The sequence below is a fragment of the Microbacterium sp. NPDC056057 genome (assembly GCF_042266945.1).
Taxonomy (GTDB): domain Bacteria; phylum Actinomycetota; class Actinomycetes; order Actinomycetales; family Microbacteriaceae; genus Microbacterium; species Microbacterium trichothecenolyticum_C.
On the sequence record NZ_JBHJWS010000004.1, the window covers coordinates 1 to 56,875 of the forward strand.

General features: G+C 70.2%; 48 protein-coding genes, 2 tRNA genes, 1 other RNA gene, 1 pseudogene and 1 riboswitch (1 of these 53 cut by a window edge). Of the genes and pseudogenes, 33 read left to right on the forward strand and 19 right to left on the reverse strand.

What is annotated here, in order from left to right:
• Window positions 1-130: 130 nt before the first annotated feature.
• The 4 genes from ACFC1K_RS16370 to ACFC1K_RS16385 all read left to right on the forward strand — a co-directional run bounded on the left by ACFC1K_RS16370 (window position 131) and on the right by ACFC1K_RS16385 (window position 2,084).
• Window positions 131-313, forward strand: coding sequence for a hypothetical protein (locus ACFC1K_RS16370; protein ID WP_375872423.1), 183 nt, complete (start codon window positions 131-133; stop codon window positions 311-313).
• A gap of 324 nt (window positions 314-637) precedes the next feature.
• Complete coding sequence (locus tag ACFC1K_RS16375; RefSeq protein ID WP_375872424.1) at window positions 638-898, forward strand: hypothetical protein; 261 nt, start codon at window positions 638-640, stop codon at window positions 896-898.
• Between the two features lie 288 nt (window positions 899-1,186).
• Complete coding sequence (locus ACFC1K_RS16380; RefSeq protein ID WP_375872425.1) at window positions 1,187-1,777, forward strand: hypothetical protein; 591 nt, start codon at window positions 1,187-1,189, stop codon at window positions 1,775-1,777.
• A gap of 79 nt (window positions 1,778-1,856) precedes the next feature.
• On the forward strand, window positions 1,857-2,084 hold the full coding sequence (locus ACFC1K_RS16385) for a DUF2283 domain-containing protein (RefSeq protein ID WP_375872426.1): 228 nt from the start codon (window positions 1,857-1,859) through the stop codon (window positions 2,082-2,084).
• A gap of 518 nt (window positions 2,085-2,602) precedes the next feature.
• Here ACFC1K_RS16385 and ACFC1K_RS16390 read toward each other — a convergent pair.
• A complete protein-coding gene (locus tag ACFC1K_RS16390) occupies window positions 2,603-3,376 on the reverse strand; it encodes a lysostaphin resistance A-like protein (RefSeq protein ID WP_375872427.1) in 774 nt (257 codons plus the stop codon).
• 156 nt (window positions 3,377-3,532) lie between these two features.
• On the opposite strand from ACFC1K_RS16390, the gene ACFC1K_RS16395 reads away from it, so the two are divergent.
• From ACFC1K_RS16395 to ACFC1K_RS16405, 3 genes are all read left to right on the forward strand, one after another.
• Window positions 3,533-4,357 (forward strand): lysostaphin resistance A-like protein, encoded by an 825-nt coding sequence (locus ACFC1K_RS16395; RefSeq protein ID WP_375872428.1) that lies wholly within the window; start codon window positions 3,533-3,535, stop codon window positions 4,355-4,357.
• Window positions 4,358-4,384: 27 nt separating this feature from the next.
• Complete coding sequence (locus ACFC1K_RS16400) at window positions 4,385-4,864, forward strand: nitroreductase family deazaflavin-dependent oxidoreductase (protein WP_375872429.1); 480 nt, start codon at window positions 4,385-4,387, stop codon at window positions 4,862-4,864.
• A 404-nt stretch (window positions 4,865-5,268) separates the two neighbouring features.
• The gene (locus ACFC1K_RS16405; RefSeq protein WP_375872430.1) at window positions 5,269-5,715 is read left to right on the forward strand and encodes a tyrosine-type recombinase/integrase; all 447 of its coding nucleotides are present in this window, start codon (window positions 5,269-5,271) and stop codon (window positions 5,713-5,715) included.
• A gap of 462 nt (window positions 5,716-6,177) precedes the next feature.
• Here ACFC1K_RS16405 and ACFC1K_RS16410 read toward each other — a convergent pair.
• From ACFC1K_RS16410 to ACFC1K_RS16425, 4 genes are all read right to left on the reverse strand, one after another.
• A tRNA-Ser gene (locus ACFC1K_RS16410) sits at window positions 6,178-6,262 on the reverse strand.
• 41 nt (window positions 6,263-6,303) lie between these two features.
• On the reverse strand, window positions 6,304-8,583 hold the full coding sequence (locus ACFC1K_RS16415; protein WP_375872431.1) for a transglutaminaseTgpA domain-containing protein: 2,280 nt from the start codon (window positions 8,581-8,583) through the stop codon (window positions 6,304-6,306).
• Window positions 8,570-9,829 carry a DUF58 domain-containing protein gene (locus ACFC1K_RS16420; RefSeq protein ID WP_375872432.1) on the reverse strand — a complete coding sequence of 420 codons (1,260 nt, stop codon included), beginning with the start codon at window positions 9,827-9,829 and terminating at the stop codon, window positions 8,570-8,572. Before ACFC1K_RS16420 ends, ACFC1K_RS16415 begins: the two co-directional genes overlap by 14 nt.
• Window positions 9,830-9,836: 7 nt before the next feature.
• Complete coding sequence (locus tag ACFC1K_RS16425) at window positions 9,837-10,862, reverse strand: AAA family ATPase (protein WP_375872433.1); 1,026 nt, start codon at window positions 10,860-10,862, stop codon at window positions 9,837-9,839.
• Window positions 10,863-11,044: 182 nt separating this feature from the next.
• Between ACFC1K_RS16425 and ffs the strand changes: the two genes are divergently transcribed.
• Window positions 11,045-11,141: signal recognition particle sRNA small type (ffs, locus tag ACFC1K_RS16430), an RNA gene on the forward strand.
• On the opposite strand, the gene ACFC1K_RS16435 is transcribed toward ffs, so the two are convergent.
• Window positions 11,136-11,807 (reverse strand): NUDIX domain-containing protein, encoded by a 672-nt coding sequence (locus tag ACFC1K_RS16435; protein WP_375872434.1) that lies wholly within the window; start codon window positions 11,805-11,807, stop codon window positions 11,136-11,138. The two genes, ffs and ACFC1K_RS16435, sit on opposite strands and share 6 nt — an antisense overlap.
• 111 nt (window positions 11,808-11,918) lie before the next feature.
• Here ACFC1K_RS16435 and pta point away from each other — a divergent pair, with 111 nt between their 5' ends.
• From pta to ACFC1K_RS16455, 4 genes are all read left to right on the forward strand, one after another.
• Window positions 11,919-14,063, forward strand: a complete 2,145-nt coding sequence (pta, locus tag ACFC1K_RS16440; RefSeq protein WP_375872435.1) for a phosphate acetyltransferase — start codon at window positions 11,919-11,921, stop codon at window positions 14,061-14,063.
• Between the two features lie 31 nt (window positions 14,064-14,094).
• Complete coding sequence (locus ACFC1K_RS16445; protein ID WP_375872436.1) at window positions 14,095-15,321, forward strand: acetate/propionate family kinase; 1,227 nt, start codon at window positions 14,095-14,097, stop codon at window positions 15,319-15,321.
• A 95-nt stretch (window positions 15,322-15,416) separates the two neighbouring features.
• The gene (locus ACFC1K_RS16450) at window positions 15,417-16,148 is read left to right on the forward strand and encodes an HAD family hydrolase (RefSeq protein WP_375872437.1); all 732 of its coding nucleotides are present in this window, start codon (window positions 15,417-15,419) and stop codon (window positions 16,146-16,148) included.
• The gene (locus ACFC1K_RS16455; RefSeq protein WP_310292388.1) at window positions 16,145-18,670 is read left to right on the forward strand and encodes a glycosyl hydrolase family 65 protein; all 2,526 of its coding nucleotides are present in this window, start codon (window positions 16,145-16,147) and stop codon (window positions 18,668-18,670) included. The genes ACFC1K_RS16450 and ACFC1K_RS16455 overlap by 4 nt, the downstream gene beginning before the upstream one ends.
• 99 nt (window positions 18,671-18,769) lie before the next feature.
• Here the strand turns inward: ACFC1K_RS16455 and thiD are convergent, their stop codons facing one another.
• The 3 genes from thiD to thiM form a co-directional block, all read right to left on the reverse strand.
• Window positions 18,770-20,245 (reverse strand): bifunctional hydroxymethylpyrimidine kinase/phosphomethylpyrimidine kinase, encoded by a 1,476-nt coding sequence (thiD, locus tag ACFC1K_RS16460; protein ID WP_375872438.1) that lies wholly within the window; start codon window positions 20,243-20,245, stop codon window positions 18,770-18,772.
• Complete coding sequence (thiE, locus tag ACFC1K_RS16465; RefSeq protein WP_375872439.1) at window positions 20,242-20,916, reverse strand: thiamine phosphate synthase; 675 nt, start codon at window positions 20,914-20,916, stop codon at window positions 20,242-20,244. The genes thiD and thiE overlap by 4 nt, the downstream gene beginning before the upstream one ends.
• Window positions 20,913-21,731, reverse strand: coding sequence for a hydroxyethylthiazole kinase (gene thiM, locus ACFC1K_RS16470; RefSeq protein WP_310292393.1), 819 nt, complete (start codon window positions 21,729-21,731; stop codon window positions 20,913-20,915). The genes thiE and thiM overlap by 4 nt, the downstream gene beginning before the upstream one ends.
• Window positions 21,722-21,816: riboswitch (TPP riboswitch) on the reverse strand. Its footprint overlaps the gene before it by 10 nt.
• A gap of 131 nt (window positions 21,817-21,947) precedes the next feature.
• Here thiM and ACFC1K_RS16475 point away from each other — a divergent pair.
• From ACFC1K_RS16475 to ACFC1K_RS16485, 3 genes are all read left to right on the forward strand, one after another.
• Entirely contained in the window at window positions 21,948-24,200 is a 2,253-nt protein-coding gene (locus tag ACFC1K_RS16475) for a DNA polymerase III subunit gamma and tau (RefSeq protein WP_375872440.1), read from the forward strand.
• Window positions 24,201-24,203: 3 nt separating this feature from the next.
• A complete protein-coding gene (gene recR / locus ACFC1K_RS16480) occupies window positions 24,204-24,797 on the forward strand; it encodes a recombination mediator RecR (RefSeq protein WP_375872441.1) in 594 nt (197 codons plus the stop codon).
• A 177-nt stretch (window positions 24,798-24,974) separates the two neighbouring features.
• Window positions 24,975-25,907: a DMT family transporter gene (locus ACFC1K_RS16485; RefSeq protein WP_375872442.1), complete on the forward strand. Its 933-nt coding sequence runs from the start codon at window positions 24,975-24,977 to the stop codon at window positions 25,905-25,907.
• Between the two features lie 2 nt (window positions 25,908-25,909).
• On the opposite strand, the gene ACFC1K_RS16490 is transcribed toward ACFC1K_RS16485, so the two are convergent.
• Window positions 25,910-26,398 carry a hypothetical protein gene (locus tag ACFC1K_RS16490; protein ID WP_375872443.1) on the reverse strand — a complete coding sequence of 163 codons (489 nt, stop codon included), beginning with the start codon at window positions 26,396-26,398 and terminating at the stop codon, window positions 25,910-25,912.
• Between the two features lie 250 nt (window positions 26,399-26,648).
• On the opposite strand from ACFC1K_RS16490, the gene ACFC1K_RS16495 reads away from it, so the two are divergent.
• The 5 genes from ACFC1K_RS16495 to ACFC1K_RS16515 all read left to right on the forward strand — a co-directional run bounded on the left by ACFC1K_RS16495 (window position 26,649) and on the right by ACFC1K_RS16515 (window position 33,699).
• Entirely contained in the window at window positions 26,649-27,950 is a 1,302-nt protein-coding gene (locus ACFC1K_RS16495) for an aspartate kinase (RefSeq protein ID WP_310292730.1), read from the forward strand.
• A gap of 177 nt (window positions 27,951-28,127) precedes the next feature.
• A complete protein-coding gene (locus tag ACFC1K_RS16500; protein WP_310292403.1) occupies window positions 28,128-29,198 on the forward strand; it encodes an aspartate-semialdehyde dehydrogenase in 1,071 nt (356 codons plus the stop codon).
• Between the two features lie 196 nt (window positions 29,199-29,394).
• Window positions 29,395-30,909 carry a malate:quinone oxidoreductase gene (locus ACFC1K_RS16505; RefSeq protein WP_310292405.1) on the forward strand — a complete coding sequence of 505 codons (1,515 nt, stop codon included), beginning with the start codon at window positions 29,395-29,397 and terminating at the stop codon, window positions 30,907-30,909.
• 53 nt (window positions 30,910-30,962) lie between these two features.
• Window positions 30,963-32,990 (forward strand): DUF2207 domain-containing protein, encoded by a 2,028-nt coding sequence (locus ACFC1K_RS16510; protein WP_375872444.1) that lies wholly within the window; start codon window positions 30,963-30,965, stop codon window positions 32,988-32,990.
• Window positions 32,991-33,051: 61 nt separating this feature from the next.
• The gene (locus ACFC1K_RS16515; RefSeq protein ID WP_310292408.1) at window positions 33,052-33,699 is read left to right on the forward strand and encodes a thymidine kinase; all 648 of its coding nucleotides are present in this window, start codon (window positions 33,052-33,054) and stop codon (window positions 33,697-33,699) included.
• 7 nt (window positions 33,700-33,706) lie between these two features.
• Here the strand turns inward: ACFC1K_RS16515 and ACFC1K_RS16520 are convergent, their stop codons facing one another.
• The gene (locus ACFC1K_RS16520) at window positions 33,707-34,537 is read right to left on the reverse strand and encodes a DUF1295 domain-containing protein (RefSeq protein WP_375872445.1); all 831 of its coding nucleotides are present in this window, start codon (window positions 34,535-34,537) and stop codon (window positions 33,707-33,709) included.
• Window positions 34,538-34,674: 137 nt separating this feature from the next.
• Between ACFC1K_RS16520 and ACFC1K_RS16525 the strand changes: the two genes are divergently transcribed.
• Together ACFC1K_RS16525 and ACFC1K_RS16530 are read left to right on the forward strand one after the other, a co-directional pair.
• A complete protein-coding gene (locus ACFC1K_RS16525) occupies window positions 34,675-35,424 on the forward strand; it encodes an FCD domain-containing protein (RefSeq protein WP_310292412.1) in 750 nt (249 codons plus the stop codon).
• 18 nt (window positions 35,425-35,442) lie between these two features.
• Window positions 35,443-36,831: an alpha-hydroxy-acid oxidizing protein gene (locus ACFC1K_RS16530; protein WP_375872446.1), complete on the forward strand. Its 1,389-nt coding sequence runs from the start codon at window positions 35,443-35,445 to the stop codon at window positions 36,829-36,831.
• 146 nt (window positions 36,832-36,977) lie between these two features.
• On the opposite strand, the gene ACFC1K_RS16535 is transcribed toward ACFC1K_RS16530, so the two are convergent.
• The 6 genes from ACFC1K_RS16535 to ACFC1K_RS16560 all read right to left on the reverse strand — a co-directional run bounded on the left by ACFC1K_RS16535 (window position 36,978) and on the right by ACFC1K_RS16560 (window position 43,563).
• Window positions 36,978-37,754 (reverse strand): HAD-IIB family hydrolase, encoded by a 777-nt coding sequence (locus ACFC1K_RS16535; RefSeq protein ID WP_375872447.1) that lies wholly within the window; start codon window positions 37,752-37,754, stop codon window positions 36,978-36,980.
• A gap of 51 nt (window positions 37,755-37,805) precedes the next feature.
• A tRNA-Pro gene (locus ACFC1K_RS16540) sits at window positions 37,806-37,882 on the reverse strand.
• A 19-nt stretch (window positions 37,883-37,901) separates the two neighbouring features.
• Window positions 37,902-39,452 (reverse strand): hypothetical protein, encoded by a 1,551-nt coding sequence (locus ACFC1K_RS16545; RefSeq protein ID WP_375872448.1) that lies wholly within the window; start codon window positions 39,450-39,452, stop codon window positions 37,902-37,904.
• Window positions 39,449-39,703: a hypothetical protein gene (locus ACFC1K_RS16550; protein WP_375872449.1), complete on the reverse strand. Its 255-nt coding sequence runs from the start codon at window positions 39,701-39,703 to the stop codon at window positions 39,449-39,451. The genes ACFC1K_RS16545 and ACFC1K_RS16550 overlap by 4 nt, the downstream gene beginning before the upstream one ends.
• A 102-nt stretch (window positions 39,704-39,805) precedes the next feature.
• Complete coding sequence (locus ACFC1K_RS16555) at window positions 39,806-40,738, reverse strand: metallophosphoesterase (protein WP_375872450.1); 933 nt, start codon at window positions 40,736-40,738, stop codon at window positions 39,806-39,808.
• Window positions 40,738-43,563, reverse strand: a complete 2,826-nt coding sequence (locus ACFC1K_RS16560) for a transglycosylase domain-containing protein (RefSeq protein WP_375872451.1) — start codon at window positions 43,561-43,563, stop codon at window positions 40,738-40,740. Before ACFC1K_RS16560 ends, ACFC1K_RS16555 begins: the two co-directional genes overlap by 1 nt.
• A gap of 109 nt (window positions 43,564-43,672) precedes the next feature.
• Between ACFC1K_RS16560 and ACFC1K_RS16565 the strand changes: the two genes are divergently transcribed.
• Window positions 43,673-43,888: a hypothetical protein gene (locus ACFC1K_RS16565; protein ID WP_045298026.1), complete on the forward strand. Its 216-nt coding sequence runs from the start codon at window positions 43,673-43,675 to the stop codon at window positions 43,886-43,888.
• A gap of 2 nt (window positions 43,889-43,890) precedes the next feature.
• On the forward strand, window positions 43,891-44,358 hold the full coding sequence (locus ACFC1K_RS16570; protein WP_375872452.1) for a RidA family protein: 468 nt from the start codon (window positions 43,891-43,893) through the stop codon (window positions 44,356-44,358).
• A 74-nt stretch (window positions 44,359-44,432) separates the two neighbouring features.
• Here the strand turns inward: ACFC1K_RS16570 and acs are convergent, their stop codons facing one another.
• Window positions 44,433-46,424, reverse strand: a complete 1,992-nt coding sequence (gene acs, locus ACFC1K_RS16575; protein ID WP_375872453.1) for an acetate--CoA ligase — start codon at window positions 46,422-46,424, stop codon at window positions 44,433-44,435.
• Between the two features lie 415 nt (window positions 46,425-46,839).
• Between acs and ACFC1K_RS16580 the strand changes: the two genes are divergently transcribed.
• The 9 genes and pseudogenes from ACFC1K_RS16580 (at window position 46,840) to ACFC1K_RS16620 (ending at window position 56,346) form a co-directional block, all read left to right on the forward strand.
• On the forward strand, window positions 46,840-48,042 hold the full coding sequence (locus ACFC1K_RS16580) for a TadA family conjugal transfer-associated ATPase (RefSeq protein ID WP_375872454.1): 1,203 nt from the start codon (window positions 46,840-46,842) through the stop codon (window positions 48,040-48,042).
• Window positions 48,043-48,170: 128 nt separating this feature from the next.
• Window positions 48,171-49,082: a type II secretion system F family protein gene (locus tag ACFC1K_RS16585; RefSeq protein ID WP_375872455.1), complete on the forward strand. Its 912-nt coding sequence runs from the start codon at window positions 48,171-48,173 to the stop codon at window positions 49,080-49,082.
• Between the two features lie 86 nt (window positions 49,083-49,168).
• Complete coding sequence (locus ACFC1K_RS16590) at window positions 49,169-49,411, forward strand: DUF4244 domain-containing protein (RefSeq protein WP_310292424.1); 243 nt, start codon at window positions 49,169-49,171, stop codon at window positions 49,409-49,411.
• The gene (locus tag ACFC1K_RS16595; protein ID WP_310292425.1) at window positions 49,411-49,743 is read left to right on the forward strand and encodes a TadE family type IV pilus minor pilin; all 333 of its coding nucleotides are present in this window, start codon (window positions 49,411-49,413) and stop codon (window positions 49,741-49,743) included. The genes ACFC1K_RS16590 and ACFC1K_RS16595 overlap by 1 nt, the downstream gene beginning before the upstream one ends.
• Before the next feature lie 58 nt (window positions 49,744-49,801).
• Window positions 49,802-50,107, forward strand: coding sequence for a helicase (locus ACFC1K_RS16600; protein WP_310292426.1), 306 nt, complete (start codon window positions 49,802-49,804; stop codon window positions 50,105-50,107).
• Window positions 50,108-50,174: 67 nt separating this feature from the next.
• Window positions 50,175-52,889 (forward strand): annotated as a pseudogene (topA, locus tag ACFC1K_RS16605) (type I DNA topoisomerase); the annotation flags it as partial.
• Window positions 52,889-53,548 (forward strand): dTMP kinase, encoded by a 660-nt coding sequence (gene tmk / locus ACFC1K_RS16610; protein ID WP_375872456.1) that lies wholly within the window; start codon window positions 52,889-52,891, stop codon window positions 53,546-53,548. The pseudogene topA and the gene tmk, both read left to right, overlap by 1 nt.
• Window positions 53,549-53,605: 57 nt before the next feature.
• Window positions 53,606-54,790, forward strand: coding sequence for a DNA polymerase III subunit delta' (locus ACFC1K_RS16615; RefSeq protein ID WP_375872457.1), 1,185 nt, complete (start codon window positions 53,606-53,608; stop codon window positions 54,788-54,790).
• Entirely contained in the window at window positions 54,787-56,346 is a 1,560-nt protein-coding gene (locus ACFC1K_RS16620) for an alpha/beta hydrolase (protein WP_375872458.1), read from the forward strand. Before ACFC1K_RS16615 ends, ACFC1K_RS16620 begins: the two co-directional genes overlap by 4 nt.
• Before the next feature lie 75 nt (window positions 56,347-56,421).
• On the opposite strand, the gene ACFC1K_RS16625 is transcribed toward ACFC1K_RS16620, so the two are convergent.
• Window positions 56,422-56,875 carry the 3' portion of a methionine ABC transporter permease gene (locus ACFC1K_RS16625; protein ID WP_375872459.1) on the reverse strand. 206 nt of this gene lie beyond the right edge of the window, so only the last 454 of its 660 coding nucleotides appear in the window; the start codon falls outside the window, past its right edge; the stop codon is at window positions 56,422-56,424.

Sequence of the window (56,875 nt, forward strand, 5' to 3'; positions counted from 1 at the left end):
GAGCTCAACGACCGGCCCCGCAAGCGGCTCGAGTTTCAGACCCCGAATGAGATCATCAGATCTGTCCTGTTGCGATGACCGCTTGAATCCGCCGACCCGCATACGAGCGATGTCGAACTAGGGTGTGAGCATGACGACGTCGCACCGATATCTGTTGGGCGGCTTGTTGTTCTTGGTGGGGGGACTCCTGTTGCTCGTGAGTATGCAGCCCGTCTGGTGGTCAGTCACGTCGGTCGTGATCGTGTTCTCCGCCGCGGCACTTCTGACGGCTCGCGCTCTGATCGAATGGCGGAAGACGCGCGCCGACATGTGAAGAGATCGAACGCCGTCATGGAACTCGTGCTCGGTGATCGGGTCCCGGACGGCCCTTCGATTGCATGGAGGAGGACCCTTCCGCGATCACGTTCCGGGCTCGTAACGATTCCGCATGCGGACCGAAAGGGCCACAAGACTGGCTCGCGTGCGCAGGTTTGTGTTTTCGCTCGTGATGATGGCTGCGCTAATTGCGTTGGTAGGTTGCGCCGGGTCTCCTACGCCGTTCGCATGCCCCGCGATCGGCTACAGCAGCGTTGCCTAAGTTCAGCTCTCTGAGCCGGCCGAAGGCCTACGGCTGGAGCTCTGCAGCGGGGCGGATTGCGTGCCCGGTCCCGTCGAGATGCCGGTTGAGGTCGGGTCGACGGCGACCCCGCTGTCAACCGGGATCTTCCAGCTGGATGGCAACAGTGAGGAAGGATGGACGGCCACTCTGCTCGATGCGCCGCCGCACCTGGGCTACCGGATCACCGACATCACGGGAGACACGGTGCAGGAAGGATCGGTCGACGTTGAATGGACACGAGTCGACGGCACCGCCCGGTGTGGAGGGAACCAGAAGGCAGACGTAGAGATCACGCTCTAGCGGAGATGAAGTGAGTTGTAACGGGCCGAGAAGTTCGCCGCCACCCCTCATCCCCTTCAGCGCGCTTCACACGACCGGATCCGCGCGGCGGGGGACCGGCATGCGTACGGTCCCTCCTGATGTGAGTTGGGGCATTCGCACGTTGTACGGCGAATACGCGCGCGGGCTCTTGAATCGTGGCCCCGTTGCGGGGTCTCGCACCGAGTGGCACGCTTCTCTCAGCTGAGCCCGAGGTGGCTATTGGCGTCGGTTGATCAAGATGCCGCCTGGCCCATGAGAAGGCCGACCATGGCAGACACCAATCAACGCGGACCGACAGTGACGGCGACCTGGCCCGCCCGAGTCGCCGTCGCAGTAATCGTCGCCCTGCTGACGGGGTGCTCGGCGACGACCGACGCGGACGTCATCGTCGCATCCGCATCGCCCACGGACCGCTCCGAGGAGGAACCAGGCGCGTCGGGTATACCCCCAAGCCCCACCCCGACGATGCCACCCGAGTCGTGCGAGCCTGCCGAGTTTCCCAGGGCGTCGCTTCCCCCGGCAGACGCTCCCGCGCCCGGCGAGTACCTGACGCTGGAGCCGGACCCCTGTCTAACGGTGAAGAGTCTGCTCGGTTGGTACATGTGGCTTGAGGATCAAGGAATAGACGCCGATCTGATCCAGGGCTTCCAGAGCGTCGCCGGCCTCGAGCCGTGGATTGCGCCCCTTGCCGACGGGAGCGGCAGATGTATCGTCATGGGGTCATCGGCCGGCGGTTCGGGCGCGGTCGCGTGCGAGTCCGCAGGCGCGCCCGCCACGATGGAGCGCAGCGCGGATGGCTCAGTGCTGCGGTTCGTCATCGACAAGAACGCAGTCGCCGTGTCCGCCGCGGCACCATAGCGGATCACACCACGAGCCAAGCCGAGAATCCGCGCGCTCAGCTACCGGGTTCCGCGCGGCGTCTCGGTACCTTCGATTCATGACCGAGCGCCGATTCACCGTCGACGATTCGGCTGACGCCGCTTACTTCTCAGTCGCGCCCACGATCGGTGCGGGTGAATCGGTCGAGAACGTGCTCATCGAGCGCGCACAGGGAACGATCGTGTTGGACTTCGATTCCAAAGGCCGACTGCTCGGCGTCGAGGTGCTCGGCGCGACGGCCCTCTTGACGCCACAGACACTCGCGAGCGCTGACGGGCTCGCGTAGCGACCCTGTGAGGTCGTACATGTTGGAGGCGTAACGTCCGGGGATGAACCGACGATCATCCCCACAGGAGCCCCACGCCGAGCAGATCACGCTGCAACACAACTCCGAGCCTCCGGCAGAGGCGTCGACGCAGGGTCACGTTCAACGGGGCCGATCCCTCAAACCCCGACACATTGCATCTCGGCAGCCGTCGCGCTGACACTGGCCACGTCACACGTGGTTGACGCAAGCACGGCGCACTCTGTGCCCTTCGACCGACCGGCAATGGTGCTGGGGTGTGGCAAGTTGATGAGCGGTCAGCGCCCGTCGTAGCCGACGTAAGTCAGCACAGCTGCGCTCAACCGCTCATCCTCGTCCATCACGGCCCGGCTCCCGTCTGCTTCCAAACTAGCCACTGCTCCGCGCGGAGCCCCACCGTCATGCGCGCCCTGGCCGACCGGGTGGCGCAGGCACAACGCAGGCTGGCGCGTGCAGTCCATCGTCGACCGGGTGTGGCGCCCAAGTGCCCCTTGGATTGACTAGCTGACGCTGGCGGTGACCGGCTTTCTTGTCGCTCGTTCGTGGGTGCCTGTGATGACCCAGTAGACGACGGCGAGGGAGAGGATGCCGACGACGGGGGCGAGGAACGCTCCGAACGGGGCCGTTGCGGGGGCGTGGCCGACGGCGAAGACGGACACGTCCCAGAGTCCGTGGAGGAGCATCGCCCAGATGAGGGATCCGGTGACGCGGCGGACGATGTAGAACGCGGTTCCGGATGCGAATGCGAGACCTGCTTGCTGGAGCGAGCTGAGCAGCGGTGCGCCGAGGAGGGCGTTGGCCAGATGCATCAGTCCGAACAGCGCGCTGGAGAGGAACCACACCCATCCTTCTGCCAGTCGCGCGCGGAATGCGGTGAGTACGAGACCGCGCGCCATCAGCTCCTCGCAGAAGCCGACCAGCACACCGAGCGCGAGCAGGGAGAGCACGAAGGAGGCGTCGAACTGCGACCAGTCGGTGGCGAAGATGTTGAGGATCGCGGCGGCGAGCATGATGATCGGCACGAAGATGGGCCACTTATGGCGGGATCGCTGCTGTTCGAAAAGTGCAGGGCGCCACCAGCCCAGCAGCGTCGCGACGATGACCAGGGCGACGGCTGCGACGGCGAGGTCCATCACCGCGCCCCGCCAGGTTGCGTCGGCGGACGTACCGATATCAGGGAACGGGACCCCGGACAGCAGGGTGACGCTGACGATGATGATGATGTAGCCGACCCAGATCGCGAAGCCGATCCAGACACGGGGAGTCACGCGCATGCAGAACCTTTCCGAGGAGGGGCTTTCTGCTGACACCGTATCGGCTGCCCGCTCCGGCACCGGCCTGTGACCGCGTCCTTCCGGCGTTGACTCCGTGTGCCAGGCTGAGGTCGGACAGATGAGGACGCGGCCGGTTCGGCTGCGGGAGGAGCTCGGATGACTCAGCAGGCGGCCCAGGAGATCCCTACACGAGATCGGGTTCCCCGCGTCCTGTGGGTGGGGCTGGTCGCCGTTCTCGTGTACGTGCTGATCGCCGCCGGCGGCGGGTTGCTCGTCGACGCGGTCCTCGGCGCCGACCCGGATCCGGTGATCGAACTGGCAGCGAGTCACCTGATCCCGCTGCCGATCGCGATCGGCGCGGGACTGCTGTTCGCCTGGCGGTCGGGGTGGTGGCACGACATCTGGACCGACCCGCCGATCCACCACACCAAACCGCGGCGATGGTGGATGCTGCTGGTCCCGCTGGCGATCGCCGCACAGATCGTGGCGCTGCTCATCGCCACGCCGTGGGCGCAACTGTCGGCGTCTTACATCCTTGTCGGGTTGATCTGCTATCTGCTCGTCGGGCTCGGCGAGGAACTGTTCTGCCGTGGCATCCTGCTCGAATCCGTCCGCGCCCACCACGGCGAAACCGTCACCCTCCTGGTCACCGCGATCACCTTCGGCCTCGCACACACCTTCGGAAGTGCGCTGGCCGGCGTCCCGGTCGGCTACATCGCCTTCCAGGTCGGCGTGACGGCAATGGAGGGCGTGCTGTTCTACGCAGCCCTCCGAGCCACAGGAACACTCTGGGCCCCGATCATGCTGCACGGGCTCGGCGACTGGGGACGCTGGCTCACCGCCGGAAACGACGACAGCACCGCCACCGCGGCCGGCGTCACCCAGATCATCACGATCGTCCTCTCGGTCGCCGTGCTCATCAGCGTCATCCTCGAAGACCGGCGCACACGAAGAACACGCGCAGCCACCCACCCGGCTTGAACGCCCAACGACCCGCTGGCGACAGACGTGGCTTTGCTGCCGGGGACGTTGGCCATCAGCGTTGCGCCCGGAATGTCTCACCGATCGCTTTGGAATGTCTGCCGCAACGAGATTGCTTCAACACGTGTGAACAACGACGTCACCACCGCCCTGCACCGAAGTCAGCTCATCGACTTGACGACGACCGGTCGCCGTAGCGGGCTACCTCGCCGCATCGAGATCTTCCTGCACGAGGAGGACGGCGTGCTGTTCATCACCGGGATGCCGCGTCGAGACCGCACAAGGGACTGGATACACAACATCACCGCAGACCCCAACGTCATCGTGCATTTGAAGAAGGGCATCGAGGCGGACGTTGCTGCCACGGCACGGGTAATCACCGATCCCCACGAAGCTCGGCCGCTCATCGAGGCCGCCGCACGCCGATGGCGCAGAGACGATGTCGACGAGATGATCGCGCACAGTCCGCTCATCGTGCTGACTCCGGCCACCGCGCCCGCCGCCTGACCGCATCCCGCGGCACTGGCCGCGGTTCCCGACGCGAAGGAGCAGAGCCTCCATGAGCCAGACGAACAGCGGGAGGGCACACGCCAGAGTGATGGCGAACGTTGCCGGGATGAGGGCGATCGCCACAAGAACGATCCATGGCGCGCCGACATCCCCAACGAACGGTGAGCAACCGGTGATCGCGCGCCGCAGACCACGAACTTCGACGGGTCGCTTCCACGCATGGCCCGTCGATGGACCCCTCTACGGTCGAGCCGACCCGTACCCAATCGACGAGTACGATGCACGACCGGCGGGGAGTCGGCCCGACGCGCCGAGATCACGGGCCTCCGATGGAAAGACCTCGCTCTCGACAACAACGTGATCACGATCTGTCTTACCTGAAGGAAGCGGGCAGCAGGCCGGTGATCGACTTCCGAGCCACCAAGAGCGGTCGTGTTCGCAACGTCGACATCGACGCCCGCCTCGCGGACACGTCCCGGGCAAAGCATGAGATGCTCCGCGCCGTCTCCCCGGAGCATGCGCGAGGCGAGCACCTGATCTTCTGCAACCGTTACGGGGAGCCACACAATCCGACCCAGTTCTCGCGCCAGTGGCGGGAGCGCGTCGCCAAAGCGGTCGAGGCGCACCCGGATCTCGATGCGCTGCACCTTCATGAGTTGCGGCACACCCACGCCACGCTGCTGCTGCGTGCGGGCGTGCATCCCAAGATCGTCTCGGAGCGGCTGGGGCACGCCGACATCCAGACCACGCTCAACACCTACTCGCACGCCGTGAAGACGCTGCAGCGCGGCGCCGCCGACCTCGTCGGCGCTCTCCTCGCACCCGTGGCGGTCGAACAGCCAATCTGAACTGGCTCAGTCCTGACACCGCTCCGACAACCAGCTGGCCCAGCGGGCGGGGGCGGTGGAGTGCGCGTTGTGAGCGGTTGATAGGCGGAGCTCGGAGCGCAGCGGAGAGTGGAGTCTGCAAAGAGCGAACGGCGGACACGCAACTGCCCCGGTCCGCTACGCTCTCGCGGTCGGAGGGCGCCACGGCAGGGTTGGTCGTCTCGCTCCGTGCTGCGCGGACCCGTGGAAGTTCGTGCTTCTCGGGCGTGTCGAACGTGGCGCCACGATCGGTCGCATGTCCGAAAACCGCTAGCGCCGGTTGCGACATGAGGCGGTCATGTCGCAACCGGCGCATCAGTCGGGTCGAGATCCGTGGAATTCCGGGCCTCTCGGAGACCAAATGTGAACGATAACTGTGTCACCAACTGTGCCACGAGATTTCGAAGGAGTCGCGATCCCTTGAAAACACTGGGATCACAGGTGCGGAGGATGGGGGATTCGAACCCCCGAGGGCTTGCACCCAACACGCTTTCCAAGCGTGCGCCATAGGCCACTAGGCGAATCCTCCAGGAGGCCCCGGAGGGCCGCCGACCATCCTACCCTGCTCCGCTACCGTGCCCGAACCGGGGCGGTCCCCGCGTACACGCTGCCGGGCCGGATCACGAGCGAACGCGGTGCCAGCAGCGCGAGGATGCGGCGCGAAGGCGGCACGGATGCGAGCAAGGAAGTGCGGACGGATGCTGCGGCATCGGCTGCCGCGTCACCCATCCAGTACGAGCGGGTGCCGGCACGCGAGTAGCTGGCTCGTTCGATCGCGAGCAGGACCGTGTTCATCTCGGATGCGGCGACCCTGTGCTCGGCGACGAGCCTGCCGGCGAACGCGCGAGGGGTCTCGCTGGCGGGCACGGGGATGCCGACGTCGATCGCGGCCTCCTGGACCGACTGCCACGCGGCCGCCGCGTCGCCGCCCCGGGCGGCGGCATCCTGCTGACGGCGGCGCAGCTCCCGGATGAGGAAGGGGAGTGCGAGGAGCACGATCATGGCCGCGACCACACCGAGGATCGGCAGCGGGTCGAGGGCGTCCTGCGACGTGCCGTCCGACGCGTTCTGCCGCTGCTCCTCGAGGTCGATCTGCGCCTGGTCGCCCCGGGCCGTGGGGGTCGGGTTCGTCTGCGGAGTCGCGGCGTTGGGGTCCGCGGTTTGGCCAGGAATCGTGAGCTCCGACGAGAAGGTCGTGGGGACCCCGAGGCCGGAGGTCGGCTCGAACGGGATCCACCCGATCCCCTCGAAGTACACCTCGGGCCAGGCGTGCAGCTGCGAGCTCGACACCGAGAAGACGGGCTGGCCGTCGATGCTGTCTGTGGTCGGGGTCCCGGGCAGATACCCGATCACGACGCGCGTCGGCATGTGGAGCGTTCGGGCCATCAGCGCGAACGCCGCCGCGAAGTGGATGCAGTACCCCTCGCGCACCTCGAGGAATCGCGCGACGGCCTCGGCGCCGGTGCCGTCGAACCCGTCCTCGACCGGCGCCTCGAGGGAGTACCGGAACTCGGTGCCCCGGAACCACCGTTGCAGCGCAGCCAGCTTGTCGTAATCCGAGGTGGCGTCAGCCGTGACCTGGCTGGCGAGCTCTCCGATGATGGGCGGCATATCGACCGGCAGCTCGGTCGTCTCGTCCCGAACCTGCGAGCCCACCGACACCGCCGCACGGACCTGCTCGAGCGACGGGCGCGGGACGTCGAAAGCCACCTCGTAGGACTGCCCCTGGGTCGAGCCGCCCGTCGTGGCCACCGTGTGGTTGTAGGGGACCGCCCCCCAGAGGCCGCCGCCGAGGCCGGTGATCCCGACCACGGGGTACGGGACAGGCGCCCACTGGGAATCGAGATTCACGATGTCGACCTTCGCCGTGTACTCGCCGATGCGGACGTCGTCGTCCGAGTCGACGACACCGAACGCCCGCTCGCTCTGGAACGACACGGTCTGCGAACGATCGGATTCCCACGCTTCGCCGTCCAGTCGGGTAACGGTCGTCGCGCGCAGGTAGGGCACCGAGGGGGCGTCAGTGCGCAGCCGGAGCACCTCCGTCTCCTGCGGGCGCCGAAGGTCCTCGCCGAGCCGCAACGTGGCATCGATCCCCGGTCCGGGTCCGAGACCCGACCCGGCCCGCGCGCCGGGCTGTGGCAGCACCGGCGTCGCCACGACGGCCACGACGATCGCGATCGCGCCGATGCCGAGTGCCGTCGCGGGGACGCCGGCGGTGCGCTCCGCCTCGCGCTCGACCGGCTTCTCGCGCGAGCGCGTCTCGGAGCGCAGGAGGAACAGGATCGTGACCGCGAGGAACACGAATCCGATGACGTCGACCTTGCTCGGCGCGGCGATCGCCGGGATGAGCGACACCGCGACGATGCCGACGGAGGCGAGCAGCGGCATCCGCGCGGTCACCACGACGTGATCGACGATGATCGTGAGGAGTCCCATCGATCCCACCACGACGAACGCCAGCGAAAGCGTCGGCTCGAGGGGCGCCGCGCCGATCGCGATCTCCTCCATCGCGGCCTGCACCAGCATCGGCACGGCCCGGAAGGTGTCGAGCGTCGGGATCACCCACAGCAGGGCGGTGTCTCGCAGGAAGATCAGCGTCATGAACACGACCCACACCGCGACCTCGATGAGGGTCACCGCGACCGCGGGGAGGCGGTAGAGGCGGGAGGCGTATCCGGCGGCGAGCACCAAGGCCGACAGCGCGAGGGCCGCGACGAGCCACCACCCGGGCTCGATGACCCGGACGACCGGCAGCAGCGCCGCGAGCAGCGCCGCGAGGATCGCGAACGTCAGGAGCCGCTCACCGCCGCGCGCACGCACCTGGCGCCCTGTCTCAGCCGAAGACATGGTGCACCCCCCGTCCGATCGCGTTCGCCCACGCGTGACCCAGGTCGCGGTCGGGACCGATCGCCGCAACGTGCCAGCCGTGATCCGCGGCGATGTCGAGTCCGTCGCCCATCGGCGACGCGGACAGCAGGAGGGGGAGCGTGCTGTGGTGCGAGACCGGGCCGATGGCCACCGCGTCGGTCGGGTCGAGCCGCCCCACGATGAGCACGATCGGACCCGTCGACGCCCCCGCGAACAGCCGCGACAGGCGGGGGAGGGCGTCGTCGCGGTGGGCGGTGATCGTGGCGAAGTGGACGAGCATCGCGTCGACCTCGGTCATGTCCCCGCCGTCGATCCGGTCGACGAGCACCGTTCCCTCCGTGTCGAGCACCTCGACGGCGTAGCCGTCGTGCACGAGGCGCGCGACCGCGGAGACGCAGGCCGAGATGCCGGCTTCGAAGCCGGGGTCGGCGCCGGGAGCGCGCAGGGCCTCGGGAGACCAGCGCAGCGCGGCGCGGTCGATCACGACGGTGGCCTCGGGTGTGGACTCCTGCTCCTCCTGGCGCACCATGAGCTCGTCGCGGTGGGCGGTAGCCCGCCAGTGGATGCGCCGCATCGAGTCACCTGGGGCGTAGGGCCGCGCGACGAGGTTGTCGGCGCCCTGGCCGAGCTGGTCGGTCGTCGTGTGCAGCATTCCGCCGGTGGCGCCGGCGTAATCCACGAGCGGCGGCAGCTCGACGATCGCCGGCGCCACGGTGACCGGCGTGCGCTGGCTGAACACGACCGTGCGTCGCGCGAGACCGAACGGATCCGACGACCGCACGGTGAGCGGTCCGAGCGAGTGGACTCCGCGCCTCGCGCCGGTGACGGCGTACACCAGGTCGATGCTGCGCGCGCCGCCGCGCTCGCCGCCGCGCAGCCCCGAGCCGAGTGCGGGAAAGGCGCCCTCCGCCTTGCCGCGCAGCCCCTTGGGCAGGGCATCGCGCCACGTTCCCGGTGCGGTGGGCAGCGCCGTGCGCACCTCGACGCGCACCGACACGCGTGCGTCGCCTCCGACCGGGACGACGTCCGGGGTGAGCGCCCGCGTGACCGCGTCGGAGCGGCGCCCGACGTACAGCGACGCGATGCTCGCGATGACGACCGCCAGCAGCAGGATGCCGAAGTACATCAGCTCGACGATGCTCGCCTCGTTCGCCACGATGAAGCACGCGATCGCGAGGACCAGCGCTCCGGTGCCCCGGACGGTCAGCGGCCACACGCTTCTCATCGGTCTCTCACTGACGTGCGGCGATCGGCACCCGCACGCTCGCGGCGATGCGCTCGAGGATCGTCGCGATCGCATCTGCGGCGCTCGACCCCCGGGCGCCGCCCGCGGCGCGGGTCGGGATGAGCCGGTGCGCGAACACCGGGGCGAGGAGCGCCGTGATGTCGTCGGGGATGACGAAGGCACGCCCGTCGAGCGCGGCCCACACCTTGGCCGCGCGAACCAGCTGCAGCGTCGCGCGGGGGCTGGCGCCCAGGCGCAGATCGCTGTGCGTGCGGGTCGCCTGTGCGAGGGCGACGGCGTAGTCCTCGATCGCGGGTGCGACGTGCACGGCCCGCGCCCACGCGACGAGGCTCGCGACCTCCTCGGCCGAGACGACCGGCGTGAGCTCGTCGAGCGGGTTGACCGTGTCGCGCTGGCGCAGCATGAGGGCCTCCGACCGCGGGTCGGGGTAGCCCATCGAGATGCGCATCATGAAACGGTCGCGCTGCGCCTCGGGGAGGGCGTAGGTGCCCTCCATCTCGAGCGGGTTCTGCGTCGCGACGACGAGGAACGGCTCGGGCACGAAGTGCGTGCGCCCGTCCACGGTGACCTGGCGCTCCTCCATGGCCTCCAGGAGCGCGGACTGCGTCTTCGGGGAGGAGCGGTTGATCTCGTCGGCGATGACGATGTTCGCGAAGATCGCACCCGGCTTGAACTCGAACTCGCGGTCGAGCGGGTTGAACACGCTCACGCCGGTGACGTCGCCGGGCAGCAGATCGGGCGTGAACTGGATGCGACGGACCGTGGCATCCACACTGGTCGCGAGCGCGCGCGCGAGCATGGTCTTGCCGACGCCGGGCACGTCCTCGATGAGGAGGTGCCCCTCGGCGAGGAAGCACACCAGGGCGCTGCGCACCGCGTCCGGCTTGCCGTCGATGACGCTGCCGACCGCATCGAGGATCGCGTCGGTGACGCGGGCGAACCCCTCGGCCGTTGTGGCCCCGAGCGCACCCGAGCCTTTCGATGCAGCATCCGTCATCGCGGTATCGACCATCGCCGGCTCCTGTTCCGCCCTCGAACGAGCGGGTCGCGGGTGGGGTGCGGGCTCCCTCGCCCACGGGACCGATCCTAATCGCGCCGTTATCGGATCGGTATCGATCGCGCTGGGAGAACCCTGGACGCCCCCGCGTGCGACGCGAGCGGTCCGGCCGTGCCCGTCGGTCGGGTTAGACTGGACCCAGCTCTCCGCGAGGCGGCATCCAGGCCAACTCCCCCAGGACGGAAACGTAGCAAGGGTAACCAGGCTCTGCCGGGTTCGCGGAGAGTCTTAATTTTCCCGGGCGAAGGGGCCCTCCAGCACCGACCACTGCAGCAGCATGATGGACTTCGCATCCTGGATCCGCCCGTCGCGGACCATCGCGAGAGCCTCCTCGATGCCGAGGTCGAGCAGCTCGATGTGCTCGCCCTCCTCCGCCAGGCCGCCGCGCTCGCCGACCCCGGCCGCGCCATCGTAGGGCGCCGCGAAGAAGTGCAGCCGCTCCGTGACCGAGCCGGGGCTCATGTAGACGTCCCACACGTGCTCGAGCTCGCCGATGTCGACACCGGTCTCCTCGACGGCCTCGCGCCGGATCGCGGTGGCGGGATCGTCCTCGTCGAGGAGCCCTGCGGCCGTCTCGATCAGCATGCCGTCGGGGTGGTCGTTGACGTAGACGGGGTAGCGGAACTGACGGGTGAGCAGCACCGTGCGCCGGGCCGGGTCGTAGAGCAGCACCGTCGCGCCGTTGCCGCGGTCGTACGTCTCGCGTTGCTGGGTCTCCCAGCGGCCGGACGGCCCGCGGTACTCCAGCGTGGTGCGCCGCAGCACGTGCCATGCCGATGCGAGCACCTCGACGTCGGTCACCCGCACATCCCGGTTGCGGTCGAGCTCACGCCCCGTCCGGTCGAGGCCGGTCCGGCCGCGGTGATCGGGGACGTCGATTCCGGGACGAGGTTCGTGCATGCCGTCGAGGGTATCCGCGGGCGGCTGCGGACGCGGCCTCGGGGCGGCGCGCTGCTTTTGATCCGGTGGCACGCCTGGCCGCGGCATCCGTCCCGCCCATAGGCTGGTCGCGTGGCGCAGAGCATCTACATCACGTCGGCAGAAGGCCACTCGGGGAAGTCAACGGTCGCGCTCGGGGTGCTCGATGCGCTGAGCCACGCGACGCCGCGGGTGGGGGTGTTCCGGGCGATCGCCCGGTCGACCGTCGAGCGCGACTACGTGCTCGAGATGCTGCTCGACCACGACGGCGTCGATCTTCCGTACGACGACTGCATCGGCGTCACTTACGACGACGTGCGGCATGATCCGGATGCTGCGCTCGCGACGATCGTCGAGCGCTACAAGGCCGTCGAAGCCCAGTGCGACGCCGTCGTCATCGTCGGCAGCGACTACACCGATGTGGGGAGCCCCGCCGAGCTCGCCTACAACGCCCGCATCGCGGCGAACCTCGGGGCTCCGGTGCTGCTGGTGCTCGGCGGCCGCTCGGCGCAGAACCAGACGCAGCCCGAGCAGCTCGGCTCGTCGCTCGCGCGCACGCCCGCCGAGATGGGGCAGATCGCCGACCTCGCGCTCGCCGAGCTCGCCCACGGCCGCGCGAAGCTGTTCGCCGTCGTCGCGAACCGCGCCGACGCGGAGCGCGCCGATGAGACCCTCGACGCCATCCGCCGCTCGATCCACGCGCACCAAGGCGCCGCGCCCGCCGCGCCCGTGCCGGTCTGGGCGATCCCGGAGGACCGGTTCCTGGTGGCGCCGTCGATCCGCGGCATCATGCGCTCGGTCGACGGAGAGATGCTCGCCGGCGATGCCGGCCGGCTCACGCGCGAGGCGCTCGCGGTGGTGGTCGCGGGCATGTCGATGGTGAACGTGCTGCCGCGTCTGCTGGAGGGCGCCGTCGTCATCATCCCCGCGGACCGCTCCGAGGTGCTCCTGGCGACGCTGCTCGCGAACGCGTCGGGGACCTTCCCTTCGATCTCCGGCATCGTGCTCAACGGCGGCTTCGAGCTGCCCGAGCCCGTCACGCGCCTGATCGACGGCCTCGGCTCGAGCGTGCCGATCATCACGACCGAGCTCGGCACCTACGAGACCGCCGTACGCATCATGGGCACCCGGGGCCGCCTCGCCGCCGACTCGCAGCGCCGGTACGACACGGCGCTCGCCCTCTTCGAGCAGAGCGTCGACACCGACGAGCTCCTCGTCGCCTTCGGCCTGGCGCGCGCCACGGTCGTCACGCCGCTCATGTTCGAGTTCCAGCTCATCGAGCGGGCGCGCGCGCAGCGCAAGCGCATCGTGCTCCCCGAGGGCGACGACGACCGCGTGCTGCGGGCCGCGGCGACGGTGCTCAAGCGCGGCATCGCGGACCTCGTCATCCTGGGCGAGCCGTTCGAAGTTCGTGCCCGCGCGATCGAGCTGGGTATCGACATCCAGGGCGCTGAGGTGCTGTCGCCGCTGGACGCCGTCCACGTCCACAAGTTCGCCGAGGAGTACGCGCGCCTGCGCGCGCACAAGGGCGTCACCGTGGGGCAGGCGGCCGACACCGTCACGGATGTCTCGTACTTCGGCACGATGATGGTGCACCTCGGGCTCGCCGACGGCATGGTGTCGGGCGCCGCGCACACGACGGCGCACACGATCCGCCCGGCGTTCGAGATCATCAAGACCAAGCCCGGCGTCTCCGTCGTGTCGAGCGTCTTCCTCATGGCGCTGGCCGACCGCGTGCTGGTCTACGGCGACTGCGCCGTCATCCCCGACCCGACGAGCGAGCAGCTCGCCGACATCGCCATCTCGTCGGCGGCGACCGCCTCCCAGTTCGGGATCGACCCGCGCGTGGCGATGCTCTCGTACTCGACGGGGGAGTCCGGATCGGGCGCCGACGTCGAGAAGGTGAGGGATGCGACGGCCCTCGTCCGCTCGCGAGCCCCGGAGCTCCTCGTGGAAGGGCCGATCCAGTACGACGCGGCGGCCGATGCCGCGGTGGCGGCGGCGAAGATGCCGGGGTCGGCGGTCGCGGGACGCGCGACGGTCTTCGTCTTCCCCGACCTCAACACCGGCAACAACACGTACAAGGCGGTGCAGCGTTCGGCGGGCGCCGTCGCGATCGGGCCGGTGCTGCAGGGCCTCAACAAGCCGATCAACGACCTGTCGCGCGGCGCGCTGGTCGACGACATCGTCAACACGATCGCGATCACCGCGATCCAGGCGCAGGAGGCCGGTCGCTGAGACAGCGACCGGAGGAAGAAGGGAACGGCCGATGACCCCCGTGCTCGTCATCAACAGCGGCTCGTCGTCGTTCAAGTACCAGCTCCTCGACATGGACACCGAGCGCACGCTCGCATCCGGACTCGTCGAGCGCATCGGCGATCCGATCGGCGTCGCGCGACACACCGTGTACGCGACGCCGACTGACGGCCCCTCGCCGGCCTTCCTCGACGCGACGCGTACCCGTGAGCTTCCGATCCCCGACCACACCGCGGGCTTCGGCGTGATGCTCGAAGCATTCGCGTCGGACGGCCCGTCGCTCGCCGAGACGCCGCCCGTGGCCGTGGGCCATCGCGTCGTGCACGGCGGTGCGCGCTTCTTCGAGCCGACGCTCATCACGCCGCTCGTCGAGATCAACATCGACGAGCTGTCGGTTCTCGCGCCTCTGCACAACCCCGCGAACCTCGCCGGAATCGTGGCCGCACGCGCGGCTTTCCCCGACGTGCCGCACGTGGCCGTCTTCGACACCGCCTTCCACCAGACCCTGGCTCCCGCGGCCTACACCTACGCGATCGACGCCGAGGTCGCGGCATCCCATCGCATCCGCCGCTACGGATTCCACGGCACGTCGCACAAGTTCGTCAGCGAAGCGGCGGCGGCGTTCCTCGGGCGACCGCTGGGCGAGCTCAAGCAGATCGTGTTCCACCTCGGCAACGGGGCGTCGGTCACCGCGATCGACGGCGGACGCTCGATCGACACGTCGATGGGCTTCACGCCGCTCGAGGGGCTCGTCATGGGCACCCGCTCGGGCGACATCGACCCGGCCGTGCTGTTCCAGCTCGAACGGCGCGCAGGCATGACCGTCGAGGACCTCGACGAGCTGCTCAACAAGCGCAGCGGCCTCCTCGGGCTCGCGGGCTCCAACGACCTGCGCGACATCCGCGCGGCGATCGAACGCGGGGAGGAGCGCGCGATCCTTGCGTTCGAGGTCTACGTGCACCGGCTGCGCGCCTACGCGGGCGCCTACCTCGCGCAGCTCGGCGGCGCCGACGTGATCTCGTTCACCGCGGGCGTGGGCGAGAACGCCCCGGCCGTGCGCGCGGGCGCCCTCGAGACCCTCGGATTCGCGGGTGTCGAGATCGATCCCGAGCGCAACGAGAGCCGTGAGCGCGGCATCCGGATCATCTCGACGGATGCCTCGGCCGTGACCGTCCTCGTCGTCCCGACCGACGAGGAGCTCGAGATCGCGCGGCAGACTCTGAGCGTCGCCCGGACTTAACCGACACGGGGTGTCGACCGGACACGCGCCCGCATTACGCTTGCTGGACGGCGCGACGCAGTGCCGAAGCATCCGTACTCGCTTCCGGAGGTTCTGTGGCTGACGACGCACTGCCCGATCTGACCGCTTACGACGCCGTGCTGTTCGATCTGGACGGCGTCCTCACGCCCACAGCCGAAGTGCACATGCACGCGTGGCAGACGATGTTCGAGGAGCTCTTCGCAGCGTGGGACATCACCCCGCCGTACACGGAGCGCGATTACTTCGACCACCTCGACGGCAAGAAGCGCTACGACGGCGTCGCGAGCCTGCTGCGCTCGCGCGACGTCGAGGTGCCCTGGGGCCACCCGTCCGACCCGGTGACCGCCGACACGGTGTGCGGCATCGGCAACCGCAAGAACGCCGTCTTCGAGCGCGTGCTCCGCGCCGAGGGCATCGCCCCGTACCCGGGGTCGATGCGCCTCCTCGACGTGCTCGCCGAAGCGGGCACGCCCGTCGCGGTGGTGTCGAGCTCCAAGAACGCGGAGGAGGTGCTGGCGGCAGCCGGCATCCGTGATCGCTTCACCGTCGTGATGGACGGCGTCATCGCCGAACGCGACCACCTCGCCTCCAAGCCCGCACCGGACGTGTTCGTCGAAGCGGCACGGATGCTGGGGGTCGATCCTGCGCGGAGCGCCGCGGTCGAAGACGCCATCAGCGGCGTCCGCTCCGCCGCCGCCGGCGGCTTCGGGCTCGTCGTGGGCGTCGACCGGGGCGTCGGGGTGCAGGACCTCGTCGACGCCGGTGCGCACGTCGTGGTGAAGGATCTGGAGGAGTTCGCACGATGATCGATCGCGATCGGTTCCCCGTCGACCCGTGGCGTCTCGTCGAGACGTCGTTCGGCCTCGACGACGCCGGCGTCACCGAGACGCTGTTCGCCGTCGGCAACGGCTACCTGGGCCTGCGCGGCAACCAGCCCGAGGGGCGTCACGCGCACGAGCACGGCACGTTCATCAACGGGTTCCACGAGACGTTCCCGATCCGTCACGCCGAGCAGGCGTACGGCTTCGCCGAGGTCGGGCAGACGATCATCAACGCCCCCGACGCGAAGGTGATGCGGGTCTACGTCGACGATGAGCCGCTGTCGCTGGACGTCGCCGACGTGCGCGAGTACGAGCGGACGCTCGACATGCGCGACGGCGTGCAGCGCCGGCACATCCTCTGGGTCACTCCGTCGGGCAAGGAGGTGCGGATCGACTACGAGCGCCTGGTGTCGTTCGAGGAGAAGCACCTCGCGCTCATGACGGTGGACGTGACAGTGCTGAACGCCGACGCGCCGGTCACCGTGAGCTGCCAGATCCTCAACCGTCAGGACGGCGAGGACGTCTACGGCGGCACGCCGGCGGCGCCGCGCCGAGCCGGGTTCGACCCGCGCAAGACTGAGAAGCTCGAGGAGCGCGTCCTGCAGCCGCAGGAGTACTGGCAGGACAAGCTGCGCTCGGCCCTGTCGTACCGCGCCACCGAGTCGGGCATGACGCTCGCGGTGGTCGCCGACCACCTCGTCGAGACGGCGAACGAGTACACCTCGCGCACGCTCATCGAGCCCGACATCGCGAAGAACGTCTTCCGGGTGAACGCGAAGGCCGGCGTGCCGATCCGCGTCACGAAGCTCGTGAGCTACCACACGTCTCGAGGCGTGCCCGCGCGCGAGCTCGTCGACCGCTGCCGCCGCACCCTCGACCGCGCCCTCGGCGAGAGCGTCGACGCGATCCGCGCGCAGCAGCGCGAGTGGCTCGACGCGTTCTGGGAACGCTCGGACGTGCGCATCGGCGGCCACGACGACCTGCAGCAGGCGACCCGCTGGTGCCTGTTCCAGCTCGCGCAGGCGTCGGCGCGTGCCGACGGCCAGGGCGTGCCCGCGAAGGGCATGACGGGGTCGGGGTACTCCGGGCACTACTTCTGGGACACGGAGATCTACGTGCTCCCGTTCCTCGCGTACACGACGCCGTTGTGGGCCCGCAACGCGCTGCGGATGCGGTACCTGATGCTGCCCGCCGCGCGTCGCCGGGCGTTCCAGCTCAACGAGGCCGGCGCGCTGTTCCCGTGGCGCACGATCAACGGCGAAGAGGCATCCGCCTACTACGCCGCCGGCACCGCGCAGTACCACATCAACGCCGACGTCAGCTTCGCGCTCGCGAAGTACGTGCGGGCGACCGGCGACAACGACTTCCTCTTCCGCGAGGGCGTCGACATCGCCGTCGAGACGGCGCGGCTGTGGGCGACCCTCGGCTTCTGGCGTTCGAACGACGGCGTGGTCGACGGCGAGGGCGACACGTTCCACATCCACGGCGTCACCGGGCCCGACGAGTACACCACCGTCGTCAACGACAACCTGTTCACGAACGTCATGGCGCGGTTCAACCTCCGCTTCGCCGCCCGCACCATCCGGGAGATGGCGGAGGCCGACGGCGAGGTCTACCGCCAGATGGTCGACCGCCTCGCCCTCGAGCCCGGTGAGCCCGAGGCGTGGGAGCGGGCTGCCGAAGCCATGCACATCCCATTCAGCCCGAGCCTCGGCATCCATCCGCAGGATCATGTGTTCCTCGAGCGCGAGATCTGGGACCTCGAGAACACCCCGCCCGACAAGCGGCCCCTGCTGCTGCACTTCCACCCGCTGGTGATCTACCGGTACCAGGTGCTCAAGCAAGCCGACGTCGTGCTCGCCCTGTTCCTGCAGGGCAACCACTTCTCCGACGAGGACAAGCTCGCCGACTTCGAGTACTACGACCCGCTGACGACGGGCGACTCGACGCTGTCGGCCGTCGTGCAGGCGATCCTCGCCGCCGAGGTCGGCTACCAGGACCTCGCGCTCGAGTACTTCCGGCAGTCGATCTTCGTCGACCTCGGCGACCTGCACCACAACGCCGCGGACGGCGTGCACGTGGCCTCGGCCGGTGGCGTCTGGACCGCGCTCGTCGCCGGATTCGGCGGCATGCGCGACCACTTCGGCGAGCTGTCGTTCAATCCACGGCTTCCTGCCTCGTGGCCGTCGCTCGAGTTCGTCCTGCACTGGCACGGCACGCGGCTGGTCGTCACGGTCACCCGCGAGGAGCTGCGTGTGCGCGCCACGGAGGGCGACCCCGTCGGCTTCAGCGTACGAGGCGTGGGCTACGTGGTCGGCGCGGGCGAAGAGGTCGTCGCGCCGCTCGACGGGCAGGGCCCGGTGATCCCGGGGCGTCCGTCGCTGCGCGAGCTCGGCGACGCCCGCCGCGAGGACGGTTCGCTGCTGTCGGCCTCGGTGCCCACCGTCACCTCGACGATCCCGATCATCGTCGGCGCCGCCGACGTGGAGCACGGCGCCGACGTCTAGAAGCTCGCTCGTGAGCGTCGGAGATCCGGCGGAAGACGGATGATCCTGGTGGATCCGTCCTGCTTCCGCCGGATCGCCGTCTTTCGCGGCAGATCCCGGTCAGGCGCGGGCGAAGAAGTCCCGCTCGTGCTCCATCGAGCGTGCGAACGCCGCGTCCATGCGCGCCCGCTCGATCGGGCCGGCCTCGAGCGCCGCCGCATCGGCGATCTCGGTCGCGCGGGCGGTCGCCGCGGTGAAGGCGGGGTCGCCGTACATCGCGAGCCAGTCGTCGTACGGGTGCTCGTCGTGCCGCCGGGTGGCGAGGCGGATGCCGAGATCGGTGTAGAGCCAGAAGCAGGGGAGGAGCGCCGCGACCAGCTCGGCGTATGACCGGGCCGACGCGTGGAGATGGTTCGTGTAGGCGAGGGTCTGCGGCGCCGGGGCTGCGTCGGTCGCGCCGAGGTGGGACTCGTGCAGCCGGCGCTCCTCGACGACGGAGGACTCCGCCGCACGCGCCCAGAACGCCTGCTCCTCCGACGCCGGCGCGAGCGCGCTCGCCTTCGCCAGTACGCGCGAGTACTCGCCGAGGTAGAGCGCATCCTGCGCGAGGTACCGCAGGAACGTCTCGTGCGGCAGGGTGCCGTCGCCGAGCCCGCGCACGAAGTCGAGGTCGTCGACGTCCGCGCGTACTGGTGCTGCGGCCTCCCACACGCGTGCCGACCACGAAGGGACGGTCGAGGATGCTGCGCCCCGCAGTTCGTGGAAGTGGTCGATCGGACCGTTGCCCTCGCCCACCCGCAGCGCGTCGGCGCGGGCGAGCGCCCCGGTCAGCCACGTCTTCGCGCGCTGAAGCGCCTCGGGCCAGGTCCCGCCACCCGCCCGGAGCGTCGCCATCGCGGACGAGAGCGAGCACCCGGTGCCGTGGGTGTGACGCGTCTGGACGCGTGCGCCGCCGACTTCGTGCACGGCGCCGTGGGCCGCCACGATCGCATCCGGGCAGTCGGCACCGTCGAGGTGTCCGCCCTTCAGCAGCACCGTCGTGCCGGTGTCGCGGGCGAGGGTCTGCGCGTCGACGACGGCCTGCGCCCACGAGGTCGCGCGGGTGCGACCGGTGAGCACCGCGAGCTCCGCGAGGTTCGGCGTCACGAGATCGACGTCGCGGGCGAGCTCACGGAGCGCCTCCTCGGCCGCGGGGTCGAGCAGCCGGTCGCCGCTCGTTGCCACCATCACCGGATCGAGCACCACGATCGGCGGGCGCACGCGCCCGAGCCACTGCCGAACGGTGCCTATGATCTCCGCCGACTGCAGCATGCCGATCTTGACCGCGTCGATCTCGACGTCGTCCGACACGGCATCCAGCTGCGCGGCGAGGAACGTCGTCGGGGGGACGTGCACGTCGCGCACGCCGCGCGTGTTCTGAGCCACGAGCGCGGTGACTACGGCCATGCCGTAGCCGCCGAGCGCGCCGATCGACTTGAGGTCCGCCTGCACGCCGGCGCCGCCGGTCGGGTCGGTGCCGGCGATGCTGAGCACCCGCGGGATCGCCACCGCGCGGACCGGCGTCGGTGCGGGCGCGGTCAGCGACGTGTCGGTCACCGCGCGGCCCCCTCGAGCGAGGGCGCATCGGCCGCATCCCGCAGCGCGCGGGCGGCCGCCGCCGGGTCGTCCGCGCCGCAGATCGCGGACACGACCGCGATGCCCGCGGCGCCGGCATCGCGGAGCGCCGCGACATCCGACTCGACGACCCCGCCGATCGCGACGCACGGCAGGTCGGTGCCCGCGGCGAACGCGGCGAAGCCCTCGACGCCGAGCGCCGGCGGGTGGTCGGGCTTCGTCGACGTCGGCCGGATGACGCCGACGCCGAGGTAGTCGATCGTGCCGTGGCGGGGGAGATGCGCGGCGGCCCGGTGCTCCGCGGAGTTCGCGGTCCATCCGATCACGGCGTGCGCCCCGAGCAGCCGCCGTGCCGTCTCGGGCGGGAGGTCGCTCTGTCCCAGGTGGACGCCGTCGACGCGGGCACCGGCATCCCGGGCGGCGACGGCCACGTCGACGCGGTCGTTGATGAGGAGCAGGCAGCGGCGGTCGATGACGTCCGAGAGGGCTCGCGCCTGGCGCATGAGCTCACGAGCCGTCACCGACTTCGCCCGCAGCTGCACGACGTCGACCCCCGCGCCCGCCGCGGCGTCGACCACGTCGAGCAGCCGGTCGAACGGCAGACGGCCGTCGGTCACGAGGTGCAGCGCGAGGCGGGCGCCGAGCCCGCTCATCGGATCGCCAGCACGTCGGCGACGCGCGCGTCGAGCTCGGCCGGTTCCGCGGCCACGGCGTCGAGCGCGTCGAGGAACGCCACGGCGAACGTGCCCGGTCCCTCCGCGCGGGCGGCAGCCCGTTCCGACGCGGCCGCGTAGAGGACGGATGCCGCCACCGCCGATTCGAAGGGAGCGCACACGCCGACGAGCGCGGCCATCACCGCGCCGAGCGAACAGCCGCCGCCGGTGACCCGCGTGAGCAACGCGTCCCCGCCGTGGATGCGGACCACCCGCTCGCCGTCGGTCACGAGGTCGACCGGTCCCGACACGGCCACCACGCCGCCGGTGCGCAGCGCGAGCGACCGCGCGGCGCCGGCCGCAGCATCCGTCCCGTCCGTCGCATCGACTCCGCGACCGCCGCCGCCCTCGCCCGCCACGGCGAGGATCTCGGAGGCGTTGCCGCGGACGATGGCGGGACGGTGCTCGAGCAGTTCGGCGGCGAGAGCGGTGCGCACGGGCAGCACGCCGACCGCGACCGGGTCGAGCACCCACGGGGTGCCGGCCCGCACCGCTTCGCGGGCGGCCTCGCGCTGCTCGGCGGTGGGGGTGCCCAGGTTCACCAGCACGCCGTCGGCCACGCCGGCGAAGAGTCCGGCCTCGCCCGGGATGTCGCACATGGCGGGAGCGGCGCCCACCGCCAGGAGTGCGTTCGCCGTGTAGTTCGTCACCACCGCATTGGTGATGCACTGCACCAGGGGCGAGGTCTCCCGCAGAGCCGTCAGCGCGGCGGCGGGGGAGAGGGAGGACAGGTGTGCTTCGGTGCGCGCGTTCATCGCGACATCCCTTCGCTCGCATGATCGAGATCAGGTTCGACGGGTGTGTTCTCAGCCCGCCGTGCGGGCACCCCGTGTCACTGCCGAGCAATCTAGCAGGGGATCTCGACGGCCGATCGCCGTGTGTCCTCGGCGTGCGCCGTGCGCGTCCGGTCCCCGTCGCCGAGCCTGTCGAGTTGCGGTCGCGATGTCGGCCCCACGCCGTAGGCTGGGGGAGTGACCACCGCCCTCTACCGCCGCTACCGGCCCGAGTCGTTCGGCGAGATGATCGGGCAGTCGCAGGTCACCGAGCCGCTCATGACCGCGCTGCGCGGCGACCGGGTCGGTCATGCGTATCTCTTCTCGGGCCCCCGCGGGTGCGGAAAGACCACGTCGGCGCGCATTCTCGCCCGCTGCCTCAACTGCGCGCAGGGCCCGACAGACACGCCGTGCGGCACGTGCGACAGCTGCGTCGAGCTCGGCCGTGGCGGCGGTGGTTCGCTCGACGTCGTCGAAATCGACGCGGCCAGCCACAACGGTGTCGACGACGCCCGCGACCTGCGCGAGCGCGCGGTGTTCGCGCCCGCCCGCGATCGCTTCAAGATCTTCATCCTCGACGAGGCGCACATGGTCACCCCGCAGGGCTTCAACGCCCTGCTGAAGCTCGTCGAAGAGCCGCCCGACCACGTGAAGTTCATCTTCGCGACGACCGAGCCCGAGAAGGTCATCGGCACCATCAGGTCGCGCACCCACCACTACCCGTTCCGTCTCGTGCCCCCGGCCGCGATGCTCGAGTACGTCGAGCAGCTGTGCGCCCAGGAGGGCGTGAACGTCGAGCAGGGCGTCCTGCCGCTCGTCGTGCGCGCGGGCGGCGGATCGCCCCGAGACACCCTGTCGCTGCTCGACCAGCTGATCGCCGGCTCGGAAGATGCCAAGGTCACCTACGCCCGTGCGGTCGCGCTGCTGGGCTACACCCACGCCGAGCTGCTCGACGAGGTGATCGACGCCTTCGCCGCCTCCGACGCGGCGGCTGCCTTCGCCGCGGTCGACCGCGTGGTGCAGACCGGACAGGACCCGCGCCGATTCGTCGACGATCTGCTCGAGCGCCTGCGCGACCTCATCGTCGTTTCCGCGGCCGGCCAGGGCGCCGCCGCCGTGCTGCGGGGCGTCTCGGCCGAAGACCTCGCGCGCATGCAGCGCCAGGCCGACGCCTTCGGTCCGTCGCGGCTGTCGCACATCGCCGACCTCGTCATCGCGACCCTCGACGACATGACCGGCGCCACCTCGCCGCGCCTGCAGCTCGAGCTGATGGTCGCCCGCGTGCTCGCGCGTGGCACCGGCGCCGCTCCCGTCGCCGCGCCGGCGATGGCCGTTGCACCGGCTCCCGCGACGACAGCTCCCGCGACGCCCGCCCCTGCAGCCGCTGCACCCGCGGCGCCCGCGCCTGCAGCCGCTGCTGCCGCGCCCGCCGTGGCGGCGCCGCCGGCTCCGGCCGCGCAGCCTGCCGAGGCTGCGCCCGTGGCTGCCCCTCCCGTCCCCGCCGGCCCGGTCACGCTCGACCGCCTCCGGCAGGCGTGGCCGCAGGTTCTCTCGCAGCTCGAGAACGTGAGCCGATCGTCGTGGATGCTCGCTTCGGGCGCCCGCACCGTGGCGCTCGACGACGACGTGCTCACCCTTGCGTTCTCGAGCCAGAGCGACGTCGCGAAGTTCAAGCAGCTCGCCGCGGGCAAAGGCCCCAGCGAAGATCTGCGTCAGGCGATTCTGGCCGTGCTCGGCATCCGCGTGAAGTACATCGCCCGTCACGACGCTGCCGGCGGGTCCGCTGGCGCGGGTGGCCCGGCGGCGCCGGCGCCGGCGGGGCCCGGTCGCGAGGCTCCGCGTCAGGCGGCCGCACCTGAGGCGCCGGCCGCCCGCACCGCCGCCGCCCCGCCGAGCGGGTCGCGGCCTGCGCAGGCTGCGGCACCGCGTGCGTCGGCACCTGCCGCGCCCGCCTCGACCCCGGCTGCGCCGCGCGCGACAGCTCCCGCTGCGCCGCGACCGACCGCGCCGGCTGCGGCGCCGGCGTCGGCCGCCCCGGTCACCGACTGGGCCGTCGCACCCATCCCGTCCGACGACGACGCGCCGCCGCCCGACCCGGGCCCGGCCGCCTTCCCCGCTGAGACGCCTGCGCAGTTCGCGGTCGACGACGAACCTGAAGACGCCGAGGCTGCGACCGCACGCGTCGCCACGCTCGCGCCGCCGCGCGAGGGCGAGGTCCTGCCGCGCACCGAGATCGCCCCCGCGCTCGATGACGATGACGATGACGACGAGGACGACACGGATGCTGTCGCCGACCTCCCGGTCCCACCCACGGTCGCGCCGCCGCTGACCCCGGTGGTCACGACCCGCAACGGCGGCGTGCAGCGCTACGGCGAGGCGGTCGTGCGCCAGGTGCTCGGAGCCACGTTCGTTCGCGAGGAACCCTACGAGCCCCCGACGAGGTTCAGCTAGCCCATGTACGACGGCATCGTCCAAGACCTGATCGACGAATTCGGCCGCCTCCCCGGGATCGGGCCGAAGTCGGCTCAGCGCATCGCGTTCCACATCCTGCAGACGCCGAACTTCGACGTGTCGCACCTCGCCGAGCTGCTCAGCGAGGTGCGCGAGCGGGTGCGCTTCTGCGAGGTGTGCGGCAACGTCTCCGAGCAGGAACGCTGCTCGATCTGCCGCGACCTTCGCCGCAACCAGACGCTGATCTGCGTCGTGGAGGACGCCAAAGACGTGGCGGCGATCGAGCGCACGCGCGAGTTCCGCGGGCTGTACCACGTGCTCGGCGGCGCGATCAGCCCGATCGCCGGCATCGGTCCCGACGACCTGCGCATCACGCAGCTCATGCAGCGTCTCGCCGATGGCACCGTGCAAGAGGTCATCCTCGCGACCAACCCGAACCTCGAGGGCGAGGCGACGGCGACCTACCTGAGCCGTCTGCTGCACACCCTCGAGATCTCGGTCACCCGCCTCGCCTCCGGTCTTCCGGTCGGCGGCGACCTCGAGTACGCCGACGAGGTCACGCTGGGTCGCGCCTTCGAGGGCCGTCGCTCGGTCTGACCCCGACGCCGGTCGGGGTGTGCTCCGCCATCGCCGAGGATGTCGGAAGTCTGTCGTAGATTGGCGGTCGGCCGTCTCGCGCGCAACGCCCGGCGACCCGGAACCTGAGTCGATGACGACGACGTCCGTCCGGCGGCGTCTCGGCTGACTTCGCCACCACATTGGGAGACACCCCGCATGAACTCCTCACAGCGGTTCGACACGCGCGCATGGCTGCTCTTCGCCGCGATGGCACTGCTGTGGGGTGTCCCGTACCTGTTCATCAGCGTCGCCGTCGAGTCCTACTCGCCCGCGGCGGTGGTCGCCGGCCGCACACTGCTCGGCGCGCTGCTCCTGCTGCCTTTCGCGCTGCACCAGAAGGCGCTGCGTCCCGCGTTCGCGAAGATCGGCTGGGTGCTGCTGTTCGGCGGGATCGAGATGGCCGGCCCCTTCCTGCTGCTCGGCCATGCCGAGCAGACGCTGCCCTCAGGACTCACGGGGCTCCTGGTGGCGACCGTGCCGCTGTTCGCCGCGCTGATCGCCTTCGGCGGCGGCGACCGGTCGGTGCTCAGCCCGGCACGCGCGATCGGGCTCTTCATCGGCTTCGCCGGCGTGTTCGTGATCGTCGCCGGTCCCGGGCTCGCCATCGAGGGCGGCGGTGGCCTCCTGGCAGTGGGGGAGGTGCTCCTCGTCGCGCTCCTGTACGCGATCGCGCCCTTCGTCATCGCGACCAAGCTGCGCGACGTGCCGTCCCTGGGCTCGATCACCCTGGCCCTCTTCGCGGTGGGCATCTTCTACACGCCGATCGCGTTCCTGACGCAGCATCAGGTGCCCACCGTCGAGAGCACCGTGTCGCTCGTGGCCCTCGCCGTGCTCTGCACGGCGCTCGCGTTCATCGCCTTCTTCGCGCTGATCGCTCGGGTCGGTCCGGTCAAGGCGCCGCTGTTCACCTACGTCAATCCGGTCGTGGCGATCGTCCTGGGCACGATCATCCTCGGCGAGCCGCTGACCCCGGGCCTGCTGATCGGCTTTCCGCTTGTGCTCCTCGGCTGCTGGCTCGCCGCCACCGGCGGCGCGGTGCGCGCCCGCAAGACCGAGTCGGCCGACCTGCCGCCGATCGCCTCGAGCTGAGTTCAGCGGAGCACTTCGACCAGCACGATCCACGACACCAGCAGCGCGGCGCCGATCGCGACGATCGACCCGACGGCGAACCACACCAGGCCGCCGGGCTGGCCGGCAGCCAGGAGTGCGCCGCCGATCAGATAGGCGAGCGGGGCGAAGAAGCCCACCGCCGCCTTGAGCCAGCGCATCCGGTTGGCGGGATGCTGATTCTCGAAGATCCTCCGGGTCGCCTGCGCCTGGAACACCCCGGCGCCGAGCGCGATGACGATCATCGCCACCCCGTACGGGACTGGCCCGACCTGCGGTATCAGCCCGATCGCGGAGCCGACGAGCGCGAGCACGAGGCCCGAGATGCCCGCGGCGAGACGGGCGGTGAGCGACGCCTCCTTGATGATGTCGCCGATGTTGACGCTCGCGGCGACGATCACGAGACCCGCGAGCGCCGCCGTCGCGCCGACCATGGCCACGTTGAAGTCCGACCAGGTCTCGATCTGCTCCATCCTCGGATGCTACTGGCGCCGCGCCGCGGCGCACAGAATCGGAACCTCTCGCCGACACGCCGGTCGGCGCACCGCGCGGGCGGCGTGTCGGCGCGGATCTCCGTTCCTGTGCAGCGCCGCCGCCCGGGCGGCGCGACACATGGCTGGGCGCGCATGAGCGCGTCCGTAAGATGGACCCTTGGGTGACAGGAGACCGCCGTCAGCGGCATCCGTTCTCGCCCGTCCTCAGACAAAACGCGTGGAGTTCGATGTGGCGCTGATCGTCCAGAAGTACGGCGGATCGTCGGTGGCTGATGCCGAGAGCATCAAGCGCGTCGCGAAGCGGATCGTCGACGCGCGTCGCGCCGGCCACGACGTCGTGGTGGCCGTGAGTGCGATGGGCGACACGACCGACGAGCTGCTCGATCTCGCCAGCCAGGTCGCGCCCATCCCGGCGCCGCGCGAGCTCGACATGCTGCTCTCCAGCGGCGAACGCATTTCGATGGCGTTGCTGGCCATGGCGATCCATTCGATGGGGTTCGAAGCGCGATCGTTCACCGGCAGCCAGGCCGGCATGATCACGACCGCCGACCACGGGTCGGCCCGCATCGTCGACGTGACGCCGATCCGCCTGCGCGAGGCTCTCGACGAGGGCGCGATCGTCATCGTCGCCGGCTTCCAGGGCTTCAACCGCGACACCCGCGACATCACGACGCTCGGCCGCGGCGGCTCCGACACCACCGCTGTGGCCCTGGCGGCCGCGCTCGAGGCCGATGTCTGCGAGATCTACAGCGACGTCGACGGCATCTTCACCGCCGACCCGCGGGTCGTGCCGAAGGCGAGGAAGCTCACCGTCGTCTCGGCCGAGGAGATGCTCGAGCTCGCCGCGAACGGCGCCAAGGTGCTGTACATCCGCGCCGTCGAATACGCACGCCGTCACGGCGTGCTCATCCACGCCCGCTCCACGTTCAGCTCGGGCGTGGGGACCTACGTGCTCGGCCAGGGGATGAACCTTCCCGAGGGCACAGTTCCCGACATTTCAGGGGGAGAAGAGATGGAAGAGCCCATCGTCGCCGGCGTCGCCACCGACCTCGGCCAGGCCAAGATCACCGTGATCGGCGTTCCCGACGTGCCAGGCAAGGCCGCCGAGATCTTCAAGGTCGTCGCGAAGTCCGGCGCCAACGTCGACATGATCGTGCAGAACGTCTCGGCCGCGACGACCGGTCGCACCGACATCTCGTTCACGCTTCCCAAGACCGACGCCGCGACTGCGCTCAAGGCGCTCGCCGCCGACCAGTCGGAGATCGGGTTCGAGAACCTGGTGCACGACGACCAGATCGGCAAGCTCTCGGTCGTCGGCGCGGGCATGCGCACCCACTCGGGTGTCTCGGCCACGCTCTTCGAGGCGCTGAGCGTCGCGGGCATCAACATCGAGATGATCTCGACCTCCGAGATCCGCATCTCGGTCGTGGTGCGCGGCGACGACCTCGCCGAGGCCGCCCGCGTCGTCCACACGGCCTACGGCCTGGACGGCGACATCGAGGCGACCGTCTACGCCGGCAGCGGTCGCTGACTCGGTCCGTTCGCGCGCAGCCGCACGCGAACGGCAGGAATCGCACGCTTACTGTCCGCTCGGACAGGTAACACCGCGGTCCTTCCCCGGCCCCGGCCGGTAGAATCGCCCAAACCCCGCGCGATCGACGGTGCCCGCGCGTCCGCTCCACGCTTGTGCCCACGCTGAGGAACTCCCATGACCCGCATCTCCGATTCAGGACTCTCCGTCGCCGTCGTCGGCGCCACCGGCCAGGTCGGGACGGTCATGCGCGAGATTCTCGCCGAGCGGAACTTCCCGATCCGCGAGCTGCGCCTCTTCGCCACGGCGCGCTCGGCCGGCACCGCCGTCGAGTTCGGCGGCGAGACCGTGATCATCGAGGATGTCGCCACCGCAGACCCGTCGGGCATCGACGTCGCCCTGTTCTCGGCCGGCGCCACAGGCAGCCGCGCGCACGCGCCCCGCTTCGCCGAGGCCGGCGCGATCGTCATCGACAACTCCAGCGCATGGCGCATGGACCCCGAGGTGCCGCTCGTCGTCAGCGAGGTCAACCCCCACGCGATCGCGAACCCGCCCAAGGGCATCATCGCGAACCCCAACTGCACCACGATGGCCGCGATGCCGGTGCTGAAGCCCCTCGACGCCGAGGCCGGCCTCGAGCGTCTCATCGTCTCGACGTACCAGGCCGTGTCGGGTTCGGGTCTCGCCGGAGCGCAGGAGCTGCTCGGCCAGGTGGAGGGCGTCCTCGCCCAGGGCAACACGCTCGACCTCGTGCACGACGGCTCGGCGGTGGACTTCCCGCAGCCCGAGAAGTACGTCGCGCCGATCGCGTTCGACGTGATCCCGCTCGCCGGCAACCTCGTCGACGACGGTCTCAACGAGACCGACGAGGAGAAGAAGCTCCGCAACGAGAGCCGCAAGATCCTCGAGCTGCCCGACCTGCGCGTCGCGGGCACCTGCGTGCGCGTGCCCGTCTTCACCGGCCACTCGCTGTCGATCCACGCCGAGTTCAAGGGCGACATCACGCCCGAGCGGGCCTACGAGATCCTGGCCTCGGCGCCGGGCGTCGTCGTCGAAGAGGTCCCGACGCCGCTGCAGGCGGCCGGAAACGACCCGAGCTACGTCGGCCGCATCCGCGCCGACCAGTCCGCGCCCGAGGGCAAGGGCCTCGTGCTCTTCATCTCGAACGACAACCTCCGCAAGGGCGCCGCGCTCAACGCCGTGCAGATCGCCGAGGTCGTCGCCGCCAACCTCGGCGTCTCCGCCTGACGCACGACTCGAGAGCGGACGGTCCCCACGCCCCCTCCACGCGCCGCTGCCGCGTCGCGCGGAGCCTCCGGGCGCGTGGGCCCAGCTGCGACCCGCAGCATCCGTCCGCTTGTCGTTCCGGCAAGAACCGCAGGACTTTCGCCGTGAAGACCCGGTCCCGGTCGGGGGTGCTTTCACGCGGAACTAGAATCGTCTGGTGACCGCAACGCCCGCTGAGAACCACGCCGACACCAATCCCCACGTCGAGACCGTCGACGTGCTGCTGATCGGCGGCGGGATCATGAGCGCGACGCTCGGCACCCTCCTCCAGGAGCTGCAGCCCGACCTCAAGATCGCCGTGTTCGAGCGGCTGAGCGATGTCGCGCTGGAGAGCTCGAACGCGTGGAACAACGCCGGCACCGGCCACGCGGCCCTGTGCGAGCTGAACTACATGCCCGAGGGCAAGGACGGCTCGGTCGATCCCGCCAAGGCGATCTCGATCAACGAGCAGTTCCAGCAGAGCCGGCAGCTGTGGTCCTCGCTCGTCGAGGCCGGCGTGCTCGACGCTCCGTCGACCTTCATCAACTCCGCTCCGCACATGACCTTCGTGCGCGGCGAGAAGGACGTCGCGTACCTCAAGAAGCGCTACGAGGCCCTCAAGGACGAGCCGCTCTTCGCCGGCATCGAGTACAGCGAGGACTCCCGCGTCATCAACACGTGGGCGCCGCTGCTCATGCAGAAGCGCCTCAAGGGCGAGCCGTTCGCGGCGACGCGTGTGCCCGCCGGCACGGATGTCGACTTCGGCGCCCTGACCCGCCAGCTGGTCGACAGGCTCGCCGAGAACGGCGCCGACGTCCGCACCAACACCGAGGTGCGCAAGCTGAAGCGCCTCTCGGACGGCACGTGGAGCGTGAAGTACCGCCGCACCATCGGTCGCACGCCGGGCGAGATCCGCGCGAAGTTCGTCTTCGTCGGCGCGGGCGGCTGGGCACTGAAGCTGCTGCAGCGCTCCGGCATCCCCGAGATCTCGGGGTACGGAGTGTTCCCGATCGGCGGGCAGTTCCTCAAGACCTCGAACCCCGCGGTCGTGGCACAGCACAAGGCGAAGGTGTACTCACAGGCTTCGGTCGGCGCGCCGCCGATGTCGGTGCCGCATCTCGACACGCGCGTCGTCGACGGCGAGGCCTCGCTCCTGTTCGGCCCGTTCGCGACGTTCAGCCCGAAGTTCCTGAAGACCGGCTCCTGGTTCGACATCGTGGGCCAGGTCCGTCCCGGCAACCTTGGGCCGATGCTCAAGGTCGCGTGGGACAACCCCAGCCTCATCACGTACCTCGTCGGCGAACTGCTGAAGAACCACAAGAAGAAGGTCGACAGCCTGCGCACCTTCATGCCCACCGCGAAGGACGAGGACTGGGAGATCATCCAGGCCGGCCAGCGCGCACAGGTCATGAAGAAGGACCCCGAGAAGGGCGGCGTGCTGCAGTTCGGCACCGAGGTCGTGACCGGAGCCGACGGCACGATCGCCGGCCTCCTCGGCGCCTCCCCGGGTGCGTCGACCGCCGTCTCGATCATGCTGGGACTCTTGAAGACCTGCTTCCCCGACCGCATCGAGGAGTGGGAGCCGCGCCTGCGCGAGCTCATCCCGAGCTACGGCGACACGCTCAACGCGCGGCCCGCGGTCGCGCGCGAGTCGCTCGGCGAGACCGCCGAGACGCTGGCGCTCACCGCCTGATCCGCCGCGCGCCCTCCTGGGCGAGCGGGCCTGCGCGCCCCTAGGGTGGGTGCATGTCGGTGTCACGACGCGGGTGGCGTCGCTGGGGGATCGCCGCCGGGGTGCTCGTCGCGCTCGTCGTCTCGGGCGCGATCACGCTCGGTGTCGCGACGGCCTCCGCCACGCCCGCGGCGATCGCGGCGCGGGGGAGCGAACGCCCCGCTGTCCTGAATGCGGTGGCGGCAGCATCCGTCGACGATTTCACGTTCGATTCGTTCCGGGCCGATTATTGGCTCGTCCGCGGCACGGGCGAGCGCAGTCGCCTGCTCACCACCGAGACGATCGTGGCGCGCTTCCCGGACTTCGACCAGAACAAGGGCATGGTGCGGGCGCTGCCCGTCGTCGACAGCGGCATCGACCTCGGCACCGTGGTCTACACCGTGACCGGCGCCGACGGCGCGGCGATCCCGTGGTGGACCGAGCGTGACGGCGACTGGATCTACGTGCTCACCGGAGACGACTCGTACGTGCGCGGTGCGCAGACCTACGTCATCACGTACGAGATGAGCGACGTCGTGCTGCGCTACGAGGACACCGCGGCCGACGAGTTCTACTGGGACACCGTCGGCACCGACCACGCGCAGCCGTTCGACGTGGTGACCGCTGACGTGCATGTGGCGACGGATGCTGCGGCCGGCCTGATCGACGGGCGCGCGTTCTGCTACACCGGGCCTTACGGATCGACCGACCAGTGCGCGATCGAGCGCGCGGCGGAACCGGAGTCGCTGCCGGATGCCGTCCAGGCGTGGGCGCAGGCCGTCGGCGCGTCGGCGACGAGCGCGGTGGCGTTCAGCGCGGGGGACGAAGGTCTCGGCCCGTACGAGAACGTGACTGTGGCGCTCGGCTTCGAGCAGGGCACCTTCGCAGCCCCGAGCCCGCCGCCACCGCCCCCCTACCCGTGGTGGCTGTGGATCCTCCCCGGGCTCGCGCTGCTTTCGGGCATCGGCGGTCTGGTGTTCGTGCTCGTGGTGAAGGCCGCCGCGCGTCGGAACCCCGACCGGTCACCGGTGATCGTGCAGTACACGCCGCCCGACGACGAGTCTCTGACGCTGTCGGCCGGGGTGCTCGACGTCCCCGAGCGGGCGCTGGCAGCGAACGTGGTCGATCTCGCGGTGAAGGACGCGGTCGAGATCCGGGCGAGGGGCGACCGCGAGGACGCCGACGACTTCGAAGTGGTGTTGCGCGACAGCGCCGGTCTCGACAGTGACGAGCGGCGGATCGTCGACACGCTGTTCGGCCGCAAGGCCGAACCGGGCGCTGACATGGATCTCGGCGCGTTCGCCCGCAAGCCCCCGTCTCGCGCCGTCACCTACGTGCGGCGGATCGACGAGTTCACGGTTCAGCGCGGGTATCGCAGCAAGCTGCCGGACTGGATCACACTGCTGCGCGGCTTCCTCCAGCTGGCGGGGCTGCCGCTGGCGATGCTCCTCATCTTCTTCGCCGACGGCGCGTTCGTGGTGCTCGACCCCCTTGGACAGTGGGGGAACGTCATCTACTTCGCCGCGCTGGGCAGTGCCTTTTTCGCGTTCATCGGTCTGCCGTTCTTCTCGCTCCCGAAGTCGGTGCTCACGGTCGCGGGCGGCATGCACAAGACCTATCTCGAGGGGATCCGCGACTATCTGCAGCTCGCGGAGGAGGACCGGTTGCGCGCGGCGCAGTCGCCGCGGACCGCCGATCTCGTGTCGTCGGGGCGTCGTCCCTACGGCGATGCGCCGGGAGAGCCTGGCGCATCCGTCGTGAACCTCTACGAGCGTCTGCTGCCATACGCGGTGCTGTTCGGCATGGAGCGCGAGTGGGTGAACGTCATCCGCGCGGCCGGAGCCGTCGAGGTCGCCTCGCAGCTCGCGCTGTTCGACGCGGTGACATCGCGTTCGCTGTCCGACGCGTCCTCGTCGATCGGTCGGCTCGCGGCCACCCCGGTGTCGCGGCCGGGATCGTCGTCGAGCTCGTCCTCGAGCTCGAGCTGGTCGTTCTCGGGCGGATCATCCGGCGGCGGGTTCTCGGGCGGCGGAGGTGGCGGGGGAGGCTTCGGTGGCCGCTGACCCTCGCCCGGCCGGCTGAGGCGCGGCAGGCGCCGGGATCGCCACCGACTACGCTCGATCCGTGGCCAAGCTCTACTTCCGCTACGGGGCGATGAACTCCGGCAAGTCGACGTCGCTCCTGCAGGCCGCATACAACTACGAGGAGCGCGGGCAGCACGTGCTCCTCGCCAAGCCCGCCATCGACACCAAGGGTGCCGACCAGATCGACAGCCGCCTCGGCGTCAAGCGCACGGTCGACTTCCTGGTGCGGCCCCAGGACGACATCCGCGCCCTGTTCGCGGAGCACCGCGCGCGTGTCAAGGCCGAGGCGGCCGACACCCTCGTTCCGGAGTCCGAGGAGCACGAGGTCGATGTCGCGTGCCTGCTCATCGACGAGGCGCAGTTCCTCACCCGGGAGCAGGTCGACGATCTGCTCCGCATCGTCGTCTTCGACGGCGTGCCGGTGCTGGCGTACGGCATCCGCACCGACTTCCAAACCCAGGCGTTCCCGGGGTCCGCACGACTGCTCGAGCTCGCCCACAGCCTCGAAGAGCTGAAGACCATCTGCCGCTGCGGTCGCAAGGCGCTCTTCAACGCGCGCCTCGTCGGCGGTCGGTTCGTCTTCGACGGCGACCAGGTCGCGATCGACGAGCTCACCACAGACCGCATCACGTACGAGTCGCTGTGCGCCGAGGACTACCTGCGCGCTTCGGGCGGCCGCCTGGAGTAGCCCGGGCTCAGGCTGTCTCGGGTGCGCGTCCGCGCCGGCGGGGGAGCGGGATCAGCATCGATGTCGTCCGCTGGTACTCGCGGTAGGCCGGGTACTTCGACGTCGAGATCGATTCGGTGAACACCGTCGAGCCTATGAACAGCACGGTCAGCAGAGCGGCGCCGGCGATCGTCCAGTTCAGCCAGCTGCCGCCGTCCGCGACGAGGGCGACGGCGCCGAGCGCGTAGAACGCCCACCACTGCGCCTGCTCGAAGAAGAAGTTCGGGTGGCGGCTGTAGCCGAAGAGCCCGGTCGTGACGAAGCCGGGCTCGAGCGTGCCGCCCGCCGCCTTCTTGGACTGGTGGAACGCCCACTGCTGCTGATCCGCCACCGTCTCACCGACCAGGAACGCGGCGAACAGCACCGCGAACGCGGCATCCCATCCGGTGAAAGACACGGGATGCTGCCACGCGATGTACGCCGGAAGCGAGATGAGGACGAGCAGTGCGCTCTGAAAGAGCACGATGAAGAAGAAGTTGAACAGCTGGAACTGCCAGCGCGTCATGCGGCCACGCAGGATCGCCCACCGGTAGTCCTCCATTCCGGTGTAGCCGCCCTTGCGCGCGAAGTTGAAGGTGAGCCGCGCGCCCCACGCCGTGACCAGCAGTGCCATCACGACGAGGCGCGTCGCGTCGACGCCCGCGATCAGGGCGGCGGCGGCGAAGATCCAGACGTAGATCACGGGGACGATCGACCACAGCCGGTCGATCCAGGACGTCTCGTTCGTGACGAGCGAGGTGATCCAGCAGAACGCGGCAGCGACGCCCGCGACGATGAGGACGAGGAGGAGGGGGTCCATGGGGTCAGCGTAGTGGTCCGCGCGGACACGCGGAGTCACAACGGGTTGTCTGTGGTCCGACCACACGCTATCGTGGTCAGACCACACCGTGCCCTTCAATGAGGAGGGCGCCGGATCCGACATCGACGAGGAGATCCGTGGCAGGTATCCCGACTCCACCCGCGCTCGCGCCCGCACGCGCGTGGCGCGTCGTGCTCGAGAAGATCGAGACCGACCTGCTCGACGGCACCCTCAAGCCCGGTGATCGCCTCGCCCCCGAACGCGAGCTCGCCGCCACTCTCGGTGTGGGGCGCTCCAGCGTTCGCGAGGCGCTGCGCGTCCTCGAGGTGATGGGACTCATCCGCACCGGGACCGGGTCGGGGCCGACCTCCGGGGCCATCATCATCGCGACGCCGCAGGGCGGTATGTCGGCCCTGCTGCGGCTGCAGGTCGCCGCCCAGGGCTTCCCGTTCGACGACGTCGTCGCCACGCGGCTCGTGCTCGAATCTGCGGTCGTCGACGCGCTCGCCGCCGACCCGACGCGCTCGACCGCACAGGCGCGCGAGGTGCTCGTCGCGATGGACGCCGACGACCTCACCGCCCCCGAGTTCCTCGCGCTCGACGCCCAGCTGCACCTCGCCCTCGCCGAGGCCTCCGGCAACCTCGTCATCGCGGCGATGATGGCGGGCCTGCGCACGGCGATCGAATCGTACGTGCAGGCGGGTGCGGCGGGCATCGCGGAATGGGATGCCGCGGCCGACCGCCTGCGCCACGAGCACCACGCGATCCTCGACGCCGTCGACGCGGGTGACGCCGCGCTCGCCCGCACCCGCGTCCACGACCACATCGTCGGCTACTACGCAGCGGCGGGTCTCGCCCGCTCGACGGCCGCACGCACGCAGATCTGACCCATCGGAGAGGTATTCATGGTCACCCGGCAGTTCCCCAATCCCAAAGAGCTCCTCGAACTCATGCAGTTCAAGAAGCCCGAGCTCGACGGCAAGAAGCGCCGCCTCGAGTCCGCGCTCACGATCTACGACCTGCGCGACATCGCGAAGCGCCGCACCCCCAAGGCCGCCTTCGACTACACCGACGGTGCGGCCGAGGGCGAGCTCTCGCTGTCGCGGGCGCGGCAGGCGTTCGAGGACATCGAGTTCCACCCCGACGTGCTGCGCCCCGCCGAGAACGTCGACATGTCGACCGAGATCCTCGGCGGCCCGTCGGCCATGCCGTTCGGCATCGCGCCGACCGGCTTCACGCGCCTCATGCAGACCGAGGGCGAGATCGCCGGCGCGGGTGCGGCCGGTGCCGCCGGCATCCCGTTCACGCTGTCGACGCTCGGCACGACGTCGATCGAGGGCGTGAAGGCCGCGAACCCGAACGGGCGCAACTGGTTCCAGCTGTACGTCATGCGTGACCGCGAGATCTCGTACGGCCTGGCCCGCCGCGCGGCCGAGGCCGGCTTCGACACGCTGCAGTTCACGGTCGACACGCCGGTCGCGGGCGCGCGCCTGCGCGACAAGCGCAACGGCTTCTCGATCCCGCCGCAGCTGACGCTCGGCACCATCGTGAACGCGATCCCGCGCCCCTGGTGGTGGTACGACTTCCTCACCACTCCCAAGCTCGAGTTCGCGTCGCTCTCGACGACCGGCGGCACGGTCGGCGAGCTGCTCAACTCGGCCATGGACCCGACCATCAGCTACGACGACCTCGCGATCATCCGCGAGATCTGGCCGGGCAAGATCGTGATCAAGGGCGTGCAGAACGTCGCCGACTCGAAGCGCCTCATCGACGCCGGCGTCGACGGCATCATCCTGTCGAACCACGGCGGCCGTCAGCTCGACCGCGCGCCGATCCCGTTCCGCCTCCTGCCCGAGGTCGTCCGCGAGGTCGGCAAGGACGCCACGGTCATGGTCGACACCGGGATCATGAACGGCGCCGACATCGTCGCGTCGATCGCGCTCGGTGCGAAGTTCACGCTCATCGGCCGCGCGTACCTGTACGGCCTGATGGCCGGCGGACGACAGGGCGTTGACCGCACGATCGCGATCCTGCGCAGCGAGATCGAGCGCACCATGAAGCTCCTGGGCGTCTCGTCCATCGCGGAGCTCGAGCCGCGCCACGTCACGCAGCTGCAGCGACTCGTGCCGGTCACGGTGTCGGGCCCCGCGGCTGAGGCGGCCGTCGCCGCGGCGCCGCGTCCCCGCGCTGCACGTGCCACGACCGCGTCGAGCAGTGCGAAGGTGGATGCTGCAGCATCCCGTCCCGCGAAGGCCCCGGCGGCGAAGAGCACCGGGCCGCGCGCCAAAGCCTGACTCTCTGAAGGCTGCTCGCCTGTCACGATGTGCCGCTCACCGCGGCAGGTTGTGGCAGGCGAGCAGTCTTGTCAGCGGGGATCCTGCTCACCTGTCACGACGTGCCGGCACGAGCCGCCGGTTGTGACAGGCGAGCGGATGGCGCGTCAGACGCGGACGGGAAGCGTGGGGATCAGCTGCTCGAGGTACACCACGGTCTCTTCCCAGCCGTCGACCGCGTGGCAGCGCACGCCCATCGCGAGCACGGGGTAGTCGTTGCCGTCGGGGTCGAGGCGGTCGCCCACGAAGAGCATGTCGTCGAGGGAGATGCCGGTCTGCTCGGCGAGCTGACGCATGCCGTAGGCCTTGTCGATGCCCTGCTCGGTGATGTCGACCGAGGTCGAGCCGCCGGAGCGCACCTCGAGATCGGGCAGCAACGCCGCGACGGCGGCACGCAGGCTGTTCTTCTTCTCGCCGGTCGGATCCCATGCGGTCTTCGCAGGGACGGGGGCCTTCTGGCCGAGCGCCGAGAAGGTGATCTGAGACCCGCGGTCCTCGAGGATGTCGCCCCACGTCTCGGACTCCCAGAGCCCGAGGCGGCGAGCCTCGCCCTCGACGGCAGCGAGTGCGCGGGACTTCTGGTCGTCGGTGAGCGAGCGCTTGTACACCGTGACGACCTCGTCCTCGGTGAGGCGGTAGTACTGCGTGCCGCACGTGGGGAGCAGGTGCAGACGCGCCAGAGTGTCGGCGGAGGCGTCGGGAAGGCGGTCGACGACCTGCGTCGTGAACTGCAGGAGCTGTCCGCCGGAGATGATCGCCACCTCGACGCGCTCCGCCAGGGTGATCAGCAGTTCGCCGATGCGCGGGTCGATCTGGCTCTTCGAAGGAGCGAGTGTGTCGTCGAGATCGAAGGCGACGAGAAGGGGCGGGATGCTGCGAGCCATGGCGTCCGTCCTTTCATGCAAGAGGCTCCGCCTTCCGGCGGAGCCTCTCGGTGGTCGGGGTGACAGGATTTGAACCTGCGGCCTCTTCGTCCCGAACGAAGCGCGCTACCAAGCTGCGCCACACCCCGTTTTTGCAACCCTCCGAGTCTAACCGATCGTCAGGGGTGCTGCTGACCACGGCCGCCTCGAGCTGACGATCGCGACGCCGAGACTGAGAAGAGCGATGGCGATCGCGGCGGGCGCACGGAGGGAGGCGGCCTCCGTGCCGGTGGCCGCCAGTTCCGGCAGAGGCGCGTCTGCCGGGGCCGGAGGCGCTTCGGAGGCCGGACTGGGAGTGGGCGTCGGTACCGGTGGGGGCGGGGCGATCACCGCGACCTGCGAGGGCTCGCCGAACCGTTCGGTCCAGGCGAAGTCAGCGCCGATGTGGGCGACGACGGAGGGGATCTGGTCGGCCGCACGCAGGCTCCACACGGCGGTGTAGTACCCCGCGGTGGTCATCTCCCACGAGGAGCTGACCGTGTACGGGGCGGCCGGCCCTGTCGTGGAGTCGGTCGTGAACTGCAGCGTGCCGACGATGGCCTCGTCGCCCGGGACAGCCGACCCGGCGACGGGCTCGGTGTCGGTGCGGTAGACGATGGCGCTCGCGGTCACCGGCAGATAGGAACCGTCGTCGGCGCGCGGCCACGAGCCCTCGGTCGCGGTGAAGCTGACCTCGTCCACGTACGGACCGCGTGCTGCGTCCCGTGCGGCGACGCGCGTCGTGATGGCCGGCGCGAACGGAGGGATGCGCGGGACGGCGTCGGCCCCGGAAACCTCGAACTGAACGCGACCCACGGGTCCGGCGGTCTCCTGGCCGCCCGGCGTCGTGAAGTGCCGCACCGCGGCGGCGAGGCCGGCGTCGAAGCGACCTGTTCCGCTCACGGTGTAGGGACGACCTTCGGCCGGCGGCGCGGTGCGGATGGCGTACGTCGACCCCGATCCGGCGTTCTCGAGCATCGGCAAACCCGACTCCGCGAAGACCGCGTTCGTCAGGGTGATCGTGCCCGTTGCTGCCGCGGTCGTGTCGACCCGGACCGTGCCGCCGTGGTGGTCGGCAGCATCCGTCGTGAACACCAGGCTTCCGCTCGCGGTGGAAGGGCCGGCCGCAGCACGCGTGGCTTCGTCGTAGTACGCCACGGCACGCTCCTGGACGGCCCGGTCGTGCTGCGGGGAAAGCGCGGACATCGTCCAGTGGATGGCACCGGCGAGTGAGTCTCCACGGTAGCCGAAGGCATGCAGCGTCTCTTCGCGGTTCGCGATGGCCTTGACCGCCCACGCCACCGCGGCCGCCTGAACAGGGTCGGCGGTTTGTCCGTACGTCGTCACCAGGAGATTGATTCCGGCGAGCTGCTGCGGCGAGAGACCGGCGGCCGATCCGCTGATTCCGTGATCGGCGGTCCGGCCGGTCGGAGCGGGCGCTCCGGGGGTGATGCAGTACGTGTGCACGCCGTCGACCAGCATCGATCCGTGCCAGCCGTAGGCGGAGACCGGAGCCCAGGTGCCGAACCCGGTGCCGCGCTCGGCGGCGTCGGCGCGGGACGGCGCGACGAGGGTGATCGCGATCACGATCACGACGATGGCGAGGAACAGGGCGGACGCTCGCCGGCGGACAGGAAGCCGGATCGGCGCTGCCGCGTCGTCGGTCGCAGACCTGCTCATCCGGCGTCTCCGCTGACCGGCAGGAACGGTATGTGCCGACCGAAGCCACGAGTTCGTCGATCGTCGCTGTGATCGGCACCGTCCGTCGTGTCGGAGACGAAGGGAGCAGACCCCACCATGATGACCAGGGCGATCAGGAGCGCGAGCAGCCGCAGTCGCACGGGCAGCCCGATGCCGTGAGCGATCGTCGCGGCGACGAGCGTGTTCCGGAAGGGGGGATCAGCGGGTCGTGTGGAACGCGGAGCAGCCATGCATCGAGGATCGGCGCCTCGGGCAGGTGACGGCGGCCGCGGGCGCCGAATTGTGGACGGCCGATCCGCGAGCGCGGTTGGGGAGGAGCCTCCGGGACGCGGTTACGCGCGCGGAACGAGGGTGAGGAGCGAGGCCTCGGGCCGGCAGGCGAAGCGCACCGGAGCGTAGATCGAGTGGCCGAGCCCGGCACTCACGTTGAGCGGGGCCGAGTGGCCGTCGTGCTTCCACGCGCTGAGCCCGCGGGCCTGACGGAGCGGGATGTCGCAGTTGGCGACGAGCGCGCCGAAGCCGGGGACGCGAACCTGGCCGCCGTGCGTGTGGCCGCCGAAGATCATGTCCGCTCCGAGGTCGACGAAGTCGTCGAGGACCCGGCGATAGGGAGCGTGGGTCACACCGATCGAGAGGTCGGCGGGCTGCTCGGCGCGGAGCGCGGCGAGCGGCTCGGGAAGCGCCTCGAGGTGGTCCCAGTGACGATGGGCGTCGCTCACCCCGAACGCGGCGATGCGCAGACCGCCGGCATCCAGCGATCCGACCTTGTTGTTGAGGTCCAGCCAGCCGAGCTCACGGGTGAGGTAGTCGTCCAGCGCCTCGGTGTCGAGAGGCTCAGCGGTGTGCTTCACCTTCGACGGACCGGTGAAGTACCGGAACGGGTTGCGAGGAGAGGGGGCGGCGTGGTCGTTCGAGCCGTGCACGAAGACACCCGGCACGCCGCGCAGCGGGTCGTACGCGCGGCGAAGCCCGCGAAGGCCGTCGAAGTGCCCCATGTTGTCGCCGGTGTTGACGATCAGGTCGGGCTGGAGCTCCGCGAGCCCCGCGATCCATTCCTGCTTGCGGCGCTGCCAGGGCGCCATGTGCGCGTCCGAGACGTGCAGCACGCGGATGGGTGTGGCTCCTGCGGGGAGCACGGGGACCTCATGGAAGCGGACCGTGAAGAGGTAGCGCTCGATGCCGACGCCCCACACCGCGGCGCCCGCGCCGACCGCCCCCACCGTGCCGAGCACGGTGAGGGCGGTTCGCGTCGCTGAAGACGGCACTAGCCGTTGCCGCCGCCGCCGTTGCCGCCGCCGCGGCCGCCGCCCCCGCCGCCGCAGACCGCTGCGGCGTAGTCGACGGTGATCGAGGTGTTGCGGTTCACCACCGAACCCGCACCGGGGTTGGTCGCACCGGCCTTGGTCTGTGCGCCGAGGCTGGCGTCGGCCATGCATGTTCCGTCGCCCACATTGCCGAAGCCCGCGCTGCGCAGCGCCTTCTTCGCATCGTCGAGGGAGCGACCCGAGACGTCGGGCACGGCGATGCCCTCGCCGTTGCTCGGGTTGATCGTGACGGTGCTGCCGCCCGCGACCTTGCCGGCACCGGGGTTCTGTGCGCCGACGACGCCCGCCGGCTGATCGGAGTCGACAGCCCCGCCGACCTCGACGGTGAAGCCCGCGTCGGTCAGGGTCTGCGTCGCCTGGTCGACGGGCATGCCGACGACGTTCGGGAGGTCCGTGAGCTGGACCTTCGTGAGTTCGTTGTCGGGGGCAGCGAACTTGTCACCGCCGTAGATGTCGTTCGCCACGCCTTGAATGGCTCGCGTGATCGGGAAGCGGATCTGGTTCAGGCGGTTGCCGTTGTAGGAGGTCTTCGTGATGTCGCCGCCACCCTGGACGTTTCCGACCCACGTCGCCGTGGCCACCTTCGTGCTCGACTCGACCATCCACGTCGTGATCTCTTCGTGGGTACCCGTCTTGCCGATGAGCGGGGTGCCGTCGCCGGGGTTGCCGCCGGTGCCGGTGCCGCCGCTGTTCATGACGCCCTGCAGTGCGAAGGCCGCGGTCGCCGCGACGTTCGGCGCGATGACCTGGGTGCACGTGCGCGCGGGCTTCGCCAGCTCATTGCCGTCGGAGTCCGTCACCTTGTCGATCGCCTGCGGCTGGCAGTAGATGCCGTTGTTCGCGACGGTCGCGTACGCCTCGGCCATCGCCATCGGCGAGACGGAGTTCGTCCCGATGATGGAGTTGAGGTTGGTCATCGAGACCTCGTCGCCGTTCCCCTGGGTGACGCCCATACGCGTCGCGACGTTCTTGATGTCGCAGAGGTCGAGCTTCTCCGCCATGGCGAAGAATCCGGTGTTCAGCGAGTCCTTCGTGAAGCGCATGGGGGTGCCCATGTAGCCCCCGTTGCCGCCGAAGTTCTTGATGAGGGTGTTCGAGCCGTTCACCCAGTCGCCGTCGCACGAGTTCTTCATCCTCTTGAACACGTGCAGCGTTCCGTTCAGCGTCTCGTTGACCGAGTGGCCCTTCTCGAGCCAGTCGATCAGCGTGAAGAGCTTGAACGTCGAGCCCGCGGGGAACCCCGACGACGTGCCGAACTTCTTGTCGCCGGCGAACACCAGCGACGAGTAGTTCGGGTCGCTGGACAGCGACGCGTCCTCGCTGAACTTCGTGTTCTGTGCGATCGCGAGGACGCGGCCGGTCGTCGCCTCGATGCTCACCGAGGTCGCGCCGAAGCGGCCCGGTGACGGCGCAGTGCGGCCGATCGGCATGTCGGCCGATGTCGGCGCGTACTGGCTCATGGCCTGCTCCGCCGCCGTCTGCACGCGGGTGTCGAGCGTGGTGTACACGTTGAGTCCGCCACGCTGCAGCAGCGCCTGGCGCTCCTCGAGCGTCGCTCCGAAGGCCTCGTCGTTGAGGATGACGTCCTTCACGTACTGGCAGAAGTACGCGGCACCGCCGGCCGCCTGGCAGCCCGTGGTCGGCAGGACCACGTCGGGTGTGATCGGCCAGGCTGCGGCCTCCACATACTGCTCGCGCGTGATCTTGCCGTCGTCGAGCATGCGGCTCAGCACATAGAGCTGGCGTACCTTCGTCGAGGTGTAGCCGTCGGCTGCGGCGAGCTTCTGCTCCTCGGTGATCTCGCCCGACGCCACCAGCGCATCGAGCGCGCCGAGCTTGGCGCCTTCGTCGATGACGCCGTCCGGCGCCTTGTTGAACGTCGCCCCGTCGGAGCCGAAGATGGAGCCGCCCGGCTTGTCGATGCGGTAGTTGTTGGGGTTCTGCACCATGCCGGCGAGTGTCGCGGCCTGCGCGACGGTCAGGCTCGCGGCGTTGGTGTTGAAGTAGTGGCGTGCCGCGGCCTCGATACCGTACGTGATGCCGCCGAAGTTGGCGATGTTCATGTAGCCGAGCAGGATGTCGTTCTTCGAGTACTTCTGCTCGAGCGCGATGGCGTAGCGCATCTCCTGCAGCTTGCGGGTGTAGCCCTCCGAGCCCTCGGCCGTGGTGGCGTCGCTCCAGCACTTGCGCAGGACGTCGTCACGGCTCATCTTCTGGACAGCCACGCCGTTCTCGTCCTTGACGATCTCGCCCGCTTCGTCCGTCTCGTAGACGATTTCGGCGTTCTGCTCGCACTTCTGGATCAGCACGTTCTTGACGTACTGCTGGCTGACCGACGACCCGCCCTGGGTCTCGCCGCCACCCTGCGCGTTCGAGAGGAGTGCGCGCGCGGTGCCGATGAGGTCGATGCCGCCGTGCTGGTAGTAGCGCGGGTCCTCGGAGGACAGGAGCGCGTCGAACATCACGGGATTGATCTGGGCGAACTCGACCGGAGTGCGGTCCTGCTCGAGGAACTTCGTCAGCAGCACCGGTTCGCCCGTCTCGGGGTTCGTGGCGTAGAAGTTGCTCGGAAGCATGAGCTTGTCGATCTCGAGGACGCTCGGGAGATTGTCGAACATCGTGATCGCGCGCTCGGCCGCGGTGCTCGTGAGTGCGACCGCGGGGGTGACGGTCGCCGCAATGAGGACACCGGCTGCGGCACTGAGGCCGACGAGCCCGGCGAGTCCGCCGAGCACACCGGTGGCCGTGCGTTTGGTATCAGGCATAGGGTTGATCGTAAGGGAGATACCTGGGCGATCCATCAAGGACGCACAGCTGACCGGGGTGTTTCCCAGCCTTCACCAGCCGTCCCTTCCCCATACTCGAGGAGTCGCGATGACGACGTGGGAGTACCTCACCACGCCCCTTCTGATCCACAACACCGCCGCGATCCTCAACAACTGGGGCAAGCAGGGCTGGGAGCTCGTGCAGGTCGTGCAGGGTCCCGAGGGCGGTCTGGTCGCCTACTTCAAGCGTCCGTCCGGCGGTGGCCAGCAGAACGCGGGACTGGATGCTGCGGCCCAGGCCGCCAAGCAGTTCGAGGAGGCGTGAGCATGAGCGTGAGCGCCCGCCTCGCTGAACTCGGCATCGAACTCCCTGACGTCGTGCCGCCCGTTGCCGCCTATGTGCCCGCGAAGGCGCACGGCGACCTCGTCTACACCGCAGGCCAGCTGCCGATGGTCGCAGGCGCCCTGCCGGCGACCGGCAAGGTCGGCGAAGGTGATCGCCTCGTGTCCGTGTCCGACGCGAAGGGGTACGCGCGCCAGAGCGCCCTCAACGCGATCGCCGCCGCAGCGGCCGCCGTCGGCGGCGTGGACCGCCTCACGGGCGTCCTCAAGGTCACCGGGTTCGTGGCATCCGTTCCCGAGTTCACCGGCCAGCCCGGCGTCATCAACGGCGCGAGCGAACTACTCGGCGAGGTCTTCGGCGACGCCGGCAAGCACGCCCGTTCCGCCGTCGGCGTGCCGGTGCTGCCGCTGGACGCCCCCGTCGAGGTCGAGGTCGTCTTCTCGTTCGCCTGATCGGCGACACGGACCACAGACAGCAGAGAGCGGATGCTGCAGCCCCGGGCTGCAGCATCCGCTCCTCTCTTCGGCTACTTGACCTGCGCGGAGATCACCGACATGACGGCGGTGTCGGCGAGGGTGGTCGTGTCGCCGACCTCGCGGCCCTCGGCGACGTCGCGCAGCAGACGGCGCATGATCTTGCCGGAGCGGGTCTTGGGCAGCTCGCCGACGATGTAGACGTCGCGGGGACGGGCGATCGGCCCGATCTGCTCGCCGACCCACAGGCGCAGGCCCTGGGCCAGGCCGTCGGGGGAGTGCGCGTCGAGGTAGGACTGCTTGATGATGACGAACGCGACGACCGCCTGACCGGTGGTCTCGTCGGAGGCGCCGACGACGGCCGCCTCGGCGACGGCCTCGTTGCCGACCAAAGCCGATTCGATCTCGGTGGTCGACAGGCGGTGGCCCGACACGTTCATGACATCGTCGACACGCCCCAGCAGCCACACGTCGCCGTCGTCGTCGAGGCGCGCGCCGTCGCCCGCGAAGTAGTAGCCCTGCTTCTGGAACTTCTCCCAATAGGTCTCGACGAAGCGCTCCGGGTCGCCCCAGATGCCGCGGAGCATCGACGGCCACGGTTCGGTGACGACGAGGAGCCCGCCGTTGCCGTTGCCGACGTGCGTGCCGTCCTCGTCGACGACGTCGATCGAGATGCCGGGGAGAGGAACCTGCGCCGAGCCGGGCTTGGTCTCGGTGACGCCCGGCAGTGCCGACACCATGATCGAGCCGGTCTCGGTCTGCCACCACGTGTCGACGATCGGCGCGGTCTTGCCGCCGATGATCTTGCGGTACCACATCCACGCCTCGGGGTTGATGGGCTCGCCCACCGACCCGAGCAGGCGCAGCGATGACAGGTCGAACTGCTTCGGGATCGCGCGGCCGAGCTTCATGAACGAGCGGATCGCGGTCGGCGCCGTGTAGAGGACCGTGACCCCGTACTTCTGCACGATCTCCCACCAGCGGCCGGGGTGGGGCGCATCCGGCGTGCCCTCGTAGAGCACCTGCGTCGCGCCGTTCGCGAGCGGGCCGTACGTGACGTAGCTGTGCCCGGTGATCCACCCGATGTCGGCGGTGCACCAGTAGACGTCGGTCTCGGGGTGGAGGTCGTGGACGACCTTGTTGGTGAACGCGGACTGCGTGAGGTAGCCGCCGGAGGTGTGGAGGATGCCCTTGGGCTTTCCGGTCGTGCCCGACGTGTAGAGGATGAACAGCGGGTTCTCGGCAGGGAAGCCCTGCGCCTCATGCTCAGCGGAGGCCTGCGGCACGACCTCGTGCCACCAGAGGTCGCGGCCGTCCTTCCAGTCCACCTCGTTCTCGCCGCGCTTGACGACGAGCACGTGCTCGACGGACTCCTGCACCCCTGCGCCGCGGTCGGCCAGGGCGAGGTCGACTGCCGGCTTGAGCGGCGAGACCTTGCCCTTGCGGTAGCCGCCGTCGGCGGTGATGACGAGCTTGGCGCCGGCGTCGTCGATGCGGGAGCGCAGGCTGTCGGCCGAGAAGCCCCCGAACACGACGGAGTGGATCGCGCCGATGCGGGCGACCGCGAGCATCGAGGCGACGGCCTCGGGGATCATCGGCAGGTAGATGGCGACGCGGTCGCCCTGGCCGATGCCGAGTCCCTCGAGCACGTTGGCGAGGCGCTTGACCTCGTCGGTGAGCTCGGCGTAGGTGACGCGGCGCTCGTCGCCGGGCTCGCCCTCCCACAGCAGCGCCACCCGGTCGCCGTTGCCGGCCTCGACATGACGGTCGAGGCAGTTGTAGGCGACGTTCAGCTCGCCGTCGGCGAACCACTGCGCGAACGGCGGGTTCGACCAGTCGAGCACTTCCGTGAACGGCCTGTGCCAGTGGAGGTCGCGGGCCTGGTCGGCCCAGAAGCCGAGGCGGTCGGCCTTCGCCGCTTCATACAGCTCCGCCGTCGCGATCGCGTTGTCGGCGAACTCGGCGGTGGGCGCGAAGCGCCGGTCCTCGTTCAGCAGGTGGTCGATCTGGCTGCTGGCTTGCGTGACAGGGGTCTGTTCGCTCATGGGAGCGCGCTCCTTTGCGGGCTGGGTCGAGGCCGAGGCGTGTCGGCGAGTCTGCCAGGAAATGTACCCACCGCCGCCGGAACCGACTACCCCCGATAGTAGGTGGTGCCGCATACATCGATCCCGACCGATATATCAGTGAGAATCCTCTCCTTTTCGTTTTGTCAGGACCCTTACCTCGCCTATGCTGACCGTTGGCCGAACATCGATTCTGGCATTGCGGCTCCCGACGTCACCCCCCGAATTCGGGGCCGCGCTTGGCGGCATCCCATTCCCCCCATGGGATGCCGCCTCTATTTGTTGGGAGCGGTCTCTCGATTCGCCGGCTCCTCCCCAACCCGTGGCGTGGCGCGGCTCTCCACGGATAACCGGTCGTGCTCGCCGAGGTGGGACACCGCCTTCGTAGCGTCGGAGCATGTCCGCACCGTTCGTCGTCCGCCCCCGTTCCGGGGCTGCGGGCGCACCCGCTGCGAAGGGGCGGTGGGATGCTGCGGCCCGGCCCGTGTCCTCCGCCCCCACGGGGAGCGTGGCTACGGCCGAGGTCCCCGCGCCGGCGCCTGCGTGTGCACCGGCTCCGCGTGGCGCCGGCGGGGCATGGGTGCCGCGGCGTGCGGGTGCGGCCGACGTTCTGCGTGGCGAGCCCGTGCCCGTCTCCATGCCCCCTCGGGCACCGGCGGAGCGGCATCAGGTCCTCGCGCCCCTCGCCGCGTACCTCGACGACCCGGAGGTCACGGATCTCTTCGTCAACGGAGCGGCGGGCCTGTTCGTCGATCGCGGGGCCGGGGTGGAGCCGGCGCGCGAGTGGCGTGCCACGGAAGAAGAGGTGCGCGACCTCGCCGTCGCGCTCATCGGTCTGGGCGGGAGACACATCGACGACGCTTCGCCGTGCGTCGATGTGCGCGTGGAAGGCGGGATCCGCGTGCACGCCGTGCTGCCGCCGATCGCCCCCGAGGGCACGGTCCTGTCGATCCGCGTGCCGCGCCTGGGCGCCGCGACCCTCGACGAACTCCAGCGGACGGGGATGTTCGACGAGGGCGTCCGCGACCGTCTGCGGGCGGCGATCGCCGGGCGCACGAATCTCCTGATCTCGGGCGCCGCCGGCGCCGGCAAGACCACTCTGCTCGCGGCGCTTCTCGCGGAGGCACCGGCGCAGGAGCGCATCGTGACGATCGAGGATGTCGCGGAGCTGAGGATCGCACACCCGCACCACGTGCGCCTCGAGGCGCGTCAGCCCAACATCGAGGGCACCGGCGGAGTCGGGCTCGCTCGTCTGGTGCGTGAGGCCCTGCGGATGCGCCCCGACCGTCTCGTGGTCGGGGAGTGCCGCGGCGACGAGGTGCGGGAGCTGCTGTCGGCTCTGAACACCGGTCACGACGGGGGAGCCGGTACGGTGCACGCGAACGGACTCCATGACGTGCCGGCACGCCTCGAGGCTCTCGGTGCGCTCGCAGGACTGGACGACCGCGCGCTCGCGCGCCAGGCAGCCAGCGCGATCGGACTCGTCGTGCACGTGGAGCGGGGCGCGGACGGCTCGCGACGCATCGCCGGAGCGGGCCGCCCCGTCGTCGACGGCGACGGGCGTCTCGCCATCGAGGAGGAGCGATGGGGCGCGCGCTGACGCAGGTGGTGGGTGCGGAGGGCGCACGGGCTCCCTCCCCGGCAGCGGTGTCGCCTCGAGCCTTGGTGTCGTCCCGGCTTCGCGCGTCCGCACGAACCCCGACGTCATCAGCCGACGTCGCGGAGACCGTGCTGCGACTGGCGGTGCTTCTGCAGGCCGGGGTCGCTCCTGCCCGCGCCTGGGAGCATCTCGCCCGCGCCGGTGACCCGGCGGCTCGGCACGTCGCCTCGGCGATCGACCGAGGGTTGCCGCTGCCCGAGGCGATCGCCACCGCGGGAACCGGCGCGTGGCGGGAGGTCGGCGTCGCGTGTCAGGTCGCGCTCGTCGTGGGTGCACCGCTCGCCGAGTGCCTGCGCGGACTCGCTGCCGCGCTGCGCGACGCACAGGAGGCGGCCGACGACGTGCGGGTCACCCTCGCTGAGCCGGCGGGCACGGCCCGGCTCATGAGCTGGCTTCCGCTCGTCGCTGTGGGACTGGGTGCGGCGCTCGGCTTCGACACCTTCGGCACCCTGTTCGCGAACCCGCTCGGGCCGGCATGCCTCGGAGCCGGAGCGGTGCTCATCTTCGCCGCGCACCGATGGACGAAGCGGCTCGTGCGCGCAGCGGCGCGGTCGGACACCGCGCCTGGTCTCGACGCAGACCTGATGGCGATCGCGCTGAGCGGCGGGGTGTCCATCGATCGCGCGCGGGCAGTCGTCCAGGACGCCCGCCGAGTCGGAACCATGGGGGAGAGCACCGATCCGGGCGGTGAGTCCGGGACCGCCACGGCGAACCCGGAAGGAGGCGCGCCGAGCGGATCCGATGACGTCGACGCCGTACTCGCGCTGTCGCGCGCAGCAGGCGTGCCCGCGGTCGAGCTGCTGCGGGCTTCGGCCGCGTACGCCCGGCATCGCGCCCGTGTCGAGGCCCGCCTTCGTGCCGCGCGGCTCTCGTCGCGGCTGCTCATCCCGCTGGGTGTGTGCACACTGCCCGCATTCCTCCTCCTCGGGGTCGCGCCCATGCTGCTCAGCGTCATGTCGACGATGTCGGTCTCGCTGTGACGGCCCCTCCCCGAGACCGCGACGCTGCGCCGCGTCCTCGCGCCCAGACCGTGCCCGCACCCACGATTCCATCGAACGGAGAACCCATGTCCCTGTCCCGAACCGACCTCGTCGTGCCCCGTCTCACGCGTCGCCGCGCCGAACGCCTGTTCGCACCGCGCGACGTCGAACGCACGTGGGAGGGCGAAACCGGCGCCGCGACCGCGGAGTACGCCATCGCGACGATGGCAGCGGTCGCCTTCGCCGGCCTCCTCGTCGTCATCATGCGGTCGGATGAAGTGCGCACAATCCTCACCGACCTGGTGCGACGCGCGCTCACGGTGGCGTGATGCGGCCGCGGCTGGGCGACGATCGCGGTGCGGTCGTCGCCGAGTTCGCGGTCGCACTGCCCGCCGTCGCGCTCGTCCTGCTCGTCGGGGTCGGCATCCTCGCGGGAGCGTCGCGGCAGGTGCGGCTGCAGGACGCGGTGGCGGATGCTGCCCGCCTGAGTGCCCGCGGCGAGTCCGAGCAGCGCGTGCGCGACGCCGTCGCGACGTCGGTGGCGGAGGCATCCGTCGACATCACCGCTCAGGGGGATCTCGTGTGCGTGGCCGCATCCGCTCCGGCGCTGTTCGGCGTGCGGGTGACGGCGGCCGGGTGCGCGTTGGCGGGTGGGCTGTGAGCGCGCCCCGCGATGCCGTCGCGCGGCCGGCGAGCGGGCCGGGCTGATGGCGGGGACGATGGCGGCGGTCGGGATCGTCGGTGCGGCCGCCGTGCTCGCAGCGGGGCTCGCCGGCGCCGGTGCTGCGGCGGTCGCGAGCCAGCGACTGGCCTCGGCAGCCGACGCCGGTGCGCTCGCCGCGGCGGACGCGGCGTCCGGCGCGGTGCCCGGCGCCCCCTGCGAACGTGCGGCCGAGGTCGCGGGCACTTTCGGTGGTGCCATCGAGGCCTGCGAGCTCGACGAGCTGATCGCGACGGTGACCGTGTCGATGCGCCTCGGGCCGGTCACCGCGCAGGCCACCGCACGGGCTGGGCCGCCGCCCTGATCACGTCTCACAGCCCCTGCACCGAGAAGTGGCGTGTATGGTTTGCGTCGAAGAAAGGACGCCCCCGTTGGCAGAAGGCAAGAAGCTCGTCATCGTCGAGTCACCGACGAAGATGAAGTCGATCCAGGGGTACCTCGGCGATGGCTACGAGGTGCTCAGCTCAGTCGGGCACATCCGCGACCTGGCGGACAAGAAGAGCATCCCCGCCGACAAGAAGGAGGCGTACGGGAAGTACTCGATCGACATCGACAACGGCTTCGACCCCTACTACGTCGAGAGCGAGCGCGGCAAGAAGACCGTCGCCGAGCTCAAGCGCGCGCTGAAGGGGGCGGACGAGCTCCTGCTCGCCACCGATGAAGACCGCGAGGGCGAAGCCATCGCGTGGCACCTGCTGCAGACGCTCAAGCCCAAGGTCCCCGTCAAGCGCATGGTCTTCCACGAGATCACCAAGGACGCGATCCAGGCCGCCGTCGGCAACACCCGTGAGCTCGACCTCGCGCTCGTCGACGCGCAGGAAACCCGCCGCATCCTCGACCGCCTCTACGGCTGGGACGTCAGCCCCGTGCTCTGGTACAAGGTGCAGCAGGGCACCTCCGCGGGCCGCGTGCAGTCTGCCGCGACGCGCCTCGTCGTCGACCGCGAGCGCGAGCGCATGGCGTTCGTGTCGGCGTCGTACTGGGACATCGAGGCGCTCGCCGCGCCCAACCGCCCGCAGGGCATCGACGAGTCGTTCTCGACCCGCCTCGCCCGCGTCGACGGTGCGGTGCTCGCCCGCGGCACCGACTTCGACGACCGCGGTGAGCTGAAGAAGGCCGTCCTCGTCCTCGACGAGGCGCAGGTGCGCGAACTCGCCGCCGCGATCGAGGCGGCGGCCGAGGCATCCGTCACCGCCCTCGAGTCCAAGCCCGGAACCCGCAGCCCCAAGCCGCCCTTCACGACCTCGACCCTCCAGCAGGAGGCTGGTCGCAAGCTCTCGATGAGCGCCAAGCACGCCATGGGCGTCGCGCAGCGTCTCTACGAGAAGGGGTACATCACTTATATGCGCACCGACTCGACGGCGCTGTCGACGCAGGCCGTGCAGGCCGCGCGCGAGCAGGCGGTCAAGATGTACGGCGACAAGTCGGTGCCGCCGAACCCCCGCTCCTACCGCAACAACAGCAAGAACGCGCAGGAGGCCCACGAGGCGATCCGCCCGTCGGGCGAGACGTTCCGCACGCCGTCCGAGGTGTCGGGCCAGCTCGACCGCGACGAGCTGCGCCTGTACGACCTCATCTGGAAGCGCACGATGGCCAGCCAGATGTCGGACGCCAAGTACGAGACCACCACCGTGACCCTCGAGGTCGCGGCGGCCGGCCGCCGCGCCGAGTTCACGTCATCCGGAACCGTGTACACCTTCAAGGGCTTCCTCGAGGCCTACGAGGAGGGCCGCGACGAGAAGCGCGGCGACAGCGACAAGTCCGACGACCAGTCGCTCCCCGCGATGGCGGTGGGCGACGTGCTGCGCCTGCGCGATGTCGAGCCGAAGGGCCACGCCACCAGCCCGAAGCCCCGCTACACCGAGGCGAGCCTCGTCAAGGCGCTCGAGGAGAAGGGCATCGGCCGCCCCTCGACGTTCGCGAGCATCATCGACGTCATCCTCAACCGCGGCTACGTCACCAAGCGTGGCCAGGCGCTCATCCCGAGCTGGCTCGCGTTCAGCGTCGTGCGCCTGCTCGAGCAGCACTTCGCCGACCTTGTCGACTACGACTTCACGGCGGCGCTCGAGGACGACCTCGACGCGATCGCCCGCGGCGAGCAGAAGCGCCAGGACTGGCTGCAGGACTTCTACTTCGGGGGAACCGACCACGTCGGCCTCCGGAACATCGTCGACAACCTCGGAGAGATCGACGCGCGCGCCCTCAACTCGACGCCCATCGGCGACGTCGCGACGCTGCGGTTCGGCAAGTACGGCCCGTACCTGGAGGTGCCCGACGCCGAGAAGCCGGACGCCGAGCCCCGGCGGGTCAACATCCCCGAGGACCTCGCGCCCGACGAGCTCACGCCGGCGCGCGCGCAGGAGCTCATCGACGCCCCCGTCGCGGGAGACCGCGTGCTCGGGGAGAACCCCGCCAACGGCAAGCTCGTCGTCGTGAAGGACGGCCGCTTCGGCCCCTACGTGCAGGAGACCGACCCGCCCGCCGAGGAGGCCGTCGACGAGGAGACCGGCGAGGTCGTCGCGGTCGAGCCGGAACCCGCGCCGAAGAAGCGCGGCGCGAAGAAAGAGGTCGCGCCGAAGCCGCGCACCGCCTCGCTCTTCAAGTCGATGTCGGTCGACGCGATCGACCTCGACACCGCGCTGAAGCTGCTCGACCTCCCGCGCACCGTCGGCGTCGACCCCGAAACGGAGGCCCCGATCACGGCACAGAACGGCCGTTACGGGCCCTACCTCAAGAAGGGCACCGATTCGCGCACGCTGCAGAGCGAGCAGCAGATCTTCGACATCACGCTCGAGGAGGCGCTCGCCGTCTACGCGCAGCCGAAGTACGGTGCGCGCGGCGCGTCGTCGGCCCTCAAGGAGTTCGAGGCCGACCCGACGAGCGGCAAGCCGATCAAGCTGAAGGACGGCCGCTTCGGCCCGTACGTCACCGACGGCGAGACGAACGCGACGATCCCGCGCGGCGAGGACGCGATGGAGGTCACGTTCGAGCGCGCGGTGCAGCTGCTCGCCGACAAGCGGGCGAAGGGCCCGGCCAAGCGCCCGGCGCGGCGCACGACGACGACGCGCAAGCCCGCGGCGAAGAAGTGACGGGCGGCGGCGACACCCGTCCGGTCCCCGAGTCCGTCGAAGGGCTGTTCATCACGTTCGAGGGCGGCGACGGCGTCGGCAAGACGACGCAGGCGGCGCTCCTCGACGCGTGGCTGACGGATGCCGGCCGCACGGTCGTGCGCACGCGCGAGCCCGGCGGCACCGAGGTGGGCGTGCTCATCCGCGACATCGTCCTGCACCACCGGGGAGAGGTCGCTCCGCGGGCGGAGGCGCTGCTGTACGCGGCGGACCGAGCCCACCACATCGAGACGCTGGTGCGGCCCGCCCTCGCCCGCGGCGAGGTCGTGATCCAGGACCGCTACCTCGACTCGTCGGTCGCGTATCAGGGTGCGGGACGCGTCCTCGGGCGTGACGAGGTCCGGGAGCTCTCCCTGTGGGCGACCGGGGGCCTCCTTCCCGACGTCACGGTGCTCCTCGACCTCGACCCCGCATCGGCGCGCGAGCGCCTCGACGCCGACGACAAGCCCTTCGACCGACTCGAGTCCGAGAAGGAGCACTTCCACGCCCGCGTGCGAGAGGAGTTCCTCTCCCTCGCCGCAGCCGAGCCGGACCGCTTCCTCGTGCTCGACGCCGCGCTCCCGCCGGACGAGCTCGCCGCCGCCGTGCGCGCACGCGTGGAGCCGCTCCTCGCATGAGGCGAACGCTCGGCGTACGCACAGCCGGTGTCCGACGGGATGGTTAGGCTGGTCGGCATGGAGCCGGTCGCCGCTGTCGCTGGGGCGTCTCCCGCGACGGACGACCAGGCGTTCCCCTGGGCCGACGTGTGGGGGCAGCCCGATGCCGTCGCGGCGCTGCGGGAAGCAGCATCCGATCCCGCATCGATGACCCACGCATGGCTCATCACCGGTCCTCCCGGCTCCGGCCGGTCCACGCTGGCCCATGCCTTCGCGGCCGCACTGATCGCCGAGCCGGGTGACGAGCGCACGATGCACCAGGTGCTCGCCGGCACCCACCCCGACCTCACGGCGCTGCGCACCGAGGGCGTGATCATCTCCATCAAGGACGCGCGCGCCCTCGTCGAGCGGTCGTACTTCGCGCCCTCGCTCGGGCGGTACCGCGTCATCGTCATGGAGGACGCCGATCGCATGGCGGAGCGCACGTCGAACGTGCTGCTGAAGGCTCTCGAAGAGCCACCCGAGCGCACCGTCTGGGTGCTGTGCGCACCCAGCGACGCCGACCTGCTGCCGACGATCCGCTCCCGGGTGCGCACGCTGCGCCTGCGCGAGCCCGATGTCGCGGACGTCGCCGACCTCATCGTGCGACGCAGCGGCGTCGACCCTGTGATCGCCGAGCAGTCCGCCCGGCACGCGCAGCGCCACATCGGCATGGCGCAGCGGCTCGCGACGGATGCCGCGGCCCGCGCCCGCCGCGACGCCACACTGCGCGGCGTGCTCGCGGTGCGCGGTGTGGGCGACGCGGTCGAGGTCGCCGGCGCGATCGTCGCCGCCGCGACCGACGATGCCAAGGCGCTCACGGCCGAGCGCGACGAGGTGGAGCGCACCGGACTCCTGCGCACCCTCGGCATCGCCGAAGGGGCCGCGGTCCCGCCCGCCGTGCGGTCGCAGCTGTCGGCGCTCGAGGACGAGCAGAAGCGTCGCGCCACGCGCAGCCTGCGCGACGGCATCGACCGCGTGCTCACCGACCTCGAGTCGATGTTCCGCGACGTGCTGCTGCTGCAGTTCGGCCGCGACGCCGACCTCATCAACCGCGAGCTCGAGCCCGACCTGCGGGCCCTCGCCGCCGCGTGGACGCCCGAGCGCACGCTCACGGTCGTCGACCGCATCGGCGTCACCCGCGAGAACCTCGAACTGAACGCCGCGCCCGCTCTGGCGCTCGAGAGCATGCTCGTCACCGTCGCGAGCGGAAGGATCCCGTGAACCCGACCCGCCCCCGCCGACTTCGTCGCGCTCTTGCCGTCGTCGCCGGCCTGGTCGCCGCATCCGTCGTCCTCAGCGGCTGCCTGTCGGCGATCATCCCCGACGCGTCGCCGCGTCCGAGCTCGAGCAAGGCGGCCGACACCGACGGCGTCGCCGAGAATCTGCTGCCGTACTACGAGCAGACGCTCGACTGGTCCAGCTGCAACGAGACGTTCGACTGCACGACGGTGACCGCGCCCCTCGACTGGTCCGACCCGACGAAGGGCGACATCGAGCTGTCGGTCATCCGCAGCCGTGCCGAAGGCACCGACGACCCCATCGGGTCCCTGCTGACCAATCCCGGCGGGCCAGGCGCCAGCGGTGTCCAACTGATCCGCGACTCGGTGTCGTTCGCGGTGAGCGAGCCGGTGCGCCGGCAGTTCGACGTCATCGGCTTCGACCCGCGCGGTGTGGGCGAGTCGACCGCGGTGACCTGCTACGACGCGGCCGACATGGACGCGTACCTGTTCGACATCCCCGACGGTGCCCGCGGGACGGATGCTTGGGCCGACGAGCTCCTCGCACGGCACCAGAGCTTCGGCGAGGCCTGCGACGAGAACAGCGACGGAATCCTGCCGTACATCACGACCGAGAACTCCGCCCGCGACATGGACCTGCTCCGCGCGGTGCTCGGCGACGCGGAGCTGAACTACCTCGGCTACTCGTACGGCACGTTCCTCGGCGCGACGTACGCGAAGCTGTTCCCCGCGAAGGTGGGACGACTCGTGCTCGACGGCGCCGTCGACCCGTCGGTGTCGAACCTCGACGTCAACGTGACCCAGGGCATCGGGTTCGAGTCTGCCCTGCGCGCCTACATCGCGGACTGCCTGACCGACAAGGACTGCCCGTTCCGCGGCACCGTCGACGAGGCGATGGCCGATCTGGGAACCCTGCTCGCCAGCGTCGACCGCGACCCGATCCCCAACGCCGACGGCCGCCTGCTCGGCTCCGATTCCCTGATGACCGCGATCGTCGCCGCACTGTACTCGCAGGACAGCTGGGGCTACCTCACGATGGCCCTCACCGACGTGCTGCAGGGCAACGCCGACATCGCGTTCCAGCTGGCGGACTTCTACTACGACCGCCAGGGCGGCACGTACACCGGCAACCAGACCGAGGCCTTCCGCGCGTACAACTGCATGGACTACCCCACGGGTGCCACCGACGAGGACCTGGCGGCGGCCGAGGCGACTCTCGCCGAGAAGGCGCCCACGATCGCGCCCTACTGGTTCGGACCCGACCCCTGCGAGGTGTGGCCGTATCCGCCCACCGGCGTGCGCGAGCGCATCACCGCCGACGGCGCCGCGCCGATCGTCGTGGTGGGCACCACGAACGACCCGGCGACCCCGTACGAGTGGTCGGTGTCGCTGGCCGATCAGCTCTCGTCGGGTGTGCTCGTGACGCGTGTCGGCGAAGGTCACACCGGGTACAACAAGGGCAACTCGTGCGTCGACTCCGCGATCGAGACGTACCTGCTGGAGGGCACGCCCCCGCAGGACGGCCTGCGCTGCGAGTGAACTGACGAACGACAGAAGCGGATGCCGCGACCTCAGGGTCGCGGCATCCGCTTTCTGCGTGCGAGGTCGTGATCGTCAGCGGCGCAGCACGCGGCGGGCCAGCGTGTTGCCGAGGAACTGCACCAGCTGCACGATCACGATGATCACGAGCACCGCGGCCCAGGTCACCGCCGGGTTGAACTGCTTGAAGCCGTACACGATCGCGAACTCTCCGAGTCCGCCCGCCGCGACGGCACCGGCGATCGCGGTCATGTCGACGAGCGCGACGACGATGAAGGTGTAGCCGAGGATGAGCGGACCGAGCGCCTCGCGGGGGAGCAGGCGCAGGAGGATCCGCGAGCGGCTCGCGCCCGTGGCGCGGGCCGCCTCGATCACGCCCGGCCGGACCGTCAGCAGGTTCTGCTCGACGATGCGGCTGATCGCGAAGAGCGACGCGATGGTGATCGCGAAGATGCCGAACTCGGGTCCGATGCCCGGGATGCCCAGGCTGCGCGCGATCGGCTGCACCGCCGCCAGCAGGATCACGAAC

Excerpts from the sequence above, each read along its gene's own strand:
- ACFC1K_RS16370 (WP_375872423.1), top strand. The coding sequence starts at position 131 with ATGACGACGTCGCACCGATATCTGTTGGGCGGCTTGTTGTTCTTGGTG.
- ACFC1K_RS16380 (WP_375872425.1), top strand. The coding sequence starts at position 1,187 with ATGGCAGACACCAATCAACGCGGACCGACAGTGACGGCGACCTGGCCC.
- ACFC1K_RS16385 (WP_375872426.1), top strand. The coding sequence starts at position 1,857 with ATGACCGAGCGCCGATTCACCGTCGACGATTCGGCTGACGCCGCTTAC.
- ACFC1K_RS16390 (WP_375872427.1), bottom strand. The coding sequence starts at position 3,376 with ATGCGCGTGACTCCCCGTGTCTGGATCGGCTTCGCGATCTGGGTCGGC.
- ACFC1K_RS16395 (WP_375872428.1), top strand. The coding sequence starts at position 3,533 with ATGACTCAGCAGGCGGCCCAGGAGATCCCTACACGAGATCGGGTTCCC.
- ACFC1K_RS16415 (WP_375872431.1), bottom strand. The coding sequence starts at position 8,583 with ATGTCTTCGGCTGAGACAGGGCGCCAGGTGCGTGCGCGCGGCGGTGAG.
- ACFC1K_RS16420 (WP_375872432.1), bottom strand. The coding sequence starts at position 9,829 with ATGAGAAGCGTGTGGCCGCTGACCGTCCGGGGCACCGGAGCGCTGGTC.
- ACFC1K_RS16425 (WP_375872433.1), bottom strand. The coding sequence starts at position 10,862 with ATGGTCGATACCGCGATGACGGATGCTGCATCGAAAGGCTCGGGTGCG.
- ACFC1K_RS16435 (WP_375872434.1), bottom strand. The coding sequence starts at position 11,807 with ATGCACGAACCTCGTCCCGGAATCGACGTCCCCGATCACCGCGGCCGG.
- ACFC1K_RS16445 (WP_375872436.1), top strand. The coding sequence starts at position 14,095 with ATGACCCCCGTGCTCGTCATCAACAGCGGCTCGTCGTCGTTCAAGTAC.
- ACFC1K_RS16455 (WP_310292388.1), top strand. The coding sequence starts at position 16,145 with ATGATCGATCGCGATCGGTTCCCCGTCGACCCGTGGCGTCTCGTCGAG.
- thiE (WP_375872439.1), bottom strand. The coding sequence starts at position 20,916 with ATGAGCGGGCTCGGCGCCCGCCTCGCGCTGCACCTCGTGACCGACGGC.
- thiM (WP_310292393.1), bottom strand. The coding sequence starts at position 21,731 with ATGAACGCGCGCACCGAAGCACACCTGTCCTCCCTCTCCCCCGCCGCC.
- recR (WP_375872441.1), top strand. The coding sequence starts at position 24,204 with ATGTACGACGGCATCGTCCAAGACCTGATCGACGAATTCGGCCGCCTC.
- ACFC1K_RS16485 (WP_375872442.1), top strand. The coding sequence starts at position 24,975 with ATGAACTCCTCACAGCGGTTCGACACGCGCGCATGGCTGCTCTTCGCC.
- ACFC1K_RS16490 (WP_375872443.1), bottom strand. The coding sequence starts at position 26,398 with ATGGAGCAGATCGAGACCTGGTCGGACTTCAACGTGGCCATGGTCGGC.
- ACFC1K_RS16500 (WP_310292403.1), top strand. The coding sequence starts at position 28,128 with ATGACCCGCATCTCCGATTCAGGACTCTCCGTCGCCGTCGTCGGCGCC.
- ACFC1K_RS16510 (WP_375872444.1), top strand. The coding sequence starts at position 30,963 with ATGTCGGTGTCACGACGCGGGTGGCGTCGCTGGGGGATCGCCGCCGGG.
- ACFC1K_RS16520 (WP_375872445.1), bottom strand. The coding sequence starts at position 34,537 with ATGGACCCCCTCCTCCTCGTCCTCATCGTCGCGGGCGTCGCTGCCGCG.
- ACFC1K_RS16530 (WP_375872446.1), top strand. The coding sequence starts at position 35,443 with ATGGTCACCCGGCAGTTCCCCAATCCCAAAGAGCTCCTCGAACTCATG.
- ACFC1K_RS16535 (WP_375872447.1), bottom strand. The coding sequence starts at position 37,754 with ATGGCTCGCAGCATCCCGCCCCTTCTCGTCGCCTTCGATCTCGACGAC.
- ACFC1K_RS16545 (WP_375872448.1), bottom strand. The coding sequence starts at position 39,452 with ATGAGCAGGTCTGCGACCGACGACGCGGCAGCGCCGATCCGGCTTCCT.
- ACFC1K_RS16550 (WP_375872449.1), bottom strand. The coding sequence starts at position 39,703 with ATGGCTGCTCCGCGTTCCACACGACCCGCTGATCCCCCCTTCCGGAAC.
- ACFC1K_RS16560 (WP_375872451.1), bottom strand. The coding sequence starts at position 43,563 with ATGCCTGATACCAAACGCACGGCCACCGGTGTGCTCGGCGGACTCGCC.
- ACFC1K_RS16565 (WP_045298026.1), top strand. The coding sequence starts at position 43,673 with ATGACGACGTGGGAGTACCTCACCACGCCCCTTCTGATCCACAACACC.
- ACFC1K_RS16570 (WP_375872452.1), top strand. The coding sequence starts at position 43,891 with ATGAGCGTGAGCGCCCGCCTCGCTGAACTCGGCATCGAACTCCCTGAC.
- acs (WP_375872453.1), bottom strand. The coding sequence starts at position 46,424 with ATGAGCGAACAGACCCCTGTCACGCAAGCCAGCAGCCAGATCGACCAC.
- ACFC1K_RS16580 (WP_375872454.1), top strand. The coding sequence starts at position 46,840 with ATGTCCGCACCGTTCGTCGTCCGCCCCCGTTCCGGGGCTGCGGGCGCA.
- ACFC1K_RS16590 (WP_310292424.1), top strand. The coding sequence starts at position 49,169 with ATGTCCCTGTCCCGAACCGACCTCGTCGTGCCCCGTCTCACGCGTCGC.
- ACFC1K_RS16595 (WP_310292425.1), top strand. The coding sequence starts at position 49,411 with ATGCGGCCGCGGCTGGGCGACGATCGCGGTGCGGTCGTCGCCGAGTTC.
- ACFC1K_RS16600 (WP_310292426.1), top strand. The coding sequence starts at position 49,802 with ATGGCGGCGGTCGGGATCGTCGGTGCGGCCGCCGTGCTCGCAGCGGGG.
- ACFC1K_RS16615 (WP_375872457.1), top strand. The coding sequence starts at position 53,606 with ATGGAGCCGGTCGCCGCTGTCGCTGGGGCGTCTCCCGCGACGGACGAC.